This window comes from Pseudomonas sp. NPDC087817, assembly GCF_044742875.1.
Taxonomy (GTDB): domain Bacteria; phylum Pseudomonadota; class Gammaproteobacteria; order Pseudomonadales; family Pseudomonadaceae; genus Aquipseudomonas.
In genome coordinates this window covers 1-57,544 of the sequence record NZ_JBIUVJ010000028.1, presented here as the reverse complement: position 1 = coordinate 57,544, position 57,544 = coordinate 1, and the positions used below count along the sequence as shown (strand labels likewise).

Genomic DNA, 57,544 nt, shown 5'->3' with positions numbered 1-57,544 from the left:
TGGCACACGAACAAGCTTCAGCGTGCGACGCATGTCCTCCAAACCCGTGAGGTGGATGCCTACTCCAGTAACGTCACGGCTTTCTGGCCAAATGGCAAAACTCATTTTCTGGACAAGGCACAACCTCAGGTTGCCTGGGATTTTCTTTTCGAGGCTGCGGGGCCCGGCTGTACGTACGTAATGAGTAAGAGCCTCGCGGATTCTCTAAAAAAATCGATGCTCGATAATTGGCGGCTTTTACAAGATGTCAGTTTGCATGACTGGTATTGCTATGCATTTGCCCGCAGCCATGATTATCGTTGGTACATCGATCCTGAACCATCCATGAACTACCGCCAACACGAGCGTAACCAAGTGGGCGCCAACAAGGGTTTAAGCCCACTGGTTGCCCGCTACAAAACCATTCACGATGGTTGGTGGTTTAATCAGGTGCAACTGATTGCGCACTTGATCGGGCATGACTCACACCCCTTTGTACGAACCTGGCTGAAATTGCGGCGCAGGCACCTTTTGAGGCTGTCCTTCAGCGCCCGCCATTGTCGACGCCGGATGCGCGATAAGATTTTTTTCTTTTGCATTTGCTGGGTTACTGCGTTGATAGGGAAGATGACTAGATGATGGCCCCGAAGGTATTAGTTACAGGGGGGGCTGGTTTTGTTGGCGAAGCGGTAGTTTTCAAGCTGTTAGTGGACAAGAAGTTCTCCCCAATTGCATCTGCGCGCGGTATCACGCGCCTGAATGGACTGTGCCCGACCCAAATCTTCGACTTGACCCGCGTCGATGCCTTGCCCGTCCTTGATGATGTACAAGTTGTCATTCATGCCGCTGCTCGAGTGCATGTCATGAATGAGGCCTCAATGGACGCTTTGGCCGAGTTCCGTAAAGTAAATGTGATCGGCACCCTCAGGTTGGCGGAGCATGCTGCTGCATCAGGGGTTAAACGCTTCATCTTCGTTAGTTCAATTAAGGTCAATGGCGAAAGTACATGCTTGGGTATGCCGTTCAAAGCCGATGATCGACCCGATCCGCAGGATCCATACGGCGTATCCAAATACGAGGCTGAGGAGGGATTAAAGCAATTAAGTCGAGACACCGGCATGGAAGTGGTGATCATTCGCCCTCCACTGGTCTATGGTCCAGGGGTGAAAGCAAACTTTCGCAGCATGCTGAGTTGGCTGGCCAGACGTATCCCTTTGCCTCTAGGTGCTATCAGCAATCAACGAAGTCTGGTTTCGATCGGAAATCTGGTGAGTCTTATTGTTACGTGCATTGATCATCCCGCAGCCGCCAATCAGATCTTTCTGGTGAGCGACGGTGAAGACTTGTCTACAACTGAACTGCTCCGTCGGCTTTCTAAGGCGTTGGGTAACTCCGCGCGGCTTGTGCCATTCCCTGAGACGTTATTAACGCTAATGGCATCAGCGCTGGGGAGGAAGGCTATCGCGCAGAGAGTCTGCGGTTCCCTCCAAGTCGATATTAGTAAAAATCGTGATTTATTGGGATGGAGTCCTTCCGTCAATATGGACAAAGCCATGCGTCAGACCGCTGGCTATTATCTGGATGAACAATCGAAATGACTGTTTGGTGGCTTCTATTCGCAGTTTTCGCCATTTCATGGGCATCGACGTTTGTCTTGCGCCGTTATGCGCTGACGAAGAGTTTGATGGATATACCTAACGAGCGTAGCTCTCATTCGGTCCCTACGCCGCGCGGGGGCGGGGTGGCCATTGTAGTTTCCTTCCTTCTAGCGCTTCCCGTGCTTGCGGGTCTTAATCTGATAAGCGCCTCTACGCTGTATGGGGTCTTTGGCTCGGGTCTACTCGTCGCGTTGATAGGGTTCGCTGATGATCATGGCCATATTGCCGCCAGGTGGCGTTTGTTGGGTCATTTCATTGCGGCGGTATGGGCTCTGTTCTGGTTTAACGGTTTCCCCACAATCGATTTATTTGGCGTCGTTATTAATCTGGGGTGGTTTGGTGACATCCTGGGTGTGGTGTATTTGGTTTGGATGTTGAATCTGTATAACTTCATGGACGGGATTGATGGTTTGGCCAGCGCCGAGGCTATCAGTGTTTGCCTTGGAATGGGGTTGGTTTGTTGGATCAGCGGGAGCAGTGACTTGGCTTGGATGCCTTTGATTCTGGCAGGGGCAGTAGCAGGTTTTCTATGGTGGAATTTTCCACCCGCACGGATTTTTATGGGAGATGCAGGAAGTGGTTTCCTGGGGTTGGTGCTTGGGGGGTTGGCAATCCAGTCTTCGGGAAATTCACCGGAAATGCTGTGGAGTTGGATGATTATGCTCGGCGTCTTTATTGTCGATGCAACCTGGACTTTAATTCGGCGTCTCTTGCGCGGCGACAAAGTATACGAAGCCCATCGTAGTCACGGATATCAGCATGCAACTGATCGGTGGGGTAGTCATGGACTGGTAACGGCGGGGGTCGTGATAATAAATGTGTGTTACTTGTTTCCACTGGCATTGATGGTCGGAAACAGTTGGTTAAATGGTGCTTTCGGTGCGCTCTTGGCCTATTCCCCGCTAATGGTGCTGGCATGGAAGTTTAATGCTGGAGTGGCGGCATCCAAGTAGTCGGAGATATTTGAAGGGATATTAAAATTTTCGAGGGAAAGAGAGTTTCCAGGGCTTCCTTTTAATAAGCCTATCTGTCGATGTTTTGCGAGCTAGCCAGTCCGCGATCAAGGTGGCTGAGATCTTATAGTTAACAGCCCGCCGTTTTTTGAAAGCAACTTCGTAGGCGTTCAAAAAACGGTGGGCTGTTTAGATTACATTGGGCTCAATTCAGTTGAGTTGTTTTCCTGTTAGGCGCCGGCTCATCCTCTGAGTCGGCGGCCCAGATGAGCCAGTTTGCGTAAGATTTTCCACCCGGTACGCCCACATTTTCTTACTGCATCAAACAACGCAGGGTATTGTGCGAGCCGGTTGGCCAGGCTGCGCACCGCTCTGACTCCGCCTCTGTTTAGCTCCTGGCGACTAGAGTTAATCTCTTGCTGAAGGATACTGAACTCTACCTGAAGTGCAGCTAAGCGATGTCGAGATTCCGCTTCCTGCGCTGTGACGTCGCGATAGCTACGGAGCATTGCCTGCAGGCGGAAATTTTCATATCTAGGCAGCCCGAGCATGTTGTTTGCCAGTCGACGCATCGCAGGCCAGGTCTTATATGTACGCAGCATTGACTGTGGACGGACACGATAAAGGCAACCAATCTTTGGAATAATCGCAATTTTTCGACCCGCTGCCGTCAACTTCAAGTAAAGCGCCCAATCTTCCCACATGGCCTTGCTGGATTCGTCCCATCCACCAAACTCTCTCAGCGTGGATGTTCTAAACCCTGCGTTCGCATGCCCAAGCTGGTTATCCAGTTGCGACGCAATTACACCGTCGCCAAGAGGGCGGTACACATACATGCCAGATCGCACGATGTTGAAATCAGTACCGTCATCAAAAGCACAAAGATAAGGAACGGCCGCGGCGTGCTGCGGATTTGATCTGAGAGAGAAAACGATATCTCTTACAAAATCATTCAACGGTACATCATCTGAGTCGATATTGATGATGAAATCAGTTTGTGCGGCCGCGAGGCCCGTATTTCGCGCCCCAGCCAAGCCCTTGTTTTGGGGGTGCCGTATTATCCGGTATGGTAATAGCAGATGTTCTTTTACCAGACTTTGCAATCCATCAACGTAATCTTCCTCTGACGCGTCATCCACGAAAACAACTTCTGCTGGTTTCAGGCTTTGATTGTTGATTCCGAAAATGAGGTCTTCGATGTAATCAAGCGGTGTATTAAATACAGGAACAATTATCGTGGCTTCGCCTGTGTTCTCTGCAAGTAGCTTGGGCTGCTGATCTCCAGGGAACGCCTTGACCAACTCATTGATATCATTTTGAGTTTGAGCCATCGTCGAAACGAAGGACTCTCGCAAATCATGAAATGCAGCTGACGACAATGAGAGGAGGCCATGAATTCGCGCGCGGAAGCTCAAAGCATTGGGGTCGGCTAAACAAATGCTTCGGAATTCCTCGGGGATCATTTCAGGAACCCCGCCGGCGTTGGCCATCAACGGGACAGTTGTGGAGAAGGCAACATCAAGTAGTGCGTAGGGATGATTGTCACCAAGATAGGGCATCAGGCAAATCGCGCGGTGCGCTCGCTCGTGTAAAGCATCAATCGCCTGCTGCCGACTTAAATTACAAAATTCCTCAACCTGATAATGCTCTCGCAATACCTCAAGCATGGAATCTGTTTGTGGGTTGCCATGAACTTTAGGCCCGATCAGGCAAATGGTGGTAATCCCGGCTTTTTTCCATTGCTCTACATCCACGCCAGCAAGGGAGTCCAGGAGCAAGTCATAGCCTTTCATACGGGAACGTTTCCCGTAAAAAATCAACGTATCAATCTTGGTCGATGCGTCAAGCTCAGAGACTGGGCTATGAAGAGGGTAGCGCAGCAGGACATTGTTTTCCGCTGGGACGTTAATGCCGGCTTCAGCATAAAGCTCGCGCAGGAAGGTAGTAGGGAAGACTGCTAAGTCAGCACCTTCCACAGAAATTTTTTCTTTTTCGGCCGTACCCGAATGGGATAGTCCGAGCCACGATTCATGCGCATTCTCAAGATAATGGGTTATGCCATGGCAGTGGGCGATAATTCTGATCGTTTGCGGCAGCAACCCTGTTTGTTTCGCCTGAGCGATTCGGCAGCCGATACCTTGATAATCGCCATATTGAATTGTCGAAATATCAGGAAAATAAAATAGAAATTGCTGCACTGCTTTTAGAAATTGATCCTCTAAAGGTAAGGACTGTATGTCGGATTCAACCAATAACATTGAAGTGGACACAAGTTTTTCAGCGCGCAGAATTTCCTGGGTGAGTCCGTTAGCTACGCCGCCGAACAAGCAAAGTGATTTGTCGTAGCCGTAAGACTCTCGTTGCTCTCGAACGAATGTACCAATTCCTCCAGTGTTGTGAATTCCGGCGTATTCCGTAGTCACTAGAAGATGCTGTGGCCACTCATCGCCATGCAGTAAGCCAACGTCGATAAGGAATTCTTTGTAGAACTCTTCGGAGCAAGCGCATTCAATGAAAATCGTAGAGATAACCGGATCGTATTGATTCGCACGAGTATGCCCTGATCGGATGATCTCCAAGCCACTTGAGACGAAATAACGTTCAAGTTCCGTAAAGGACCATTCCCGGACGTGTGATTTGTTCTCAGGTCGGCTATTTACATCTTCATAATCGAGAAGTGTACGATCAGGAGTTGATACAACTAGACGGCTGCCAGGGCGCGCGATTAATTGCGCGCGCATCCATGCGACCAGAGGTCTTGGGTCGGTCAAATGTTCGATTACATCTGACAAAATCATGACGACTGGAGCTGTATTCGTCAGTTCCAGTGAGATTCGGGAAAGATCATCCCAGGATGTCAGGTCACATTCTACCCATTGCCATTCAGGATAGGCGGCGCGGCTTAGGGATAGGGAACCATGATAGTCGATCCCCATGACGTCATATCCGCCACCCTGGAAATAGTGAACGAGCTTATGGCCGCCACCGCACCCGATATCGATCACATGGGTGATTCCCTGGCGATCAGCTATATTTCTCGCCTCCCAGAGAACATCCGGTTGCCAGACTACGTCGTTATTCTGGGCGTCTTCGTAAATGACGTTAACGGAGCGTGCCTCACCTTCGGAGGAAAAATTACGCTCAGGCGTTGTAAAATGCAGACCAATCGCTGGTAATTCATGCTCTTGCGTGGCGATTAGTTCGTTTTCGAAGTTAAATTTTGACATAGGCCTGAAAAATATCTCTACGAATGTAAGGTACGATGTTTTTAAACGATATTTACACAGTTGATTCGGGCGAGGAGGTCGGCTCGCCTTCGTCTGCCGTGCTGCTTGGCAGCGCGACCTCTCCCCAGAACTTCTTGTTGCCAGTCACGCTGATAGCGCAAAAATCGTAGAGTCCATAGCACTCTTGGTAAACTTGCAGGGAGTCGTGTCGCGCTATTCCTGCGATTAGCAAGTATTCGCGTGGTGCCACGTCAAGCTTGATCTTGGTTAAAAGGCAGCGTCGTTCTCCAGCTTTTATTGGACCAATCGATGAGTTTTCATACATTGAGTGTGCCCCCCCAATCAATGTGCCCGACTGGTCGCGAATGCCGACACCGAAATCCACCGAGTCAAAGGCTGCATTAAACTTCACGACCAGGCGAACGGTCATCCATTCCCCTATACCAAAATTCGAGCGCTGAACGCCTTCATCATCGGTTATATACACTTCTTCAATGAGCGCGCTGTGATCACCCACGACATGGTCTCGCCGAATGTCAATAGACTCAAGTTCGGCCAGCTGGGAGTGCTTTTCCTCTGATTGAGCGGTTGTTACGGTGCTCGAATCGACCTGCTTGGTCGGGGCTTTTGCCTCTTCCCGGCTCATTTTGTAGTACACCGTCACGCCATCGGCCGTACCGCCCTCGAACACTTTCTTCCCGTGACTGAGAACGATGGCTCGTGTACATACTCGCTCGACCGCATGGGTGTCGTGAGTAACGAAGAACACAGTACCCCCGTTTTCTCGGAACTCATCTAGCTTGCGCATGCAGCGGGCTTGAAAAAATACGTCACCGACCGACAGGATTTCATCGACGATTAAAATTTCAGGCTCGAAGGATATTGCGACAGCGAAAGCAAGACGTGCGTACATCCCGCTACTGTATGTCTTCACTGGCTGCTCGAGAAAATCTCCGATGTCGGCAAATGCAGCGATTTCATCGAATTTGTTCTCTACGACTTCTTGCGAAACGCCCAGGATTGTAGCGTTCAGAAAGATATTTTCACGGCCTGTAAATTCAGGGTTGAAACCTGAGCCCAACTCTAGAAGAGCAGTTACGCGTCCGTTGATAGCTACCTTGCCTGATGTGGGTGTCAAGGTGCCCGCCAGGATTTGGAGTAACGTTGATTTTCCTGACCCATTACGTCCAATCACGCCAATTGTTTCGCCGCGTCGAACTTCGAAACTAACGTCGTTAAGAGCCCAGAACTCCTTATACAGTTGGCGATGACCGCGATAGATCATTTGCATCATCCGATCGCTCGGCTTGCTGTACACCTGGTACATCTTGGAAACGTTTTCTACAGAAATTACGACATCAGAGGACATCAGCAAATCCTTTTCTCGTTTTTTGGAACCAGGCGTAGCCCAGGCAAGCAATGGCGATCGCCACTAGCGTATATATTCCTAACCCATACCAGTCCGGCATTTGCCCAAAAATCAACACCGCCCTTTGCTGTTCGATGATCATCGTTAATGGGTTGGCGTTCATTATAGGTCGGAGGTTTTCAGGCAAGGCGCTGACAGGATAAAAAACCGGGGCAAGAAAGGTCATAACCGTCATTAGTACGCCGATGGTTTGCCCAATGTCGCGTAGGAAAACTCCGAGCGACGCCAGCATCCATGCAAACCCTAGTGTCATGATTATCAATGGCACGATAATGAGTGGTGCAAAAATAGCTGTCCAATGTAAAAAGCCGTTCAAAATAACAAAGGCTCCCAACAGCACAATGAAACTAACTGCGCAGTGGAACAGTGCGGCCCCCAAGCTGATCACCGGAAGTATCTCCAGAGGAAACACTACTTTTTTTACATAATTAGTATTGCCGATAATTAACCCTGGTGCTCGATTCAGTACTTCGGCAAACAGGCTTTGTACAATCATTCCGACAAACAAGACGACAGCAAACTGAGTTTTGGTTTCCCCAGTGTCAACATTCCAGCGTGCTTTAAATACTACCGAAAAAACGAAGGTATATATAAGCAACATGAAAACAGGGTTCAAAAATGACCAAAGCAGGCCCATCATAGACCCTTTGTAGCGTCCTACCACCTCCCGCTTGATCATCTGCATGATCAACCGACGATTGGTACAAAGGCTTCGGGTCAACGCGAAGATGGAGGTAGGTTGATTGGCGTGTGGGTTCATTGGTATCCCTCTGGGTTTCGTTCTTGCCAGCGCCAACTGTCTGCGCACATCTGCTCTAGGCCACGGCTCGTCTTCCAGCCCCAAACACTTTCTGCATGGGAGGAGCCAAGGTGCTGCTTGAAAACACTCTCCAGCAAAACACTATTCCGGATGTCACCTCCGATGAAGTTCGGACGGGGTTCCAGTATGTCGTGAGCAGAGTGATGGCTGTCGGAAAAATTGTCTGGAATCAGCGTTTTACAGCTCGCCTGAGCAAGAGCTATGACAGTGTGCGAGCCAATGTAGCCTGCTCCACCTGTAACTAAAATCATAGATATACCTCTTTGTGTGTCCACGCTGTGCTCGCTAGTTTGCGTGCGGTAACGTCATGTTTAAGTATGCGAGGAGGTGTCACATTGTCTTCCTCAAGGGCAAAATCACATCTGGCTGGTCATCTCTGGTCCGAGGCAGTCTGGCTGCAGCCGCGAATGTTGATAGCCAAATGTGTTTCAGGGGGTGAGAGGCGCTTTAGCCTCTTGAGGTGCGGGCCGCGGTCACAGGTAGACTGGGCCTGCATTAGATGTGGCTCGCTAAGTGCTGATCAAGGCGCTTACGACAATCTGTATTTGCCAAGGAGTCGGAAAGCGTGGCGAGAGGTCCAGGTTTTCCATCCTGAGATTTTCGCAAGGCGCTGTTGCCCTGCACATGGCTAAGGAAATCAGCCTGCGCGCGGTCAGGAATAGCAGCAACAAACAGGGAGTAATTGATCAAAATTCGCATGAAAAAACGTGCTTCATCCCGATGTTGTGGGAGTTCGTTCTTGCGTTTATCCGAATAGTTAACTTCCTTGATGAATTTGACCATTCGATCAGATACAGGCTGAAAGTCCTGCATAAGTTTTGCATTTATCAACCCTCCACCGCCTGTGACCGACGTCATTCTCTATTCCTGAAACTTGGCTTACTCCCCTAAAGTGTTATCTAAGGGTAGGGTTGTGTTTTCATTTTCGTATTCATTGAATCCGATCCGGCGCTCGCCTTTGACTCCTGTAAAGTAGCTGCTGGCCATAGCGCCGCAGATTGTAATCTAGAGTGGGTGAATTTTCTATTGCCATCAGTTCGGCGCGGTTGCCTGTCCACATTGATTGGCGTGGGCACCCCCCTGGATGGCACGCGGCAGCTTCAAGAAGCCTGGTTTTGGGCTTTCAGCTGGGACGGAAGGGGTATTCCCCCCAGGCTGAACCTCAAATGCCAATGGCGGGCGAGGCACCCATTGCGCTACGACGGCATGCTTGACTCCAAAAAAGTGATGATCAGTTCGCAAAGCAGACTTTACCGATGCCTCGGTTTGGCTAAATCAATGGGAAGCAAATATCCGCTTCGACCTCCGTCATCGCTAGGGTTACAATGGGCAATTTGCTAGCGAATAAATCTTTGAAAATCCAGCTTACAGAAAAAAATAAGGGTCGCGGCGTTGGGTTGGTAAGCGACTTACCTGAGTTGCAGGGCGCAGGTGCTGATGAAGAGCGCGCCGATGTCGCAATACTGATGTGCACCTACAACGGCTCTTCATTCCTGCGGGAGCAGTTAGACTCTTTCGGTCGGCAGTCCTATCGTGACTGGACGCTTTACGTTTCGGACGATTCGTCTGCTGATTCGACGCGCGATATACTTGATGAGTATCAGCGTCGCTGGGGGAGCGGCAAGCTATTCGTTTTTGACGGGCCTTGCCAAGGCTTCGCAAAGAACTTCATGTCGCTCCTCAAAAGACCTGAGGTGCAAGCGCGTTATTACGCGTTTAGCGATCAGGATGATGTCTGGTTCGATGACAAGCTTGAGCGCAGCGTGGTCCGTTTGGCGTCCATGCCAGAGCAGAAGCCGGCATTATATTGTTCAAGAACCAGGCTGACTGATGCCGAGGGTAGTCCGATCGGATTCTCCCCTCTTTTCGCTCGTCCGCCATCTTTTCAGAACGCACTCGTCCAGAGCCTTGCGGGTGCGAATACCATGCTGATCAATCAGGCTGCTCGGGAATTCCTTTTGAGCGTTCCTGAGGATTCCACGGTGGTAGCGCATGATTGGCTTGCGTATTTATTGGTCACTGCGTGCGGTGGCTGCACGTTCTACGACTCTGGAGCAACTCTGGACTATCGGCAGCATGGGGGTAACATTATCGGGGCGAATGCGAGCTACAAAGATCGCCTCTTTAGGGTCCGCAATATGCTCTCGGGGCGATTTGTCGAGTGGAATGACGCGAATCTCGAAATTCTCAGGGCCTTTTATCCATTGCTGACTCAAGAAGCCCGAGCAACGCTTGAACACTTTGAAGCCGGGCGTACCCTGGGCTTCAAAGGGCGGCTATGTGAGTTCTACAGGGCTGGTATCTATCGTCAGACGCACGCGGCCAACATCAGCTTGATCGTCGCGGCCTGCCTCGGGAAAATATGAAGGCTCAAGAGTGTGCGCTGCGTCAAACACGGGAATGGCTGTCTCGCCGAGCTGCTGCATGCCCTCACCGAATGCCTCTCTGGCCTGCGTATGATAATGTACAAGCGTTTTCAATAGTTTTCTGCTCATGAGGGCGGCCATTAATGTCAGGTTATGCCAGTCAACCGCGGCGGCACCCACTGGATCGCTCAGCATTGGCGCGAGGATCTGAGCAAATTGATTGTTCGCCTGTACCAGGGTACGTCTCGGCGAATCCTTTTCTGCGCATACCGTTGCCACAATGAGCCTGCTGGAATCTTCTCATTGTGTTCGTCAAATATGGAGCGCTGAAAAATCCATAGATTTTTTGGCTCAATCATATGGAAACAACTTCGTTTTTGCCCAGGGCGGAGTACAAATTGTTGGATGGCCGTATTCAGGTGTGCATTTCCCGGAAAATGGTCGAAAACTGATACAAATACGTAATGCACGGATGAAAATTAACTGAATAGCATGTCCGTTGCTATTAGAGCCTAATATGAACACCATAAAAGCCTCCGTCATAATACCTACAAAGAACCCTGGGATGATTTTTCAGGACGTTCTCAGCGCGGTTGTTGCGCAAAAAACCGATTGGCCATTTGAAATAATAGTTATCGATTCCGGTTCTAAAGATGGCACGGTTGAGTTTGTACGAAGTTTTCCTCAGGCATCGCTAATCGAGATTCCTTCCATTGAGTTTGGCCATGGCCGCACACGCAATCTTGCTATCTCGAAATCCAGGGGTGAGTTTGTCGCGGTTATTACTCATGACGCCAAGCCTGTTAATCATGACTGGTTGGCTAACTTGGTCTCTTGCGCAGAAAGCGACGAAAGAATTGCTGGAGTATTTGGTCGCCATATAGCTTACCCAAACGCGTCAATTTTCACAAAAAGAGAACTGGAACTTCATTTCGGCGGTTTTGACTCCTTTCCGATCGTTCATATGGAAGATGAAAGTCGTTATGCCAATGATGTTGGATACAGGCAGTTTTTACATTTTTTTTCGGACAATAATGCGTTGATCAGGCGCTCGGTATGGGAGTCCATACCCTATCCGGATGTTGACTTTGCTGAGGATCAGGCATGGGCCAAGCTTATTATCGAGGCTGGGTATCGCAAAGCGTACTCCGAAGCTGGCGCGGTTTATCATTCTCATGACTACACGTTGTTCGAGCGCTTCCAGCGCAGCTTCGATGAGAGCTATGCGTTTCGGCGTTTTTTCGGATACGTTCTTTCTCCAGATCTCAAGTCCATGATCCGTTCTGTTGCCGCACTGAGTCGGAGAGACATCAGCTTCGCCAAAAAAACAGGATTACTGAAAGGCTCCCCCGGAATCGTCCTTCACGCGTTGGTGGATAATGTGATGCGGGTTTTGGGACATTACTTGGGAGCACGAGGTGACAGAATACCCGCCGCAATTGTCAGCCGTATATCTCGCGATAAAAAGTTATTTGCTCAGTAGGGATTTCCATGAATTTTACAGTCGCGAAGAACAAAGCCAAGCAAGCGATAAGCTATTATCGTACGCACGGACTGCTGCCCCTGGTAAAGAAAACGATTGAAAGCATCGAGTCAAACAAGTCGGCGATTTTTACAAAGAATGATGTTCTTGGTTTTTATGATTTTGCACTCTACCAACCTTCAGGTGTGACCTATGTGGAAGGGAGTGCTGAAGCAAACACGGTTACATGGGTTGTACCTGCTTATGGCAAAGGATCAGGCGGGCACCTCAATATTTTCCGTTTTGTGTTCCTGCTAGAGAAGCTCGGCTACGAGTGTCGGGTTGTAATCGTCGGGTCTCACCCGGAATACGACATTAAACAAGCAAAGAGACAGATCTCTGACTGGTTTTTCCCATTAAAAGCTCAAGTGTATGATGGTCTGGCTTCTGTTCCGGCTTCTTACTACATGATGGCAACATCCTGGCAGACCGCTTACTATGTTCGCAACTTTCAAAATGCCAAGCATAAATGTTATTTTGTTCAGGATTTTGAGCCCTATTTTTATGCTGTCGGATCGGAGTCTGCGCTGGCCGAAGCTACATATTCTTTCGGATTCAACTGTATAACTGCCGGAGATTGGCTGGCAAACAAGCTTCGAGCGGAATATGGGGCTGATGCATATCCTATTGGTTTTTCATATGATCGTGCTTTGTATAAAGTCAAAGAGGCGAAAAGAACAACTGGGAAAAAGGTCTTCTTCTATGCCCGTCCTCCTACTCCGCGGCGCGCCTTTGAGCTTGGGTTGATTACGTTGAATGAAGTAGTCAAGCGAATTCCCGATGTGGAGGTTATATTTGCCGGTTGGGACGTTTCGTCCTTTAAAATACCGTTCGCTCACGTGAATGCCGGGACCATGAAAGTTAGTGATCTACCCGATCTCTACAATCAGTGCGATGTGGCTCTTGTGCTCTCGTTTACGAATCTGTCGCTGCTTCCGCTAGAGTTGATGGCGTGTGGGGTGCCTGTTGTCAGCAATCGTGCTCCTTGCACTGAGTGGCTGTTGAATGATCGTAATTCCATCCTGACTGAAGCAGTACCTGAACGTCTCGCTGACGCAATTTGTGAGCTGTTACAGAGCCCAGAGACGCATGCTGCAATTCGCTCTGAGGGACTGGAGACTGCGAATTTTTCCAGTTGGGAATTAGAAGCTGAAAAGCTCAAGAATGCGTTAATTGAAATTGATAACTAATTTGCAGGGCCCGGTAATGCATAACAATCCTCGTTGTATAGTCTTAGGCGCCAGCGGATTTATTGGTTCCCGTCTTTGCGAAAAGCTTGGGGAGAAATACCCCAATGTCAAAGCCTTCGGTCGAAATCCCATGTATAAGGATGCATTCAAGAAATGCAAGTGGATTGAGGGTGATTTTGCCGACGCCAACCAGATTGCGAACGCAATTGGTGATTGCGATACAGTGATTCATCTGGTTAACGCTTCTACGCCAGCAAGTGCAAATATTAATCGTGTTGCTGATCTTCAGGCGAATGTTGTATCGACGCTGAATCTGTTAGATGCATGCGTAAATTCCGGGGTGAAGAAGATAGTATTTTTATCTTCGGGTGGAACGGTGTATGGCGTTCCATCAGTCATTCCGACTCCCGAAGCCTCCGAAAACAACCCAATAACCGCCTATGGCGTCAGCAAGCTCACCATTGAGAAGTACCTTTCTCTATATTATCACCTGTACAAACTTGACTATTGTGTTCTGCGTGTTGCCAATCCATATGGACCGTATCAGACCAACAAAAAGAATCAGGGTGTCATTTCGGCGTTTTTTCAACACGCCATACACGATGAGCCAATAGATGTTTGGGGGGATGGTGGAGTTGTAAGGGATTACGTATTCATTGATGACGTTGTCAATGCTATTGAACTGGCACTTAGTAATAGTAGTCCTTATAAGGTCTTCAATATTGGTTCTGGCGCGGGTATCAGTATCAATGAGATTATCTCGACACTAGAACATACGGTCGGAAAGTCGATCGCTGTTAATTATTTGCCTGGCCGGAATATGGATATTCCTGTAAGCATTTTGGACATTAATCGCGCCAAAACCCATTTGGGGTGGAGTCCTCAGGTTGCTTGGCAGGATGGAATACTTGAAACCTATAACTGGATAAAGTCCTCGGGGCTGTAGTTTTGGGTTATATGTTTTTTGGCTTTGGTCTATCCGGGGTGATCTCATCATCCCGATTGATTTTTGTTTCTTTAGTTGCAGTGAGCTTTACCGCATTTATTAAGTTTCATGCAAGGCTTTTGCGTCATTGGCTAATTTTCTTCGATATCTGAGGCTGGGCGTAAAACTCTAAGGATATAATGCGGTGAGTCGCGAATAGAGCGCGTCGCTTCCGATGATAACGTTCTGGTTTCTTCTCGATGAAGTGGTGTTGACCGGGTTAATGCCGAATCGATTATTTCCTGAACACACATCAGATATTTCGAGTAAACAGCAACAAAGGTATTTTGACAGCCCGAATGTGCGATACCGTACCAATCGATTTGTTGTGTACGCTTGGCTTTCACCTATACCGTGAGCCTCCACTTCGGTTCACCATAAGGACGGTTCATACGTTTGCATTTCCCACACCTTTTCTGCGTCAATCTACCTTTCTTTGTAGGATTTAAGGCTGCTCACTTGCTCGGATTCGACCGGATGGCCGGGGGCATTTGCCAATGAATTTTTATTTTGGGTGTGGCGAGGATCGGGTTCTGAAGGGACGACGGTGACGCTGACGAAAAAAGACGGGTCACCAAATCTGTTTTTTTGGTTTTAAAGTGAGTGGGATGGGCTTATAAGGTTTCACTAGCTTGAGCGCAGCTGAAGGGAGAATTCTGAGGTGTTTGAAGAGTTTATGGACAAGGTCAGAGAGCGTCTGTTAGCGCTCCCCCGGCGTCAGAAACGACTGATTCAGGTCGGCACAGACATTTTTTTGGTCTGGACTGCCTTGTGGTTGGCGTTCATCGTTCGTCTGGGTATTGATGATATGTACAACCCGTTCAGGGTGCATTTCTGGCTTTTTGTCTGCGCTCCTGTCGTCGCAATTCCTCTTTTTATCCGCTTCGGCATGTATCGGGCGGTCATGCGTTACTTCGGTAACGATGCCTTGATCGCCATTATCAAGGCTGTCAGTTTGTCTTCGCTGATTCTGGCGCTCGTGGTGTATTGGTACAGCAATCATGAGTCTGTGGTACCGCGCTCCATCGTGTTCAACTACTGGTGGCTCAGCCTGGTCATTATCGGTGGATTGCGACTGTGCATGCGCCAGTATTTTATGGGCGATTGGTTCAGTGCGGCTCAGCACGTGCCGTTTGCCAACCGTGACAACGGGTTGACCAAAGTTGCGATTTACGGGGCCGGTGTTGCTGGCAACCAGCTTGTGGCAGCACTGCGTATGGGCAAGGTGATGCGCCCGGTGGCTTTTATCGACGACGATGCCAGCATTGCCGACCGATCAATTTCGGGTCTTCAAGTGTACAAGCCCAAACATATCCAGCAGATGATCGACGTGACGGGCGCGCAGGAAATTCTCTTGGCTTTACCTTCATCTACCCGTGCGCGACGTAGAGAAATCCTCACTATTCTGGAGCGTTTCCCGCTGCACGTCAGAAGCGTACCCAACTTCACCGACCTTGCCAGCGGTCGAGTAAAGGTCGAAGACATTCAGGAAGTAGATATTGCTGACCTTCTGGGACGCGATTCGGTACCAGCGCAAGCGGACTTGCTTGAACGGTGTATCAAAGGCAAGACAGTGATGGTCACTGGCGCTGGCGGTTCGATTGGTGCAGAGCTTTGCCGACAGATTTTCTCACTTGGTCCGACAACACTTCTGTTGTTCGAGCACAGCGAATTCAATCTCTATAGCATTCTGTCTGAATTGGAGCAGCGGGGCTGTCGGGAGTCGGTGACTGTCCGTCTGTTGCCGATCCTGGGCTCCATTCGGCACCAGGACAAACTTCTGGATGTAATGAAGACCTGGAAAGTTGAAACGGTCTACCATGCGGCGGCTTACAAGCACGTGCCCATGGTTGAACACAATATTGCCGAAGGTGTGCTCAATAATGTTATCGGGACGCTTAATACTGCTCAGGCAGCGTTGCAGTCCGGGGTTTCCAATTTTGTCTTGATATCCACGGACAAGGCCGTACGTCCGACCAATGTCATGGGCAGCACGAAGCGGTTGGCCGAGATGACCCTGCAAGCTCTCAGCCGTGAAATTGCCCCCGTGTTGTTTGGCGATAACGACAAAGTATCTCGGGTCAACAAGACGCGTTTTACCATGGTGCGCTTTGGCAATGTGCTGGGGTCATCTGGTTCGGTGATCCCGCTATTTCACAGTCAAATCAAATCCGGTGGCCCTCTCACGGTCACTCACCCGAAGATCACCCGCTATTTCATGACCATTCCTGAAGCTGCGCAACTGGTCATCCAGGCTGGCTCAATGGGTCAGGGCGGCGATGTGTTTGTTCTGGATATGGGAGAACCTGTGAGAATCGTCGAATTGGCAGAGAAGATGATTCATCTTTCCGGTCTGAGCATTCGTTCTGAACGTAATCCTCAAGGCGATATCTCCATTGCGTTCACCGGTTTGCGCCCAGGCGAAAAGCTCTACGAGGAATTGTTGATCGGCGATAACGTAGCCGCTACACCACACCCGATGATCATGACGGCCAACGAGGATCATCTGCCTTGGGATGTGTTGAAAATCAGATTGAGCGATCTGCTTTTTGCCGTTGAGAAAGACGATTATTCCCGCGTTCGCCAACTCCTGCGCGAAACTGTCAGCGGCTACACCCCCGACGGCGAGATCGTCGACTGGATCTACCAGCAACGCCGTCTCGAACCCTGATTGTTTCACATCCTGTAACGCACGCATTTTTGACATGCTCCATCCATGACCTACTTTTGAATAGCAGCTTGGGAAAAGCTGCTTTCTCAAATGATGATGGAGCGTCACTTATGCGTACCGGTTACTTCTACTCCCTGATATTTGCTTTCCTGACCAGCGCGTCGATTGCAGCGATTGCGGCACCTGCCACACCCCCCGAGCCAGCGAAGGCGCCGATGGTGATGGACGCTGCGACACCTTCTCAAAGTGCAAAAGTCGATCTCAATGGTGCCGACGCAGCAACGCTGCAAAAGGAGCTGTCCGGTGTAGGCGAGGCGAAGGCCAAAGCGATTGTTGCTTATCGTGAAACAAACGGGCCGTTCGCATCGGTGGATGAGTTGCTGGAAGTGAAGGGGATCGGCAAGGCGATCCTGGATCGCAATCGCGATAAGCTGGAAGTGAACTAAGCTGATTGTTCAACGCCAAGGGGCCGGTCATTGACCGGCCTTTTTGTTTTCAGGTGAACAAGGCTAGGCGGAGACGGTGTTGAGGCGTTTATCGGAAAACTGAAAATTACGGCTATCATATTACCTAAAAATTATGCCTATAATAATTTCTGTTGCCTTCGATCACACTGGAGGCCATGTCCCTTATGCATGTCAGGAGCACGTTCATGAATTCTGTTCAGTCCCAAGGTACAGCGCTCGTCACTGGCGCATCGTCCGGTATTGGTGCGATTTACGCGCAGCGCCTGGCGGCTCGCGGTTTTGATTTGCTATTGGTCGCCCGTGACCAGGTGCGTCTGGAAAGTGCAGCGAGCAAGTTGCGCGATGCCCATGGCGTTCAGGTCGAGGTACTGAAGGCGGATCTGACGCAGAAAGACGATGTGCTGAAACTCCAGCAACGACTGCGCAGTGACTCAAGCATCAGTTTGCTGGTGAACAACGCCGGTGTGGCGGCAGACGGGTTGTTAGCCAACTCCGATGCGGAACAGCTGGAGCGTCTGATCCAGTTGAATGTTACCGCTGTCACGTTGCTGGCCTCTGCGGCCGCAGCGAGTTTCGCCAAGGCCGGTCGCGGCACGATCATCAATATCGCCTCGGTAGTGGCGCTGTTTCCGGAGCGTTTCAATGCGAACTACAGCGCCAGCAAAGCTTATGTGCTGAGCCTCACACAATCGTTGAATGCCGAGCTCGATGGCACCGGCGTCAAAGTGCAAGCGGTGCTGCCCGGCGTTACCCGTACGGAAATCTGGGAGCGATCAGGCATCGACGCCAGCGCTATCCCGGCCGAAATGGTGATGGAGGCCGGCGAGATGGTCGATGCCGCGCTGGCAGGTCTGGATCAGGGGGAACTCATTACTATCCCGTCCCTGCCGGATGCGGGCGAGTGGCAAGCCTTTGTCGCTGCGCGGCACGTCATGGTACCGAACCTTTCCCGTAGCTCGGCAGCCAGTCGTTACAAGTAAGTTTTCCTCAATCGGTCAGAGGTACACGCGGTATGGATCAGCGTCGAATAGTCGTTACGGGCATGGGTCTGGTTTCGCCCTTGGGCAGCGGTGTCGAAGTTGTCTGGCAGCGTTTGCTGGAAGGGCGTTCGGGCCTGCGCAATTTGCCTGAAGCTGTGGTCGCTGACTTGCCCACCAGTGTCGGCGGCAGGGTGCCAACCGTGGAAGAGGACGCCGAAGCCGGTTTCGATCCGGATCGCGCCACACCACCCAAAGAACAGAAGAAGATGGATCGCTTCATTCTGTTTGCCATGGAGGCCGCCCGGCAGGCGCTGGAGCAGGCTGGGTGGCATCCGTCTGAAGAAACCAGCCGCGAGCGCACCGCGACGATTATCGGCTCGGGTGTGGGCGGGTTCGGGGCGATTGCCGATGCGGTGCGTACGACTGACAGTCGAGGCCCGCGGCGTTTGTCGCCTTTCACCATTCCTTCCTTTCTGGTCAATCTGGCGGCCGGTCACGTATCGATCCAGCATGGCCTCAAAGGTCCGCTGGGCGCGCCGGTGACGGCGTGTGCCGCCGGGGTTCAAGCGATCGGTGACGCTGCGCGATTGATTCGTGCCGGGGAGGCCGACATCGCTGTGTGCGGTGGAGCGGAAGCTTCGATCGATCGGGTCAGCCTTGCCGGTTTCGCGGCAGCTCGGGCGCTGTCCAGTGGCTACAACGACACCCCGCAGCGCGCCTCGCGACCGTTCGACAGCGGTCGTGATGGCTTTGTCATGGGCGAGGGCGCGGGCCTGCTGGTGATCGAATCTCTGGAGCACGCCTTGGCCCGTGGCGCGAAACCCTTGGCGGAGTTGGTAGGTTACGGCACCACGGCCGATGCCTATCACCTGACAGCGGGTCCTGAAGACGGCAGCGGTGCACGGCGCGCAATGGAGTTGGCGCTGGCTCAGGCCGGCGTTAAGCCGGCTCAAGTGCAGCATCTCAATGCTCACGCCACGTCCACACCGGTGGGTGATCTGGGGGAACTGGCGGCGATTAAAAGCGTATTCGGCAAGGAAAACAAAATCGCTGTGACCTCAACCAAGTCCGCCACCGGACATTTGCTTGGCGCTGCCGGCGGGCTTGAAGCGATCTTCACATTACTGGCAATTCGTGATCAGGTCGTACCGCCAACGCTCAACTTTGAAAACCCCGACCCTGCGAGCGAAGGGGTAGACATTGTCCATGGCCAGGCCCGGGTGATGCCGATCGAATATGCCTTGTCCAATGGCTTCGGTTTCGGCGGGGTAAACGCCAGCGTGCTATTCAAGCGTTGGCAGGATTAGTCTTCCGTCTGTTTGAGATGGTCGCGGGTGACGTCAAGAATGCGCTGCGCAAACTCGGCATCCGCGACACTGCGTGACAGCAACAGAGCGCCGACCAAGGTCGACATGATGACGATGGCGCGGTCGGCACGATTGTCACCTTCAAGGGTGTTATCGATCTGCCCCAGTCGCGCGCTGAGTACGGCATCGCTGGTCGGGCTGGGTTGTCCGCGCAGTCCCAGTTCCGAGGAGATGGTCAGGAGAGGACAGCCTTCATGCGGGGAGGTCTGATGCCATTCGGACAGGTAGGTGTCGATAAACGCGTGCAGCGGATTTTCTTGCGCAAAGATTTCCGCGCAAAGCCCATCAACCTGATCACTCGCTTCCTGCAGTGCCTTTTCGACCAACTCATCCTTGGATTTGAAGTGCGAGTAGAAACCGCCGTGGGTCAAACCCAATGCCTTCATAAGTGGCTGCAGACCGGTCGCGCCGATGCCGTCCTTGCGAAATCGTGCCGACGCTTCCTTGATGATGCGCTGATGGGTCTGGGCTTTGTGGTCTTGCGAGTAACGCATTTGGAGCTCTCCGCAACAATGCCCCCATCTTAACCAAGGAAAATTAGATGGTGACTGTACTTCTACTTCTAAAAAGCATGCAGGCAGGTCCGAACGGATCTGAAAAAACAAACCCCGCCATTCAGGCGGGGTTTTCTTTAGCGGTCTTGCGCTTCTTTCGCGTCCATTTCCGCGTTGCGTTGCGCGACGCGCTTGCGTTCTTCATCGGTCAGTTCGACCTTGTTGGCGGTGTCTCGCAACATCATCAACCCGCCAACGATCGAGCCGATTGCAACGACCAGAATCAACCAGGCATACCAAGGCATAACGGCTCTCCTTAAAGGCAGATCGGTGGGCGAGGATTTCGCCGTGAACCGCTGCATATAACTTTTGAGCGAGATCAGTTCGCAGTGGTTCCATTCTAGGCCCGTTATGCCTGTTGCATGCGAGCAAATTCTAAAGACCGGTGAGCATGGCATCGGCTGGTGCGTTGGCGCGCAGTTGGCCGGTAAGAAGGAAGTAGCCGAAGCCTACGGCCATGAAGCCGAGGAAAATCAGCCCGATCAACGCGTTGAACCACGCCATCGCCACCAGGCACACCACCGCCAGCACCAATGCAATCATTGGAATCAACGGATAGCACGGCGCGCGGAAAGTACGCTCCAGATTCGGTTCCGATTTACGCAGTTTGAACAGGCTGAGCATGCTCATGATGTACATCACGATGGCGCCGAACACGGCCATGGTGATCATCGCCGCCGTGAGGGTCATACCGCCGAGATTGATCAGGCCGTCGCTATAGATGGCGGCGATGCCGATGATGCCTCCGATAATGATCGCGCGATGCGGGGTCTGGAAGCGCGACAGCTTGGCCAGTGAGGCCGGTAGGTATCCGGCGCGGGCGAGGGCAAAGAACTGGCGCGAGTAACCGAGGATGATCCCGTGGAAACTTGCCACCAGGCCGAACAGGCCGATCCACACCAGCATGTGCAGCCAGCCGGAGTTGTCGCCGACCACGGTTTTCATGGCTTGCGGCAGTGGGTCATTGATGTTGGCCAGGGTGCGCCAGTCGCCAACGCCGCCGGCAAAGAACATCACGCCCATCGCCAGCAACACCAGGGTCAGGATGCCGCTGATATAGGCCTTGGGAATCGTGCGTTTTGGATCCTTGGCTTCTTCGGCGGCCATGGCTGCGCCTTCGATGGCGAGGAAGAACCAGATGGCAAACGGAATCGCCGCGAACATTCCGGCAATCGCCGGCGCCCCGAACACATCTGAACCCGCCCAGCCATTGAGGGCGAAGTTGCTGAAGCTGAACGCCGGTGCGACGACGCCCATGAAGACCAACAACTCGGCGACGGCCAGAACACAGACAATCAACTCGAAGGTTGCCGCAAGCTTCACGCCGAGGATGTTCAACCCCATGAACACGATGTAAGCACCGACCGCCGCGTGTTTTGGATCAAGTGCGGGGAATTGCACATTCAGGTAAGCACCGATGGCCAACGCGATAGCTGGAGGCGCGAAGACGAATTCGATCAGCGTTGCCAGCCCGGCAATCAATCCACCTTTTTCACCGAAGGCGCGGCGGCTGTAGGCGAACGGTCCACCCGCGTGAGGGATCGCCGTGGTCAGTTCGGTGAAGCTGAAAATGAAGCAGGTGTACATGGTCGCGACCATGAACGAAGTCACCAGAAAACCCAGTGTTCCGGCCACGCCCCAGCCATAACTCCAGCCGAAGTATTCCCCGGAAATCACCAGCCCGACAGCGATGCCCCACAGATGCAAGGTGCCCAGGGTGGGTTTGAGTTGTGTGTTCATGTGTTTGCTCCCTGAAGGTTTGGAAAGCTCGGGGGAGGCTGTGTGCAGCGGGCGTGCCATTGCGGGGAATCAGGTCGTAATGTGCTGAAAGCTGTCGTATCGAGGATGTTCGCCGCCTGACCAGCACATTTCTGTGCGCCAGTTGGGTGCGATGTTGTCTGTACTGCCGCCATCGCGGGCAAACCCGCTCCCACAGGGTTTTGTGCCGATCGCAGAATCTGCTTTCACTGCGAAACCTGTGGGAGCCGGGCTTGCCCGCGATGAGGCCGGCCCAGCCAGCGCAAAACCTGGCTGTAACGAACGCATAAACCGACTCTTTACGCTTTCTTTATGCCCAGCCAATCCCCTCGGTCTCGTTCCTTTACAGCCTCCTTTCCGACAATGCCTCCACACGCGGCAATACGCCGTAACACGGAGATCTTCCATGAGCGTTCTGGACGGGGTGTCCCTGCTGCTGGCAGTGGGACTGTTCATTTATCTGTTGGTTGCGCTGTTGCGCGCGGACCGGAACTAGGAGCGGCTATGCACAGTTATGACTATTGGCTGATCCTCGCGTTCTTCGCGGTGGTCTTGCTGCCGGCGCCTTTCCTCGGGCGCTTCTACTACAAAGTGATGGAAGGTCAGCGCACCTGGCTGACGCCGATTCTGGGCCCGGTCGAGCGCGGCTGTTATCGCATTGCCGGGGTCGATCCGCAGGCTGAACAGAGCTGGCAGAAGTACACGCTGGCGCTGCTGGCGTTCAACCTCGCCGGTTTCCTGCTGCTGTTTGCGATCCTGTTGTTCCAGGATCACCTGCCGCTCAACCCGCAAAACCTGCCGGGTCAGGAGTGGACGCAAGCGTTCAACACCGCCGTCAGTTTCATGACCAACACCAACTGGCAGTCCTACAGCGGCGAAGCGACCCTCAGCTACCTGAGTCAGATGGTCGGCCTCACCGTGCAGAACTTCGTCAGCGCCGCGACTGGCCTGGCTGTGCTGGTTGCGCTGTGCCGCGGTATCGGTCGCAAGTCGGCCAAGACCCTTGGCAACTTCTGGGTCGACATGACCCGCGCCACCCTATACGGCTTGTTGCCACTGTGCCTGCTGCTGGCGCTGTATCTGGTCTGGCAGGGCGTGCCGCAAACTTTCGCGCAATATGTGAATGCCGTGACGATGCAGGGCGTTGATCAAGTGATCCCGCTGGGGCCTGCGGCCAGCCAGATTGCGATCAAGCAACTGGGCACCAACGGTGGTGGCTTCTTCGGCGTGAACTCGGCGCACCCGTTCGAGAACCCGACCGCGTGGAGCAACCTGTTCGAAGTCACTTCGATCATCTTGATCCCGGTGGCGCTGGTGTTCACCTTCGGCCACTACGTCAAGGACCTGCGTCAGAGCCGCGCGATCATCGCCTGCATGCTCGCACTGTTCCTGATCGGCGGCGCGACCTCGCTGTGGGCCGAATATCAGCCTAACCCTGCGCTGAACAACGTTGCCGTCGAGCAGACTGCACCGCTGGAAGGCAAGGAAGCACGCTTCGGCACCACCGCCACCGTGCTGTGGTCGGTGACCACTACCGCCGCATCGAACGGTTCGGTCAACGGTATGCATGACAGCCTCAACCCGCTCAGCGGCATGGTGGCGCTGGTCAACATGATGGTCGGCGAAGTGATCTTCGGCGGCGTCGGTGCCGGGCTCTACGGCATGTTGCTCAACGTACTCATCGCGGTGTTCCTCGCCGGCCTGATGATCGGCCGCACCCCGGAATACCTCGGCAAGAAACTCCAGGCGCGGGAAGTGCAATTGCTGGTCGTCACGCTCCTGGTGATGCCGGTTGGCGTGCTGGTGCTCGGCGCGATTGCTGCCGTTCTGCCAGGCCCTGCGGCAACCATCAGCAACCCCGGCCCGCACGGTTTCAGCCAATTGCTCTACGCCTACACCTCGGCCAGCGCGAACAACGGTTCGGCGTTCGGCGGCCTGAGTGCGAACACACCGTTCCACAACCTGATGCTCGGTCTGGGCATGTTGATCGGGCGCTTCGGTTACATCCTTCCGGTACTGGCACTGGCCGGCAGCCTGGCGATGAAGAAAACCGCACCGATCGGCCAGAACAGCTTCCCGACCCACGGCCCGCTGTTCGTGACCCTGTTGACCGTGACCATTTTGCTGGTGGGCGGCCTGACCTTCTTGCCGACCCTGGCGCTCGGCCCTATCGCCGAACATCTGAGCATGGGCTTCTGAGGACTGAATGATGAATATGCCCGCAATCAAACCCGTTGCCGCCAAGGCACCGGAACAAGCGAAAACCGCGATCTCGGCCCTGTGGCGACCGGCGCTGGTGCAAGCCTTCGTCAAGCTCGACCCTCGGCAGCTGGTGCGCTCGCCAGTGATGCTGGTGGTTGAACTGACCGCGATCTTCACCACCGTGTTGTGCTTCATTCCGGACAATGTCGTACCGACGTTCGTCGCCGCACAAATCGCCCTGTGGCTGTGGTTCACGGTGCTGTTCGCCAACTTCGCCGAAGCCTTGGCCGAAGGTCGCGGCAAGGCCCGCGCCGACAGCCTCAAGGCCGGCAGCGAAGGCCTCAGCGCTCGACGCAAACAGGCCAATGGCAGCTTCCAGGTTGTGCCCGCAGCCAGCTTGCGTAAAGGCGATATCGTGCGCGTCGAAGCGGGGGAAATGATCCCCGGTGACGGCGAAGTCATCGAGGGTATTGCGGCGGTCAACGAAGCGGCAATCACCGGTGAATCCGCTCCAGTGATTCGTGAGTCCGGCGGCGATCGCTCGGCGGTCACCGGCAACACCCGACTGGTCTCCGACTGGCTGCTGGTGAAGATCACCGCCAACCCCGGTGAGTCGACCCTCGACCGCATGATCGCGCTGGTCGAAGGCGCCAAACGCCAGAAAACCCCGAACGAAGTGGCGCTGGATATCCTGCTGATCGGCCTGACCCTGATCTTCCTGCTGGTGGTCGTGACCCTGCAACCGTTCGCCCACTTCGCCAATGGCAGCTTGCCGCTGGTGTTCCTGGTGGCGCTGCTGGTGACGTTGATTCCGACCACCATCGGTGGCTTGCTGTCGGCCATTGGTATCGCCGGGATGGATCGCCTGGTGCGCCTGAACGTGATCGCCAAATCCGGGCGTGCGGTGGAAGCGGCGGGTGACGTGCATGTGCTGTTGCTGGACAAGACCGGCACCATCACCTTCGGCAACCGTCGGTGCAGTGCGGTGTATGCCGCGCCGGGTGTCAGTGGTCGTGATCTGGCCGAGGGTGCGCTGTTTGCCTCGCTGGCAGATGACACCGCCGAAGGTAAATCCATCGTCGAGTACCTGCGCGGTCTGCATCCGCAACCTGAGCCGTCGCTGGAAACCCTGACCGCTGTGCCGTTCAGTGCGGAAACCCGTTTGTCCGGTGTCGACTATCAGGGCCGCGTGTATCGCAAGGGCGCGGTGGATTCGCTGTTGAATTTCCTCGGCCAGAAACGCGCCGATCTGGCCCCGGCGCTGTCGCGGGAAATCGACAAGATCGCGCAGAGCGGTGGCACGCCGTTGCTGGTCTGTGCCGACGGTAAATTGCTCGGCGCGATCCATCTCAAGGACGTGGTCAAGCCAGGTATCCGCGAGCGTTTTGCCGAACTGCGCAAACTGGGGATTCGCACGGTGATGGTCACCGGCGACAACCCGCTGACCGCTGCTGCGATTGCCGCTGAAGCCGGTGTCGATGACGTCCTCGCCGAAGCGACCCCGGAGAAAAAACTTGCGCGTATTCGTCACGAGCAGAACGACGGTCGCCTGGTCGCGATGTGCGGCGACGGCGCCAACGATGCTCCGGCGCTGGCTCAGGCTGACGTCGGCATGGCGATGAACGACGGTACGCAAGCGGCACGCGAGGCGGCCAACATGGTCGACCTCGACAGCGACCCGACCAAGCTGTTGGACGTGGTGCAGATCGGCAAGGAATTGCTGGTGACGCGTGGTGCGTTGACGACCTTTTCCATTGCCAACGACGTGGCCAAATACTTCGCGATCTTGCCAGCGCTGTTTGCCTCGATCTACCCGCAACTGGGCGTGCTGAACATCATGCACCTGACCAGCCCGCAGAGCGCGATTCTGTCGGCCATCGTCTTCAACGCCTTGATCATTGTGGTGCTGATTCCACTGGCGTTGCGTGGTGTGCGAGTGCAGGCGGCGAGTGCGGCGGCGTTATTGCGACGCAATCTGCTGATTTACGGATTGGGCGGGATTGTGGTGCCGTTCGTGGGGATCAAGGCGATCGACATGCTGCTGACGGCGTTGCATCTGGTGTGAGGCTGCAAAGAGCCCCTCACCCTGACCCTCTCCCGGAGGGAGAGGGGACTGACCGAGGTGTTTTTTGGGGCTGCACCGACCTGAGAGATCGAGTCGAACTCAGGTTTTGAACAATGCGATGTTCGGCTCCCTTTCCCCCTCGACGCTTGGGGGAGAGGGCTGGGGTGAGGGGGAAAAGAATTTCCTGACACTCCACCAAAGTTTGCCCAACGAATTCGAGGATTCTGAAATGTCCACAATGATACGTCCGGCCCTGAGCCTGCTGGTGCTGATGACCCTGGTCACCGGCGTTGCCTATCCACTGGTGGTGACTGGCGTCGCGCAAGTCGCGTTCCCCGCACAGGCCAACGGCAGTCTGGTTCACGACGCCGATGGCAAGGTTCGCGGCTCGTCTCTGATCGCCCAGGATTTTGTCGGCGATGCCTGGTTCCACCCACGGCCATCGGCCGGTGCGTTTGCGACGGTTTCCAGCAGCGCGAGCAACCTGGCGCCGAGCAATCCGGCACTGGCCACACGGGTGATCGACGACGCCAACAAATTGCAGGTTCCCGGGCAAGGTCCAGTGCCATTGGCGCTGCTGACCACTTCCGGCAGCGGCCTCGATCCGCACTTGCCTCCAGCGGCAATTGCCTATCAACTGGCGCGTGTCGCGCAAGCGCGCAATCTGCCGGTGTCGACCTTGCAGCAACTGCTCGATGCGCACATCGAACAGCCGTTGGTAGGGCCGCCGGTGGTGAATGTGCTTGAGCTGAACATGGCACTGGAAAAACTGTAGAAGATGATCGTTCCCACGCTCTGCGTGGGAATGCATCAATGGACGCTCCGCGTCTGCATTAGTGGGACGCAGAGCGTCCCGGGCTGCATTCCCACGCAGAGCGTGGGAACGATCAATCAGGAAGAGAGAGCATCAAGCATGAGCGACTCCGGCCGCGCCGACGCACTGTTAGCTGACCTGCCCCGCGACGGCCGTGGCCGACTCAAGGTTTTTCTCGGCGCCGCTCCCGGCGTCGGCAAGACCTACGCCATGCTCCAGGCCGCCCACACCCAACTGCGCCAGGGCGTAAAAGTCATCGCCGGGGTCGTCGAGACCCACGGCCGCGCCGAAACCGAAGCGCTGCTCGGCGGCTTGCCGCAGCAGCCATTGGTGCGCTCGGAATACCGTGGTGTGATGCTGGAAGAAATGGACCTCGACGGCATCCTCGCCGCCAAACCGAAACTGGTGCTGGTCGATGAGCTGGCACACAGCAACGCTCCCGGCAGTCGCCACACCAAACGCTGGCAAGACATTCAGGAACTGCTCGCCGCCGGCATCGACGTGTTCACCACGGTCAACGTCCAGCACCTCGAAAGCCTCAACGATCAGGTGCGCGGCATCACCGGTGTGCAAGTGCGCGAAACCCTGCCCGACTGGGTGCTGCAGGAAGCCTACGAACTGCTGCTGATCGACTTGCCACCGCGCGAATTGCTTGAGCGACTGCGCGAAGGCAAGGTCTACGTGCCGGAGCAGGCCCGCGCTGCGATCGATGCATTTTTCACCCAGACCAATCTCACCGCACTGCGCGAGCTGGCGATGCAAACCGCTGCCGCACAGGTCGATAACGATCTCGCTCAGGGCTATCGGCAACTCGGTCAGGCCGCGCCGGCGGTGCGCGGACGTTTGCTGGTCGGTGTCGATGGCGATGCGCAGGCCGAACGCCTTGTGCGTCACGCCAGTCGGGTGGCGCAGCGTCGGCATTTGCCGTGGAGTCTGGTGCACGTCGACAACGGCACGTTGCGTGACGAGCAATCGCGTCTGCGTCTGCAAAGTGCCCAGCAACTCGCCGAACGCCTCGGCGGCGAAGTGGTGTTGCTGCGTGCCGGCGAAGTGGCGAAAACCCTGATCCAGCATGCCGCTGAACGCCGGGCGAGTCTGGTGCTGGTCGGCCAATCGCGACCGCGTCTGCGTCGTCGCTTGTTCGGTGGCGGCTTGGCTGCACGCTTGTTGCGTCAGGCTCATGGTCTGGAAATCAACGTCCTCGACAGCGATCAGGAGCAGCATCAACCGCGCCCTCGATCAACGCCGACACTGGTGTGGTTCGACTACGCGCTGGCGCTGGTCGCCACGGTGTTGGCCAGTGCCCTGGCGTGGGCGGTGTCGAGTGTGTTGCCGCTGCCGAATATCTCGCTGGTGTTCCTCGCGGCAGTGTTGCTGGTGGCGGTGCGCAGCAGTCTTGGCCCGGCGCTGGCCTGCGCGGCGTTGTCGTTTCTGACCTACGACTTTCTGTTCATCCCACCGAATTTTTCCTTCAGCATCCAGCGCGAAGAAGACGTGCTGACCTTGCTGTTCTTCCTGTTGATGGCGGCGCTCACCGGTAATCTCGCGGCACGTCAGCGTCGGCAATTGCAAGCGTTGCGCGACACCCAGGAAGAAACCACTGAACTGCTCGATCTGTCGCGCAAACTCACCGCTGCTACTGATCGGCAAGCCGTGGTCAGCGCCGCCGCGCAGCACCTCAATGGCTGGAGCGATCTGCAATTGTGTCTGCTCAATCGCGACGGCCAGGGTGGCTGGAAAGTCGAGACCGGCGGGCCACTGGAATTCACCGAGTCCGAACGCGCCGCCGCCGACTGGGCCTGGCAGCACGATCAACCGGCCGGCATGGGCACGGGCACGTTGCCGTTCGGTCGCTGGTGGTGGTGGCCGCTGTCGGTCGAAGACGGGCCGTTGGCCTTGCTCGGTGTTTGCGCCAAAGAAGGCCAGACCCTGAGTGGCCAGCGTCGTCGTTTACTCACCGCGCTCAGTCAGCCATTGGCGCAAGCACTGGCCCGCGCGCAACTGGCGGACGATCTGGAAGCGGCGCGCCTGCACGGCGAAACCGAGCAACTGCGCAGCGCCTTGCTTGCCTCGGTATCCCACGATTTGCGCACACCGCTGACCTCCATGCGCGGCAGCATTGACAGTCTGTTGGCCCTCGGCGAAGCGATCCCGCTGGAGGATCGTCGTGAGCTGCTCGAAGGCACCCGCGATGAGGCCGAACGTCTTGATCGTTATATCCAGAATCTGCTCGATATGACCCGGCTCGGCCATGGCGCGCTTAAGTTGGCGCGGGATTGGGTGTCGCCGGCCGACATCGTCGGCAGTTCACTCAATCGCCTGCGCGCGGTGCTCGCACCGTTGCAGGTCAGCACCGATGTGCCGGCCGAGTTGCCATTGTTGTTCGTGCATGCGGCGCTGATCGAGCAGGCGTTGGTCAATGTGCTGGAAAACGCTGCGCGCTTCTCGCCCCCTCACGGTCGTTTGCAACTGAACGCGGGAGCGAATGATCAAGAGATTTTCTTCTCGGTCAGTGACGAAGGACCGGGGATTCCCGAGGACGAGCGAGCGAAGATTTTCGACATGTTCTACACCGCTGCACGCGGAGATCGCGGCGGCCAGGGCACGGGGCTGGGACTGGCGATCTGTCAGGGCATGGTCGGTGCGCATGGCGGACGGATCAGCGTTGCCGACGGCATCGACGGGCGCGGCACCTGCATCACCCTGCACCTGCCGTTGCAGGCGCAACCGGGGATGGACGATGAAGCCTGAATCCGTGTGCGCTACTCTCTTGCCAATCTTTTCTGTTGATGTGAATTCATGAGCCAGACTGCGACCATTTTGGTCATCGACGACGAACCGCAGATCCGCAAGTTCTTGCGCATCAGCCTCGCTTCACAAGGCTACAAAGTGCTCGAGGCCGGTACCGGTGCCGAGGGTTTGGCGCAAGCGGCGCTGAACAAACCGGACTTGCTGGTGCTTGACCTGGGCCTGCCGGACATGGACGGCCAGCAAGTGCTGCGCGAGTTCCGCGAGTGGGCCACGGCGCCGGTACTGGTGCTGTCGGTGCGCGCCAGCGAAGGGCAGAAAGTCCAGGCGCTGGATGGTGGCGCCAATGATTACGTGACCAAGCCGTTCGGCATTCAGGAGTTTCTTGCCCGGGTGCGCGCCTTGTTGCGCCAGGCACCGGCGGGCGAGGCGCAGCAGGCAGCGCTGAATTTCGGCCCGTTGACCGTGGATCTGGCGTATCGGCGCGTATTGCTGGACGGCGCCGAAGTGGCGCTGACCCGCAAGGAATATGCGGTGTTGGCGCAACTGGCGCGGCATCCTGGGCGGGTGATCACGCAGCAGCAATTGCTCAAGGATATCTGGGGGCCGACGCATACCGAGGACAGTCACTATCTGCGGATTGTGGTGGGGCATTTGCGCCAGAAACTGGCGGATGATCCGACGCAGCCGCGGTTTATCGTGACGGAGGCGGGGGTCGGGTATCGACTGATCAGCGACAACAATCTTTGAATGTTGTGTTGTCTTTTCCGGCCTCATCGCTGGCAAGCCAGCTCCCACAGTGGTCGGTGCGATGCACAGATTTGAGCCACACTCCTGAAACCTGTGGGAGCTGGCTTGCCAGCGATGGGGCCGCTGCAGTCAGCGGAAAACTTCAGGGCTCTCTGCTCTGTTCGCTGTCATACCGATCCAGCGTATCCCGGGCAATCTCGCGTCCCAACGCGATCAACTCCGGCGCCTTGTAAAACTCGAAGAACCGGCAAACCCGCTTCGGCACATTGATCAGGATGTCCGGTGGATAGCCGGCGATCTTGTACTGCGCCAGCGAGGTCTGCATCACCTCGAAACTCTGGTTGATCAAATCCAGCAGCGAGGCCGGGCCGACGTTATCGATGATGAATGACCCGGTGGCGGATTTCGGCGCGCCTTCGCGTTCGGGCGCGGCGGCGGGTTGCTGGGCTTCGGGTTCGGCGCCTTCGAGCCACGGGTTGATGTCGGCGGCCTCGGCGCGCAAGGCTTCCTGTTCCAGTCGCAGTAACTGTTCAGCTTGTGTCCGGCGGAACGGCATCTTCGAACCCAGCGAACTGATCAGGCTGTCGAACCGGCTGCGAAATGCCGCAGGACGCTGGATCACCGGCAATTTGTAATGGCGCTGGTTGGTCGAGTTGAGATTGACCGCGATGATCAGATCGCAGTGACTCGACACCACCGGCACGATTGGCAGCGGGTTGAGGATGCCGCCGTCGACCAACATCCGATTGCCCTGCATGACCGGAGTAAACAGACTGGGAATCGCCGCCGAGGCACGCATCGCCTGATGCAGGCAGCCTTCCTGAAACCAGATTTCCTGCTGGTTAGTGAGGTCGGCAGCAACGGCGGTGTAAGGGATGCGTAGGTCTTCGATGTTGATCTCGCCAACGATCTTGCGGATCTGGCCGAAGACCTTTTCGCCACGAATCGCGCCGAGGCGGAAGCTCACGTCGACCAGGCGCAGCACATCCAGATAATCGAGACTTTCGATCCAGTTTTTGTAAACGTCGAGTTTGCCGGCGGCGTAGATCCCGCCGACAACCGCGCCCATCGAACACCCGGCAATGCAGGCAATTTCGTAACCGCGTTTCTCGATCTCTTCAATGACTCCGATATGGGCATAACCCCGGGCGCCACCGGAGCCCAGCACCAGTGCGACTCGTTTTTTCATCCAGCTTCCTCCCGACAAGGTTCCACAATGCACCCATCGCCGGGCTGGCTCAATCGCCGAAGTCGTTGAGTGCGCCGCTGACGTCGTTTTTTCGATACTGCATGACCCTTCAGCGCTATCCTTCTCAGTTGCGCGGATTCAAGCGCCGGCAAGGCACTTTTTCGCCGCCTGACCGTCTTACCTGCACGACTGTTGACCTATTTTGAGGTGTAAGTGATGAAAGCCTGGATCTGTGTGCCGTTGATGGCTCTGGCATTGGCCGGTTGCGCCGGTAAAACCGCTTACCGCGACAGCTGTGGCAGCCAGCTCGATGCGGCGTGGCATGAACTGGATCTGGCCAAGGCCGAAGGTTTCGCCGGTACGGTCAGCTACTCCAAGGCCCTGTCGTTGCTGACGGCCGCCAAGACCCAACAGCAATTCGAGGGTTTCGAAGGGTGCAGCAAAAAGGCCGAGAAGGCGCGTTTCTACATTCGCGAATCCCGCGCCGGACGCTAAGCTGCTGACGTAGCGCAAGGATGCGGCTGCGACACAACGGCAGACTCATCCGCAAAGCCATTTGAATCAGGAGCAAGTGATGTCTGCATTGGTTGATCGTCTGGTGGCCCATGTCCTGAGCCTGGAAGTGCGGCTGCTGGCCTGTCAGGCGCGATTGACTGCACGTACCGACCCCGAAGCGCTGCACGATCTGCGCACCACGGTACGGCGCTTGCGCAGCCTGTTGCGGCCGTTGCGTGGTTTGCCGGGTGTCGAGCAGTTGGAGGGCGCGGCGTCGGCGGTCGGCCAGTTGACCACGCCGTGGCGTGATCGCGAAGTGCTCGCGGCGTATCTGCTTCAACACGATCAGCCTGAAGCCGCGCAACGGCGTCTGGTGCAAATGGCCGAGGCCTATCCGGCACTGGCGGCGAGTCAGGAGGTGGCTTCGCTGTTGATGATGCTCGATGCGTTCCCGCGTTTTCTGCGCGCATCCCAGCGTCAAGGCTTGCTCAAGGGGCTGGATAAACGCATCGAAAAACGCCTCGGCAAACAATGGCAGAAACTCGACGAGGCGCTGCACGATCCGGCCCATGACCGCCATCGTCTGCGTCTGCTGATCAAGCGCGTGCGCTATGGCATCGAAGCCTATCCCGAACTGGATCGCTTGCCGCAACCGGCGCTGGAGCGTTTGAAGTCAGCCCAAGGCGCGCTCGGTGACTGGCACGATTGCTGGCAGTGGCTGGCGAAAGCCGAGCAGGAAGCGGACTTGCAGCCCTGCGTCGCGACGTGGCAAGCGACCATGATCAAGGCCGAAAGCAAAGCCGATCGCGTCCTCGAAAAACTCAGTTCGACTTGCTTCAAATAATCCTGAATCACCCCAAAACCCCTGTAGGAGTGAGCCTGCTCGCGATAGCGGTCTGACATTCAACAACTGTGTTGGCTGTCAGACCGCTATCGCGAGCAGGCTCACTCCTACAAGGGATTTCAGTGTGGCTGATATGGGTTTAAGGCCTTTCTGTCAGCGCATTTGACCGGAATAGACGCTGCGGCGCTGTCTTTGGCTGGTTAAGATCCCCGCATTCACTTTTCGCTTTCCGAGGTTGCCATGCGCTTTTGTGATCTGCTCGAGGCGGTCCGCCGCGATCCGCAACTGACCATTCCCGCCGAATGGGGTCAGGGCCGCGCCAGTTTTGGTGGTCTGGTGGCTGCGCTGCAATACGAAGCCATGCGCGCCAGGGTGCCGGCAGATCGCCCGGTGCGTTCGCTGGCGATCACCTTTGTCGGCCCGGTCGAACCTGAAGTCCCGGTGAGCTTCGAGGTGGAGGTGCTGCGTGAAGGCAAAGCGGTCAGCCAAGTGCTGGGGCGCGCCATGCAGAACGGTCAGGTGGTGACGATAGTGCAAGGCAGCTTCGGTGCATCGCGGCCTTCGGAGGTGGCGGTTGAAGCCTATCCGGCAGCAGAAATGAAACACTGGGACGAATGTCCGGAGTTGCCCTACATCAAAGGCGTAACGCCTGAGTTCATGCGCCATCTGGCAATGCGCTGGACTGTAGGCGGCATGCCGTTCACCGGTACTCCATCACGGCTGATGGGCGGCTGGGTGCGGTTGCGCGGGGATGTCAAGGAAGAGCCGGTCAGTGAGGCGCATCTGCTGGCGCTGGTCGATGCGTGGCCACCGGCGTTGCTGCCGTACCTGAAGAAGCCGGCACCGGGTAGCACGTTGACCTGGACCATTGAGTTTGTTCAGCCGTTACATGATCTGAGCACGCTGGACTGGTGCAAATACCTCGCCGACATCGAATACGCCGCCGACGGTTACGGCCACGTCGCCGCCAAGTTGTGGAGCGCGCAAGGTCAGTTGATTGCGATGAGCCGCCAGACTGTCACGATCTTCGCCTGACTCAATGCCGACGGTGGCGCTCACGCCAGGCGCGCCACCAGCCGCCGCTGAGGAAGAAGCGCGGAAAAGTCAGAAACTGTTCAACCAATAACCGTGACACGGCATCTGTGCGATCACTGAACGGCTCGGAGGCTTGCGCCTCCAGGCTGTGACCGTGACGCTGCAAACCCAGCGCCGCGACGATACCGATCACGCCGATGGCCACGCTGGCCAGATTCAGGCTGAACACCCCGGACACGATCAGCAGAAACGCAACGATGAACAACGGCACGGCAATCAGGTGCAGCACCAGATTGGTCGGGTGCTGATGATTGCCCGGGTAAGCGCGCCATTGCCACGCGGGAAGGTTGGGGTGACGTTTGCCCATGTTGACTACTCCTCGATCCATGTTGAACACATGGGTTGAAGAATAGGCCGGGGCGGGGAGGGCGGCGAATCAAGCTTGGCTATTGCAGTGATAGGGACAATGGTCATATTTGATGCTGGTTCGGCTGACGCCATCGCGGGCAAGCCCGCTCCCACAGGGATCTCCACCGAACACAGATTTTGTGCACACCAGTGATTCTGTGGGAGCGGGCTTGCCCGCGATAGGGCCCTTAAAGTTTCAACTGCCCGATAGCCTTGCTCAATTCCCCGGCCAACGTCGCCAACTCATTACTCGTGGTCGCCGAATCCACCGTCTGTTGCACGGTGTTCTCGGTCACATCGCGAATGCTCACCACCGCGCGATTCATCTCTTCGGCCACCTGACTCTGCTGCTCCGCCGCTACGGCAATTTGCGTGTTGCTCTCACGCATCTGCGCCACCGCTCCGGTGATCTCCGCGAGCGCTTCGCCAGCCTCTTGCGCCTGCTGCACGCAGTCGTCAGCCTTGTACGAACTCTCCTGCATGAAATCCACCGCATCGCGCGTGCCGGCCTGCAACGCCGAAACCATGGTGGTGATCTCATCGGTGGAGGTCTGCACACGTTTCGCCAGATTGCGTACCTCGTCGGCGACCACAGCGAAGCCTCGGCCCATCTCGCCGGCCCGGGCCGCTTCAATGGCGGCGTTGAGCGCGAGCAGATTGGTCTGCTCGGCGATGCTGTGGATCACGCTGACCACGCCGTTGATCTTCTGGCTGTCCTCGGCCAGACGCTGGATCATCTCGGCGGTTTGCTGCACGCCGCTCGATAACCCGGCAATCGAATGCTGCACCCGGGCCACCACTTGCTGACCACTGCCCGCCAGACCGTCGGCGGTCTGCGACAGATCGCGGGTGGCGCCGGCGTGTTGGGCAATGTGATAAACCGTGGCGGTCATCTCGTTGATCGCCGTGGCGGCCTGATCGGTTTCGCTTTGCTGGCCGAGCATGCCGTGACGCACTTCGTTCATGCTTAATGCCAGGCGCGCGGCACCGACATCCAGTTGCTGCGCGGTGTTGGCGACAGTGGTGACCACGCGTTGATAACCAGCCTGCATCGCGTTGAAGGCATTGGCCATCTGCCCGACTTCGTCTTTGCAGGCCAGCGGCACCCGGGCGGAAAGGTCACCGCTTTTTTCGACATGCAACATCACATCTTTCAACGTGTTGAGCTGGCTGAGCAGGAAGCGGATCAACAGTTGCGAAGCGCCGAGCATCGCCAGCATCAGGATGAGCACGGCCACCGCGTAATTGGCGAAACGTTCGCTGAATACCTGCGTCAGGCTTGGGCCGTAGGCGATCACCGCGACTTGCTCACCATCGGCGCGGCTGAACACTTCGGCGCCTATCAACGGGTTATCGCCGAACAGTGGCATGTGATTTATCTCGTTCCAGCCGTGGTTGTCGGTGATCTCCAGCAGCGGTTGATCGTTGAGGCGTGGCGCTTCTCCACGTTTGAAAGTCAGCACCTGATCGGCCTTGGGCAAGGCTTGGCCGACTGGCCAGGCCTTGAGCAATTGCGCCTGAGCCTTAGCGGACGCCCGCGCCGCGTGGCTGCGGGCCTGCTGTTCAAGTTGCACGGCGTACAACACCAGCAGCAGGGTGGTGACGAAGGCGACCGCGTTGACCGCCCAGAATTTGTATTTCAGCGAGATATTGCTAAGCCAGGCACCCATGGAGGTCTTCTCTGATAGCGGAAACAGTTTTGGCAAGGTGCAAGCATTGTGCCGCTACGCAGGTCTGCAGATCTTGATATGGGTCAACATGCGATGGGGTCCCGCCCTTGTAGGAGTGAGCCTGCTCGCGATGGCGGTGTGTCAGTCGCCTCAAAGTTGAATGAGCTGCCGCCATCGCGAGCAGGCTCACTCCTACAGGGAGAATTCTGGTGTGTCAGGAGAGACAGGGGAGCTTGAAGAATGCGCGAGCACAAGCGGTGGAATGCGCCGCCAGATCTTCCTCGGTCTCACCCCGATGCAACGCCACCTCGCGCAGCACTTCGGTCAGATACGCCGGTTCATTGCGACCATTCTTCGGCTTCGGGCGCAAGGTGCGCGGCAACAGGTACGGCGCATCGCTCTCCAGCATCAGCCGTCCGCGTTTGATCTCTTTGACCAGCGGATGCAAGTGCGTGCCCCGGCGTTCGTCGCAGATCCAGCCGGTAATGCCGATGTGCAGGTCCAGGTCGAGATAACTGAACAGCGCCTTTTGCTCGCCTGTGAAGCAATGCACCACGGCGGCGGGAAGGTGATCGCGGAAGTCTTTCAAAATTTCCAGCAGGCGCTGACTGGCATCGCGTTCATGCAGGAAAACCGGAAGTTGCCGTTCGACGGCCAACGCCAGATGTTCTTCGAGGACTTTTTCCTGCTGCGGGCGCGGCGAGAAATCACGGTTGAAATCCAGTCCGCATTCACCCACCGCCACCACGTTGGTTTCCTTCAGCAAACTGCGCAGACGGCGGGCGCTGTCAGCATTCCAGTCACTGGCCGAATGCGGATGAATCCCTGCGGTGGCGAACAGGCGTTGCCCGCCGTCATCCAGTTGCTGGCACAGCTCCAGTGCTTGCTCGCTACCCTCGACGCTGGTGCCGGTCAGCACCAATTGGCAGACCCCGGCCGCATAGGCGCGGTCGAGGACGGCCTGGTGTTTGTCGGCGAAACTTGGGTTGGTCAGGTTGACGCCGATATCGATGAGTTGCATGGTTGCTACCTCGGGCCGAAGGCCGGAAAGCATACCAGAGCTGTAGATTCATAAGAAAAGCCAAGAACTACAACGAGTTATAGCTGTCTTTTGATGCCGCGACGCAGCCCGGTTTGGCAAAGTTGCCACTACTGTGCCAGTCTCTCGCACTTTGCCAGCGCTCATGGCGCTCTGTTTTCGTCGGTGATTTCGACCGTTCAGCGGTGAAATCGCCCCGTATTCTTTTCGGAGAGTGGATGGTTCGTCCCTCGGTTTTGTTGCTGTTGTGTGGATCGTTGCTACTGCCGATGACGGCGGTTGCGCGCCTGCCCGGGCCGCTACAAGCCGTGCCGGCAGCGAAAGTCCGCGATCTGGCGGAAATTCGCAGCAGTCGCGTGCTGCGGGTGCTGGTCAACCAGAGCCGCAACAGCTCCGGCGAAGTCCAGGGTCAGTCCATCGGTATCGAATACCATCGCCTGCGCGCCTTCGAGCAATACCTCAACGGTCATGCCCGTGACGGTCAGGAAATCACTCTCAAGATCATTCCCAAAGCCAAGGATCAATTGCTCGGTGCATTGCAGCGCGGCGAAGGCGATCTGGTCGCGCCGGGTGAATTGCTTGAGCTGCAACCGGGGCACGCGGTAGCCAGCAGTGAGCCGATCGCCAGCAACGTGCCGCTGGTGCTGGTTGGTATCAAGGGCGAGCGGCGCTACACCAAGGTCGAGCAACTGTCCGGTAAAACCCTCGCGCTGCCCACCGGCAGTGCGGCGGGCGAAGCGGTCAGCCAGCTCAATCAGAAACTGGCCTTGCACAAACTGGCGCCGATCAAGATCGAATGGGTCGACCCGACACTGGCGGTCGAAGACGTGCTGGAAATGGTCCAGGGCGGAATCTTTCACCTGACCATCGTCGAGCAACCGATTGCCGAGCGCTGGGGCAAGATCCTGCCAAAACTGCGATTTGATCGACAGGTGATGATCAGCGAGCCGGGCGAGGAATACTGGTTCGTGCGCCGGGATGCTTCGATGCTGCGCGCGAGCATTGATCGCTTCCTCTCCGGTTACAAGAAACCGGCGAACGAAGACGCGGCGTTCCTGCGCATCTATCGCCGTCTCTATCAAGTTCACTATCCATTGGCCAAGGCTGATCGCCAGCGTCTGGAAAAACTGCGGCCAACCCTGCAAAAGCATGCCGAAGCACAGCGCATGGATTGGCTGAATCTGGCAGCACTGGCGTTCAAGGAATCGGCGCTGCAACCCAATGCCCGCAGCGGCAGTGGCCCGACCGGCCTGATGCAGATCACCCCGTCCGCCGCGCAACGGGTCGGCGTCAACAATATTCAGAATCTCGATGCAAACGTGCAGGCCGGAGCCAAGTACCTGGCAATGATCCGTCGCAAATTCTTCAACAGCCCAAAACTCAATGAGCGCGAGCGCATGGCGTTCACGCTGGCGGCCTACAACATCGGCCCCGAGCGAGTGCAGGGCATGCGTGCCGAGGCCCGCCGGCGTGGGTTGAATCCCAACCAGTGGTTCTTCCAGGTCGAGCGCATCGCCATGGAGCAGGTGGGAATGGGGCCCGTCAGCTATGTTAATAGCGTGAACAAGTATTACTTGGCGTTCGACCGGGAGCGGGAGTCGTTGGAGCCCGGGGCGCAGAAAGTCGTCTCACGAAAATGATCGAATAATTTGATTGTTATGGCGGAATATTTGCGCTTTTAACATGAAATTAACTGATTAATATAGCGGCCAACCAACACACACAACTTCTCGCAAAAACAAGGAACGCCCCATGAGCTCTCTGATCAACAAAGTACTGTTCACCCGCGCTGGTTACGGTCTGACCATTCTGCGCATTGCTGTCGGCGTGATCTTCGCCGCCCACGGTTCGCAGAAGCTTTTCGGTCTGTTCGGTGGTTACGGTCTGGCGGGCACCGCGCAGTACATGGACAGCATTGGCCTGCACCCGGGCTACGTGATGGCTACGCTGGCTGGCGGCACTGAATTCTTCGCTGGCCTGGCATTGATCATCGGCCTGCTGGTGCGTCCGGCCGCGCTGGGCCTGACCTTCCTGTCGCTGGTGGCAATCTTCACCGTGCACATCAGCAACGGCTTGTTCATGGCCAACAACGGCTACGAGTTCGCACTGGCCCTGCTCGGTGGCAGCCTCGCCGTACTGATCGAAGGTGCCGGCAAGCTTTCGGTGGATCGCGCCATCGCCGGTTGAGCGCTCTAGGTCAAGCCAAAAGGCCCGCATTGTGCGGGCCTTTTTTGTTGCGGCTGATTCTTGACACTGATCGGTCACGTTCTCTAGGATGTTGCCCATGCGCCGATTTAAACAGCTACTTGCGGGGCGCCAGGTGACTTCAACAGTTGCCGTCAGAAGCCGGAACAGGGCTTCGAAATACCGCTAAAGCGCTGGTTCGGTGTTGCCTCTCACCTGCCATGCAGACTTTTGAGGCAGAGACACGACACGATGAATGCACTACGCCCTCCAGCACGTCCCGCGCCGATCACGGCACACATCACCCAGCGCAACCCGAAAATCCTCCTTGGCGGAAAACATCAGCCGACGCTGTTGCGTTATCTCGATGGCTGGCCACGTCGCAGTGGCGGTCCTGCCGCGTTCCTGATCCAGTTTGTTGAAGACGGTGAGTCGCTGGCGCGCTTTGCCAGTGACAGTTTTGATCTGGCGGTAATTCAGGCGCCGTGTGCGCAAGATGCGCCGGAGATGATCAAGCAACTGACCCGCGTTGCACGACAGGGCCTGATCACTCGCCGCTGATACGCCTTACAGGTATTCGATCGCCACGATATAGACGAATTGCTCGCCAGTGGGCGTTTGCACTCGCACTTCTGCATCCAGCGCCTTGCCGATCAAGGCGCGGGCCAATGGCGAGTCGATGCTGATCAGGCCCAGTTTCAGGTCAAGTTCATCCGGGCCGACGATGCGGTAGCGCGATTGCTTGCCGTCTTCGTCTTCGATGGTCACCCAGGCGCCGAAGTAGACCTTGTTCGGATCGCTGGGTTTTTCACTGACGACTTTCAATGCTTCCAGGCGTTTGGTCAGAAAGCGCACGCGACTGTCGATCTCGCGCAGCATTTTCTTGCCGTAGGTGTATTAGCACTCCTACCAAATACATACTAATTAGCCCGATCCTCTCTCGAAAGGGGGGTGGCTTTCTGCATTCCTCCTTCTTAAGCTATGTGCAATATTCGCATAATAGGTACTGAGTACTATGAGTGCGTAGGAGCCGCTGGGAGAGATGAGAATGGCTTACGTAGCCAAAGTGAAGGTTAGGTACCGGAATGACGATACGGGACGTGAGATCCAGCTGCCCGGTGTGCTAACGGAAGGGGGAGTGTTGATATCGCACCTGAGATACCTGGCAAGCGAGCCAACTAAGAGTGCGTCGTGGAGGGAAAGGAGCGTGTTCGCGGTAAGGATATTGATCCAGTATCTCAATGCGAATACGGGCAGATTCGAGGAGACGAGAGAGCTGTTGGCTGCCTTCGCTCAAGCGATCGAATTTGGGACGATCAACACCGAGACTCTGAACGACCCGAGTGGCCTGTATTGGGTACCTCGAAAGCCCGATGACTTCCGCACGCTTCTGTACCACCTGACCAAATACACGGATTGGTTGGCAGGGCGTCCGGAGTACCACACCAAACGCGCGAATCCTTTCCGCAAGGCGAGCTCTGCAGAGGAGAGGATGAATTGGTGCGCCTATTACAACAAGGAGGCAGGTGTCTTCCTGTCTCACTTGAGCGATCCCGAAGAGGCGGCCAAGAGGAACGAGCTGGTTCGGGAGATTCGGACGAGCAGAACACCGAAGTCAAGTGGGCGCGTGACGAAGCGATTTCCGGAGAATGAGATCCACAACCTATTAGTTAATGGTTGGGTGCGCCGTCACGAAGACCCTAATGCCGGCAAGCACGCTTTCATCGACTACAAAGGGCGAGCGCTGACGTTATTGATGCACTATGGGGGTATCAGAAAAAGTGAGGCATTTCAGCTTTATCTTCAGGACATCATCGTTGATAAAAAACGAGGCGAAGCGGTGGTCAGGATCTACCATCCCTCATTCGGGGCATCTCCTGATGAACGATATAGCTCTAGGAGAGAGTTCCTGGCGCGCCGGTATCGCTTAAAGCCTAGAACTGATTATCCAAGATCAGAAGCACTGCATGCGGGTTGGAAAGCCCCCTTATTGAATGACAGTACTCAAGGGTATTTTCAGGTTCAGTTTTCGCCCGTTTCGATGGCGAAAGAATTTCTGCATACCTTCGAGCATTACTTGGCGCATCAGCGAGTCGATGCGCCTGTAGGTATGGAACATCCCTACGCGTTTACCAATAGCAAAGGTGAGCCTGAAACACTGAAAAATTTTACGCGCCAGCACAAGAACGCCGTTAACCGCATTGGTTTAGAGCATGAAAAACATTTGGGGACTACGGAGCATGGTCATAGGCATGCCTATGGTTTTCGATTGCATGCCTATGGGTTATCGCAACTCGAAATTCAAAAGGCAATGCATCATAAACATCCGGATTCATGTTTGGTTTATATCAATCAGACGGACGAGGAGCTCAGGGCTAGCTTTGAACATGCTGAGAACTTAGCCAAGGCTCGATTGCAAAATAACAAACAATAAAAATGCAAAAATAAAGAAGTGCGGTGCTTTAAAGGTCGCGGCGTAATTTGATGAGGGTGGGTGGGGCGTGAAAAAGAATTCAAATAAGTTTCTGAGCTATGCAGAAGCTTCAGCGGTTGTTTCGAAAATGGGGGTTACTTCCTTTCAAGATTATACGGCGAGATACAAGCAGTATCCGGGGCTTCCTAGTAATCCGCATAAATCTTATGGGGGTGAATATAAAGGATGGGAAGATTTTACAGGCCACTCACGATACTATCGGGCTTTTGATGAAGCTAGGCAGGCTGTAATTAAGTTGGGAGTTAAGACCTGGCCAGAATATAAAAAACGCTATAAAGAAGATCCGAAGCTCCCTAGCTATCCGGCGATATTTTATGGAGAAAATTATAGAGGATTCACCGAATACAGCGGCCAGACTAAGGCAGATCGATATGCCACAATGTCGGAAGCTTCTGCGGCTGCCGTGCGCTTGGAAATGAAAAGCAGCATGGATTATCGGACACGCTTTTACCAAAATCCCTTACTTCCCGGCGATCCTCCGTCTTACTACTCCGATCAGTGGAGGGGGTGGGCGTTTTTTTTGAAAGTCGACAACACTCCGAGAGCTGGTAAGGGCAAGTATGCTACCTATAAAAAATTTGTGGATGCGGTACGCAATCTGAATATTACTAGTCTCGCTGAGTACAAAGCCCGTTATAAAGAGGATGCTAAGCTTCCCGGGCACCCAGAAGCGATTTATAAAAAAGACTGGATCAGCTGGCCTGAAGTTTTTGGGGTTAGCCCCTATCTTAAAAGATGTTCAACTTGGCAGGAAGCCAAGGTAGTGGCGGCGTCTTATCGATTTGCCACTAGTGCTGAATATCAAGAAGGCTGTTCGGCTGATGATCGGCTACCCAAATATCCTATGGTCAGGTACAAGGATTTCCCTGGCTGGGCCACCTTTCTTTTTCCTGAAAATTTCAATTGTTTGGACGACGTCCGCTGTGCAGTGAAGATCCTCGGCATCAAGAGCAGTGTTAAATACAAGGATATTCGTTCGAAATATCCGATGTTGCCAGCACATCCGGATCGGAAGTTTCCTGATGAGTGGGTAGAGTGGTACGACCTTTGTAAAATTCCGCGCCCTTACATTTATAATGAACTTCAGGAGCTTGTCGGTTCGCACGAGTGTGCAACGATAAGGGACTACAAGGATCTAATGGCAAAACTCCAAGATCCTAGAATGCCCAGCAGGCCAGAAGAAGTTTATTCTGAGTGGCAAAATTGGCATGTGTTTTTGGATAAACCAGAGCCTTATACATTTAGTTATATTAAAGGTTGCGGGATAGGCTGGATTCCGAGTGCCCAGAACTGGTTGAGAAATGTGAAAGCTCAGCCTGGTAAAGAAGCGAATATTTGCCGGTTTATTCGTCACTTTGTCGAGCCTTATGACTTGGGTAGGACTCCTCGGGAGTTTCTAACAAGAAAAGGTACCGACATTAAACCTTTTAAGGCACTAATGGAAAGTCAAACCAGCAGGCAGATTGGGAGGTCTATGCTGCTGGCTGTTAATGCCTATTTAGATTCAGTGTTAAAAAGTGAACTAACAATTGAGGATGAAGATACAGGTGAGTTAGTCAGGGTGGAAGGGGCGAGCAATCCATTCACAACTTTAGAATTCAAAGGTGATGGTACGCCCGGGCCTAGCGAGTCGACAAAGCCTGCGTTAGCATTTCAGTATGTTGATGCGATGAAGAAGTGGATGGTTTCTGAAAACGCTACTACCTTTTCAGATTTAGCTGGCGTTCATCAGTTTGATGCGGACTATTTTGAAGTCGATGAAAGTTTAATTGATCGCTCTGACCCAGATTGTGTTTTTAAAACCCAAGGCGATAAGTTTTTGCTTTGGTATCCTGGATTCTGGATGCACGCCTATGCACTTGTTTCAATTCCTGCGCGCGGACGTCAAATTGCCTATAACGACTCTGGGGAATCCGACGAGTACATTGCTGAGATCGAAGGCGACAAAATTGTATGGCTTAAGAATAAAAACCCGCTAGCCAAACGCAAAAACAAGCATGCGTTCATTCAACGCTGCGACGATGAAGCGTGGGGTATGCATTTCACTTCTAACAAGACCAGCTTTATGGGCAAAGGATACGACGTTCCTTGGGTGCCTGAGAAGCTGGTTTACTGGATGATTAAGCTGCGGAGGTGGCAAGAAAAGTACAACCCTATCAACCGCGCGATGCCGTGGTTGGAATGCAGGCGGACAAACCTGAACGAGGTGCAGCTCAAGCGTAAGGGGAGCAACTGTTTTCTGTTCAGGGCGTTCCAAGAGGAGGAACCTCCTATTTACTCCCAGCGTCTTGCTGAGCGGTTAGCCGCCTCTATGTATTTTACACAGCCAAAAAACATGACTTTGGCGACCTTTGCTGAGGGGGGAAGCCACAGCACATTGTCCCGTTACGATTCCAAGTACACTCCGCATAGCATGCGTGTCAGCTTGATCACTGCCTATGTGATGGAGTTCGGTCTGCCGATTGAAGTGATCATGAAGCTAGCTGGGCATGCCTCGATCGTGATGAGTATCTACTACGTGAAGGTGGGTGCTGCTGTCTTGCGTCGTCGAATGGATGAGGGTGAAAAGCTAGCATTGAGGGATCAGGCTTACGCGGCCCAGGATATGCTCGCGCAAAATAGACTTGATGAACTGACTCACCAGATGGTCGCCAACAGTGAGCAAGCCTTGATGGCACTGCGAGCAGGGAACGTCGGCAGCACCTTGGTTCGTGACTACGGTTTATGTCCTTATGCAGCGTCGCGTTGCGATGACGGCGGGCCTGCCGTAGGTGCGACACAGGTGTGGCATGCTACTCCGGCGGGATATCTGGGTATGCAAAACTGCATCCGTTGTAGGCATTTCATCACCGGGCCAATGTTCTTAGGGGGCTTGCTTTCGCTATGGAATGAAATTTCCCTTCGCCTCAATTTTCTGTCGGAGCACTATTTTGACTTCGAGAAAGAAATCGAAGGCTGCGATGAAAAAATCGCGGAGCAAGACGATCTTGAGTACGACATGGAGCAGATCGGTGGCTTCTTTGATCAAAGCGTACGTAACCGCACTGAACTCGAGAAGGGCAAGCTGCAGTCTGAGAAGGAGAGTGTGGCCAAAAAGATGGACATGTTTCTGTGTGACATACAGATGCTGACCAAGCAGATCAATGAGTGCAAAGCTGTGATTGCTCAACAGGACAGTGAGCGTGATGGCCAGGTACAGCTTGTTGTGCATGATCAGAACGAATTCAAAGTCGAGATCGAGCAAACGTCGTTGTTCCAACAACTGAATGAAGTGTGCGTCAACGCTAGTATTTTCCAGTCCGCCTCTGCTGACTTTGCAACACCTCGCAGGTCACAGATGATTGACAACATGTCTCTGATCAACAGGATCCGGCCGGCAATGTGCAGCCTGAGTGAAAAGGAGCAATTGGTGGTGGGGAACCAAGTGACGAAGTTCTTGCTGCAGCGATTGAAGTCTTGGGAACGCGTCGACCAAGTGGTAGCTGGGCAGGTTTTGCTGGAAGACTTGGGTGATGAAGAGAGAATTACGAACGATGAGTTTATCGGGTTGTTGGCTTCGAAGGCGCCACGACTGTTGGATTTGAGAGAGGTGATGGTGTGACACCTGACGAGATGTTGGCCCATTTGAAGGAAAAGGCACCACGGCAGCGGGAGACGCTTGATGCTGTGTTCGCTGTGTGCCAGGAGCAGGTTGAACGGGGAGTAGCAGACTTTTCCTTTGCCTCCATTGCTCGGCTAGGGGCTGGGCGGGGCGTTCCGAAAGTACAAAGCATCCGAAACAAGACCGGTGAAAACTACCGGGCGCTGATTAAGTGTTTTGAAGGTAGTAAAGGCGTGCCCAGGCGCGTACCTAAGGCGAAGTCCGCTGATGCTTGGGTTGATGAAATTGAAGACCCAAGAATTCGGCTCATGGTGAACATTACACTCTCTAAACTCGCAGAAGCTGAACGCCTGAATAAGGAGCTGATACTGCCTGGGATGGAGATTCGTATCGACGATAGAGTCGGCAGTCAGTCGGAGTATCGACTCACGCCTGTGGAGCGTCGTGCGATAGAGCACTTGATGTCAGAAGACTTCCTCACAGCTTGGCATCTTAAGGTGGGCGGTAAGGGAACAGTGGTCGATGAGCAAGGGAAAGTTGTGTTCAAACCGGGAACGCTGGATGCTTTAACAAAGATCCTGAAGCATCACTGATTCCAAACGAAGTGGCTCAAAACGCAATCGAACCTAGGGTGGTGTCAAAGAGAGTGGAGCACGGACTCATAAAAGCGCCGTGCCCATAGCGTCCATCCGACTTGAACTACGCAGCTATGATTTTGTAGTTCGGATTTTCGTCCTCACCGCTGCCCCCTCGTGCGTGCCATCGCCCTGAACTTAGCGGGATTCTAGGTATGGCTTGGCCATTCTCCGTTACTGCCATCGGCCTCTGCTAGGATCGATGGCTACGTCCTCGGTACTAACCGGCTGAAATAATCCTGCGCCGTTGTAAACCACGACCCGTACCAACCCTCGTAGTTTTCGGCGATCGGATACTTGTGGTCATAGTCGAAAATGTCGTCAAACCAGTTAGTACCGGCAGCGTTGGTTTTTTTCATGAAAAGTGCAGGGTGGATTTGCCCTGATAAGATGTCGGCATGCTCCTTGGGGCCAATCACCCTGCCATAGATTCGCCCCCGGTAGTCGTCCGCCAGCTGTTTGAGCATGTCGTACACCTCTGGGATTTGGTAGTGATCTCCCCACCAGGCCGCGAAGTTTATGTCGAACACTACGCTGTAGATCTTCCAGTTCTTTGAATGCAAGTGAGCCAGCACTACCAGCTGCTGAGTTTTGTCGTTGATCAGCACGTGAACCGATGCTGGGCATGCGTCCTTCAGCCACTTCATTTGTTCCCAGTGGTAAGTAGATATGGATTCTACTGGGAACATATCCCTTTCTCCATGGGTTAGCCATTCGGCGCAGACGCCCGTGGCGTTGCAGACACTGGCGATCTCTGCCTGGCTCATCTCGATCGTCTCAGACTCCAAATAACCGAGTCGCTGCTCGCTGTCGTAATCGATCAGGTCGACGAACTGACTTGGGGACATCGACAGACTCGTTCTCACGGCGCTAACCCGTTTACCGCAGTTGTAGAAGCGTTTTTTCGTCTCGCTAGGATTTGCAATGGGGCGCGGCTTTTGCTCCGCATCCAGCCTCTTTCTCACCGCCGAGATTTCCACAGCGCAAAGGGCTTCGGTGATCTCAGGGCTTTCATTGGCAAGGTAAGCCAGCCGATCGAGGGCGTAGGTCGTTGATGCCCAGCCATGGCGAGCACATGCTTTGCGAAAACTCGCCTCGCTCGTGCCCACTGAAGCCGATACGCAGATAACGACCTCGTCGATCATGTCGCGGATTTCGCAATCCTTGCGGTGAAGCTTTTCAATGTCGTCCAAGATCTTTGCTTTGAGGCCGGGGCCCTGACCGCTGCAGAGTACGGCTATGTAACGGTCACCAGCCTTCTTGTAGGCCAGCAGATCAACTGGGCCCTTTGTTACCCGACCCAGGTAATTCAGCGTATCGGTCAAGCACTCGTAATCGCTGGACACGGTTGGCAGCAGTCGACGCACGAACTTTTCGAGCTCTGCGCCGTGCAGCAGCCCGATCTTGGACTTCAGTAGTTCAATCAAATCTTTCCATCCCTACCTGCAAGAAAATACGGTCTTTAGACCTGCTCCGGAGCGTCAGTGAGTTTTACCGTTTGCAGCATCCTCAATAGCAAAAAATCGTCCGGCGCGTTCATGATGAGCTCTCCGTCCGGGGCGACGTTTACTTCACACAAACGAGGGTGACTCAGCAATCCCGGTGGCATGGGGTGCCGAGCGAAGGGATTGTGGAGTACATACAATCCATCCATCAGATGTTCGCTGTAGTCTCGTTTTATCGCGGAACGCATGATCGGATGCAGGCTTCCTGGGTTGGGGTGGAGCGTGCAGTAAACGGAGAGGGCATCAGCGTTCTCTGCTAATGCCCTTAATTTCCCCCAGGTCGCGAGACTGCTGTAAACGATAGCAGAGACCTCGGCATACGAGTCATCGCAAAATAACCCGACTTCGATGTTGGTGTTGGCATTTTTCGGGGCGGCTGTAACGTTGTAAGAGGCGACGTGTGTATCGCCAGATTTGGTCGCGGCTTCATCGTGATAGAGGCCATAGAGTGCGGCCATGATCGGGCGTCCGGCCGCAAAATGCGCGTGCGGTCTGTCGAATGATGCAATGCCTATGACGAAGGGTTTGTCCTGAGTCTGCGCAAGTTTTGAGTAGCTGTTCCTATATTTTCTAACCTTCGCATCGAAGCTGTTGCAGATCCGCAAGGTGGACTCGATGTTGAAGTCTGTGAAGTCTTTCGGTGGATGGGCCATGGAGAAGCCGTAAGCGGGCTGCCCTCCAGCTGGCGGGTTTGCGATCGTCGCTTCCAGGCAAAATGGGACTTCGCCCTCAACGACAAAATCGGGCGCATGGTGACGAGGATCAATGGGCAGCCCCCATTCCTTGAGAGCCGCGAACAGATACAGCTCCCAAAACGAGGACTCGAAGGTGGTTTGGAGTTCTTTTACAAACTTTCCATCACGATCTTCGAAGCCCTCGGCCCATTCAGACAACACAGCGCGCTCAGGGCCATAGATGTCTGCTGTCATCATCTGGAAGATCGGATGCTGCGCAGCGGTAGCGACCTGAGGGGAAAACAGATCAATGGGCATGTGCTGAGCACTCCATCATGGTGATTTCAAAGATTGATTGCGGGGTCACTACCAATATCGAGCATGGAGTCTTCCTAATATCTTGAGCGTTTATCAGCGCATTGAACGGCCAGCGTCGTCCTCGTCGTTAGCTGTCCCTGATGACGGCCTTTCTAGCGAAATGCCATAAGCTTGGTGACGGAGCGCAGCGAGGCGGAAGGTCTGTTCTCAAGGTATCAGTCCTTCTGCCAATATCTCTGAACCGTTGATGTAGGCAGCCCCAATTCACGCGCAGCTTCAGCTTGCGTCAGGCCCTGCTTTTTCAGTTCAACAACCGCACTGACCCTCTGAGCATCCGCTCGAGTTCCTCGAGATCGTTTTTTCAATGCTCCGTCCTGAATCTGATCCTCCATGACTTTAAGGCCACCAGAGTCGATGAAGCGTTGAAGCTCTTTTTGCGCATTTTTTATCAAATGTTCAGGAGCCTCTTTGTCACGGATCGCTAAGCACAACGCCAATAGAGTCAGAAGGTTGATGTCGAGCGTTTCGGCGATCTTGACGAGGGTCGGTAGCGTCGCCTGGATTTTCCCTTGCTCGAGCAAGCTAAGGTTGCTCTGGCTGATGGTTCCCGCCAGGGCCTCATAACCCACTCCTTTCATTTGCCGGATGGCGCGCAGCGTGACGGCTAGCTCTTCCTTCACGTTCAATTTCTCAAAATGAAGGATAGAGCCATACTCGCAATGGCCCACCAAATATCTCTAATTGTTAATGGTGGGATATTTGCTTATGATGGCCATTCAACAGGATTCATAGCGCCAAGGAATCGCGTGCCTTTCGGCAGCATCCCTATCCGGTTGCCAGAAGCATGAGCAGGGTCAATCGAAGGCCTGCCTACGCTGAGCTTATTCAGAGCTTGGCAGGGTTTGAAATAGGGTTTATCCGCAGTGTTTGTAACCAATAGCAGTAATTTGCAGGGGCAATTTAGAACTCCGGACAGCACTCGAATGCTCTGGAAGTCGGTCGACATCAGTCGGTGCGAGTACTCGTTTCTGATTGAGGGAATGGGATTGGAGGATGGTGGCTTTAGCCCGGTTGCGCACCTCGTTACAGATGTGGAGACCGTTGAGATGATGCGTGCAGCTGAGCAGGGTGAGTTCCTGATCGTGACGAACATCCATCTCATACTGCCACCCACAAAGAGCGAGCAGGGGTCATACGCAATGGAGCTTCTCTCTGAAATTCGTATCCAGCTTGGCACCGAGGAAAACCCCGTATACGAGTTCATCACCGGAACGGGCCATATCTACACCAGTGCACGCACATGATGGTTCAAACACTGGAGGCGCCATGTCAGTAACACTTGATGAGATTGCTCAGTTTTTTTACGGAAGTGGGGAAGTCGTTCTTGGTTGGCATGGCGCGCAAGAAGAAATAATAGGGCTTGCTGAAAAGACTTTTCCGGGGAAGCCTTTCTGCCTAGTGAAGCAATGGATCATCGCTGATCTCCAACTTACTCAGGCGGAGCAGGATCGACTCGCATCAATGGGGCTGCTACCAAAAGCTGTCTACTCCCACGAAGTCGTCCAGGACAGCCGACAGCGCTTCCAACCAGGGCATTGGGTGCGCACCAATTTCGGAGTTTCGCATGACCACCCGTACATGTTTGAAACTAAGAGCACGGTCTACCTATTGCTTGGTGATGGTTTAAGGAAGCCAGCAGCACTTAGTACCGTTTTTTCGTTTCGAGCGTAACTGACTCAACACTTTCACCCACGCTGCCATTCAGGCAGTGCGATTAGCTACGCCTTAAAAAATTGCAGGAGCATCGTTTTGATTCGATTTGATTGCCGGCGGGTCACTGGAGTGATCGAGAAGCCACGAGTGATTGCTACAGAGCAGGGGACTGTGACCGCGCGCATCGTTATCGATGGGCAGGTATTGCCGAGTGTTTTGCTGCCAGGAAAGATTTTTGAAGAGATTGAGGCGGGGGAGCGAGTGACCCTGTACGGCATCTTCACGAAGAAAAAAGACAAGACTGAAAACAAAGCCATCATCTACGCAGTAAAGGGCTCGAGCGGCAAGCTTGTCGCGGCGAAACAGTACCAGATCAAAGTACCGATTCTAATGCTAGTCGCAGCGGTACCATTGATGATTGCGGTGGCCGTTGCTGGTTGCTTCATTTCGCCTTATCCGATCCACCTCGTAACGGGTAGCGTCAACCCTAGTTATCTCGTTCCGGCGACGTTTAAGGCTGCGGCTTGGGAAGGAGTCGCTGCTGGGGCGTTCATGGTTGGATGTGCGATTAACTTTATTCGAAAAAGTAGCCAACCGGAAAGCTGGGCGGTGATCGATGCTACGACGCTTTCTCAGCGCTTCAGTAAGGCGTTTAAGTAAGCGCTTCAAGCAAGGCTTCCCCTGTGGTGGAGGCTTTTGTAGGCGAAGGAGAGGTGGCACGTGGAGACCGATGATTTCGAGCGCGAACGACGTCGCAAGGCAGTGGCTGAGGTTCTTGCTTGTCAGGTAGTCGATGGTGTGAGGCCTTCCTCTTCGCACCTTGCTGAGATGCAGCGATATGCGGATGGCCTGGTAAGTCTTGACGAGCTACTGACGGACTTGATTGCGTGCCTACGGCAGTGCTCTCCACGGTAAGCAGCTAATTCCCAGGAAGGCCGGCTTTGAGAGATCTTTACCATGCTTGATTCGAACTTCCAGACAAGCAGCCGGCTGGCGCCGAATGATCGAGTTCTATTTCTCGATTATGACGGGGTGCTGCACCCGGACGACGTATACCGTACCCGGAGTGGTTTGGAGTTGCGTGCACCCGGGCAACTCATGATGCATGCCGGAATCCTGGTAGAGATACTGAAGGAATTTCCTCAAGTCAAAATCAGCTTATCGACAAGCTGGGTGCGCATCCTCGGTTACCGCCGTGCACGCGCTGCCTTGCCACCCGAGTTGCAGACTCTTACCGTGAGCAGTACATGGCATTCAAGGATGCCCAAGGCGCCTCTTGAGGGCTATGACATGTACAGTCGCTATCAGCAGATCCGTGCTGCAGTAACTAGGGCAGGCCTGACGAATTGGATCGCCCTGGATGATGATCCTTTTGAAAGTTGGCCAGATCACGATCGACGGTTGATACGCACTGATCCTGACTTGGGCCTTAGCTCAGTGACGATCCAGGAGGAACTACGGCTCAAGCTGAAAGCCTTGATGGATGCGAAAAAAACATTCCCCGAAACGCTTTGACATTGCTGCTAAGTCGTGAGGTAACTACTTCAGTAACCGTATTCGTTCAGCAATTTGCGCAGGAATTCACGCCGCCTTTGAGCGATACACAGAATTAGGTAATCACGCTCGTAGTCCTTGGTCGACAGGTGTCCGGCATCTACAAGGCCATGGATGTAGCCTTCAGCTTTGCCTCTCGCTTCCAGGAGTGCCTCGATTGTGGTGCTTTGGTAAATGTCTTCAGCCAGCAGTCGCCACCGTTTCTTTTGGTGCTGCCCGACTGGGTCGTCCGAAAATTTTGGTGCGTTGATCAGGGTGTTGAAATCGGCACGTGCGTCAGGTGTGCTCAAAGCGGACTCTCAGAGCAGTGATGTCTGTGCCGAGGCTATCATGCGCATATCTAATGGCTTGCTGTTGGCTGGCTTTAGTAGGCGCTGGCGCGAAGGAACGATTTCAATGATGGCGCAGGCGTTCGATGGAGCCTTTGAAGCCTGGAGTTCGATATGGGGCACCTCAGTCTAGAGGACATCTACCCGGATGACGTACAAAAGTATGGCCATATGCGGGTGGGAATGACTGACCTATACGTCAAAGACAATCACGCCTTTTATGGTGTGGTTACGCGTGGCGAATATCGCGAGTTGACCAGCAGGTTACTGTGTGACGAAACAGTGCAAATGATCATCAGCGCTAGGCTCGCCGCATTGCCTGAAGACTACGATCCGTGGATAAGGAGGATCGAGTGCAATCGCGCGTTGCACGCTAAGTATGGGGACAAATTCGATCCCAGGGGAGACGACTGACAAATCCCAGGTCGAATCAAAATGCAGTGCCTCATCTTACTCGGCCGACCCGGTAGTTACGCTCCTCGAAAATCCATCGGTCGCAATTTCCCAAGCGCGAGAATGACCGCAAGCGTGCTTCGACGTTGTCTGTATGTATATACAGTTTGTATGCGACACCATTTCCATGAGCGTCACCATCCTTGGCCCCCTCGCGGAAGGGGGAGTCCAGCTCCCGTTTTATTCATTCAAAGTACCTGCGGGATTCCCATCGCCGGCTGCGGAACATCTCGAGCGGCACATATCAATCGATGAACTGCTGGACATTCGGACTCCCCATATCTACCTGGTGCGCATCGAGGGGAGCAGCATGGAGGGTGCTGGAATCTTCGATGGTGATATGGGTGTTGTTGATCGCTCGATAACAGCCGAACACGGCATCGTGATCGCTGCAGTGAATTCGGAACCGGTGTGCACGCGTCTTTGCACGTATAGCCCCAGCATCATCCTAATGTCCAAGAACGCAGGCAATCGGCTGCGTTACATCCGATGAGCTGATCATCTGGGCCTTATGACCCTCAGCCCTAAAGAGAGCAGTAAGATATGCGAAGAGCATTCGGTGATTACCGAAGATTCAGACGCAGAAGACGTGAAATCAACCCAGCCTCGTCCGCGCTCACGGGACAGACATGATCGGTGGCTTTGTGGATACACCCGCCAAGATGGAGAGGCGATTATTGATCTTCGTCTTACGGTGGCGGAATGGATGTGCATGATAATGGCAGGGGGCGCGGACTTGCGTTGCTGTCTCTGGTCATCTGGTGGCCTGCGTTCGAGGTACTGTTGCACCGCCTGACCCCGCTCGCCCTTCGACCTTCCGTGTCGATTGGTGGCTAATTTCTTCCGTCCACGACCAGCTGAACCGGCACAAACCTGTCGGTCGATTCGTCTATGAAACCTGGGACGATTCATCCTGCCGAGTGGTTTGTAGTAATAAGTTAAAAAGCCGAAGATCTTATGTATCCATGCCTTCCTACATCTCGCTTTATAGGAATTGAAAGTAAGCGTCCATTTTCTTTGAAAAGAAGACGTGCTTCAAATAGATCATCAATGGCGCTTTGGATGAAGTCAGTAGGGCCACTTATTGACGTTAGCACTGAGTCGATTTTGCGAATGCTCATATCGCACATAAGTATTATTGATCTGTACGGCTCGCTCAGAGTTATGTAATCTGAATCCTCTCCGGATAGTGTTTCAATTACTAGATGCTGCCCCATGTCACGATAATAAACACTTGGCATCTTGCTATTGGAATCAAACAATTTGCGCCAAGCATCTATTTTGTATTTTACATGATTCCAGTCCCCGTACGGAGCTGTAGGGTCGGGGATAAGGCCTACAATAGGAGTTAGAAGTGGCGCCAGCTTTTTAGCCCACTCATCATTAAATATTCTTTTAATCTCGCTTGGCAATTCTCCTCCTTTGATAGAGAATAGAGATGGATTTTCCATTGCAGGGCTATTGTGCGAGTATATGTAGCGACAAAGCTTTCCGGGTGGCTCATAATGCATTGCAAACTCTATAGCTAATGCTGTGCCTTCGATTTCCTCCTGAGACTCTCCAGGTATCAAATACATAATGTTGTAATAGACGCGTATGCCTGCCACTGCACACCATTTGAGTAGCTGAATATTTTCAATGGCGGTAGTTCCTTTTCGTATTTTTTTTAGCAGAGAGGTACTTAGCGCTTCTATTCCAATCTGTATCTGAGATACCCCTGCCCGCCTTAGTGTTTGATAGAACTCGAAATCGCGGCCGTCTTTGTGTCCAGACACCTCTACGAATATATCTAGATCAGAGTGTTTTTTGGCTAGTTTTTCGAAAAAACTTTTTCTGTCCGATACGTTTGTGTCACACATAAATATTCTAAAGCTGTCCTGCTGTTTTAGTATTTTTGTTATTTCATCTATAATTTTTTCATCGGTTTTTTTTCTCGCTGAGTTATCCCACTGCATATTTAGATTGCAAAAGGTGCACTTGCCATAAAAACAACCTCTTGATCCTTCTATTGTAATGGTTGGCATTAAATTGATACTTTCTGCTTCAGAAATCCATTGATGCTCTTGCCCACTAAAGTCGGGGGTTGGAAGCGTGTCAAGGTTTTCCAATCTCCTGCGAGGGGTATTTGATTTTATGCAACGAAAGTTGTCGCGATAGACAATGCCATCTACTTTGCTTAAGTCAAAATTTGCATCTTGATTCGTGGCGTTGTAGATGTCTAATAAGGTTTCTTCACCCTCTCCGAACACTGCTATATCAACCCAAGAAAAATGCTCTAGAATGGCCACTCCAAACTCTTTCGTAATTCCTGCTCCACCGAAAACTATTAAACAATCAGGTTTGGAGTTTTTTAATAATCTAGAAACTAGCAGGGAAGGTAAAAGCTGTAAAAATGATGTCGTAAAACCGTATATAAAACTATTTGTTAAAAGTAAATCATTGTGAGTTAATCTATAGTATTTAATACAGTCTGCAATATATTTCCTAAAGTCGTTATCGGTACCGATTACGCTTTTGAACAATTTCTTAATGCTTCGGCGTTTGCTGGGGAAAAGTATTGTTGCAGCCTCGTACCCTTGTAGCTCATTTTGAAGCATTAATCTATATTGCTCAATGCCAATAATTGCTGGCAGTTCTCTTGCGTAGTTTTTCTGAATTACAGAAATGCCTCGCTCTCGTAGATAGGCAGCAAGCACGCCAAGTTGAATAGAAAGGTGCTCTGCTCTTGGCCACGGTAAAGATATAAGAGAAACATTTCTTGTCATATATCGTTCTCCATTACATGAGGATATACATAGCAGGACTTGCATTCGGTTGGCGTCGGTGCTTTATAGAAGTTCTCACGAAAAATCAAAATATTTTCAGAATTTAGGTTGTTGTCAGGCTTCAGAGCCCAGGCCGCTTTTAGCATGAAACATGGTTTTATCTGCTCATTTTCACTGAATACAACTGAGCTTTTAGGGACGTGACACTTGTGATCAGGGAGAGTGTGGGCTTTTCCTTCTCTCCAAGTTTTTAGTATTTCAAAATAATTATCCAGTACCCCGTCAGATTGAAGTATGAAGTTGTTGCCATTTTGTAGTCGGCTGCTTTTTAAAGCTTCGAGCTGAATTTTAAAATTTACATCTTGTTCGCTTGTTATCCATAACCCACGTTGTTGTTTTAGTATTCTTCCACTGTCATTGTTAAAGACTCCTTCGCTAAAGGTTGGTAGAGTAAATGACATCATGTCTGCGCCTGAATTCTTTCCAATATTCAGAATTTCTGTTAGCTCATGTAAATTCTTATTCTGTATTACGCAGGTATACCCAACAAATATTCTTTCAGAAAATAGATGGATTTCTTTGGGGATGCGCACTATTTCATCAAACCAATCTACGCCGCGAATTGATTTATACGTCTCTCTAGTGCTGCCATCAAGGGAGATGATGTATCCGTCAATGTAGTTTTTGATTTTTGGGAAAATTTCAATTAAATTGTGACCGTGCGTATTAAGTATTATTTTTGCATTTTGTCGAGATTTAAGTATCTTTGCTATTTCAATAAAGTGTGGGTGTGAGGTCGGTTCTCCCCCGGTCAAGCGGATGGATTTGATGTCACTTTTAGAAAGTTCATTTGCTATTAATGAAATTTTCTCCATAGGAAGATGTTTTGCTTCACATAACCAATATGAGCACGAATTGCACTTTGAATTGCATGATGAGGTCAGCACTAAATTCACTGACGTAAAGGCATCTATGTGCAAGGGCTACTCTCCCTTGTCAGCTCTTTTGTCTGCCATATCACTCGGATAACCAAGTGCACCCGCACCGGCCATTTTGTCTAGCCCGATTTTTTCGGATGCCAAGTATTTTCCCAGATAGGACTGAGCATTTTCTAAATGATGTAAAGCTTTATTGATTCTCAACTCAGAGCCCTCGGGAAATCCTTCATCCTTAACATCTCTGATGGTGGTTCTTGCACGATGAAGAATTTCCCAAGCTTCAGCAATGTCATTGAGGTTTATTTTGGACATTTTCAAACTCCTGTATGTGTGGAAGTCTCGCTTATGTTTTTCCGGCTGAGCTGCCAAATTTTTTGTTGCATTGTAATGCTGAGTCTTGCTAACACGGTTATGTGTTAAATACCGCCTCCTGATGTCGTTGTGTCGGGTTGGTGGATGCTTTGTAAGCTTTGTTATAGACCAAAAAATAAAACCTGTTGGCCGAAAGCTCGTGTGATCAGAAAAAAAAATCAAGCTGTTACGCTTCGCAGAGATGTAGGCTAGGTGTAGAGTTTTCTAACTTATTGAAAAAACTGACTATTTGATTGATGCTTGTCGCGCTAATGGAGTTGTTAGCTTGGCTAAGTATTCCTAACTAAGGGTAAGCTATCCCCTGAAATCAATAGCAAATCGCAATAAGAAGCCGGTTAGGGTGATGGAGCACCAACTACATGAGGTTCCGAATGGGCTCGCTTCTCTCATCCTCCCTGCCTTAGATTTAACTCCAGCGTGTCTGATCATTTTGTGCTAACGACCGCTCACTTTGGGCGCTGATCGGCAAATTCGGGTTTATCGTACCCATTCTCTGCAGCGGTACACCTTGGCCAAAAGTCGTTATTTAGTGAGCTTGGTACTCTAGGGGAGAAAGTGTAATTGACTAATGTCATTTAGAATCATTATGTTGAAGCGCACTAACTGCTCGTGTCGTGCTGATAGCATCGTGGCGTTTTTCATCAACTATGCCCTTTACGGGGACATGAGCCAGCCAGTGATGAGTGTGATCGAGTCGTTGGTGCCGGCTGTGGAGGTTTACAGCATTGATAAGAATAAGTTGCATACCGTGGACGTCCAAAGTTAGATGGCGTCCCCATGGACATTGACGCTTGTTCTTACAGAGATTTCACTTGCCTACCGTC

Annotated in this window: 52 protein-coding genes and 1 pseudogene (1 of these 53 cut by a window edge); 33 read left to right on the top strand and 20 right to left on the bottom strand. The window is 53.7% G+C overall.

The window, feature by feature from the left end; translation table 11 throughout:
• The 3 genes in view from ACIONG_RS18220 to ACIONG_RS18210 are tightly spaced (each overlapping or abutting the next) and all read left to right on the top strand, a layout consistent with a single transcriptional unit that may run on beyond the window.
• Positions 1-618: the 3' portion of a glycosyltransferase gene (locus tag ACIONG_RS18220; RefSeq protein WP_401301669.1), read on the top strand. Its footprint begins 306 nt before the window's first position; 618 of the gene's 924 nt are visible here — the last part of the coding sequence; the start codon falls outside the window, past its left edge; it ends in the stop codon at positions 616-618.
• Entirely contained in the window at positions 615-1,577 is a 963-nt protein-coding gene (locus tag ACIONG_RS18215) for an SDR family oxidoreductase (RefSeq protein WP_103305681.1), read from the top strand. The genes ACIONG_RS18220 and ACIONG_RS18215 overlap by 4 nt, the downstream gene beginning before the upstream one ends.
• Complete coding sequence (locus ACIONG_RS18210; protein ID WP_401301666.1) at positions 1,574-2,590, top strand: glycosyltransferase family 4 protein; 1,017 nt, start codon at positions 1,574-1,576, stop codon at positions 2,588-2,590. The genes ACIONG_RS18215 and ACIONG_RS18210 overlap by 4 nt, the downstream gene beginning before the upstream one ends.
• Before the next feature lie 242 nt (positions 2,591-2,832).
• Here ACIONG_RS18210 and ACIONG_RS18205 read toward each other — a convergent pair whose 3' ends face one another.
• The 5 genes from ACIONG_RS18205 to ACIONG_RS18185 all read right to left on the bottom strand — a co-directional run bounded on the left by ACIONG_RS18205 (position 2,833) and on the right by ACIONG_RS18185 (position 8,924).
• On the bottom strand, positions 2,833-5,817 hold the full coding sequence (locus tag ACIONG_RS18205) for a glycosyltransferase (RefSeq protein ID WP_401301663.1): 2,985 nt from the start codon (positions 5,815-5,817) through the stop codon (positions 2,833-2,835).
• A 52-nt stretch (positions 5,818-5,869) separates the two neighbouring features.
• Positions 5,870-7,186: an ABC transporter ATP-binding protein gene (locus ACIONG_RS18200; protein ID WP_401301660.1), complete on the bottom strand. Its 1,317-nt coding sequence runs from the start codon at positions 7,184-7,186 to the stop codon at positions 5,870-5,872.
• Positions 7,176-8,006 carry an ABC transporter permease gene (locus tag ACIONG_RS18195; protein ID WP_103305685.1) on the bottom strand — a complete coding sequence of 277 codons (831 nt, stop codon included), beginning with the start codon at positions 8,004-8,006 and terminating at the stop codon, positions 7,176-7,178. The genes ACIONG_RS18200 and ACIONG_RS18195 overlap by 11 nt, the downstream gene beginning before the upstream one ends.
• Entirely contained in the window at positions 8,003-8,317 is a 315-nt protein-coding gene (locus tag ACIONG_RS18190) for an NAD-dependent epimerase/dehydratase family protein (RefSeq protein WP_103305686.1), read from the bottom strand. The genes ACIONG_RS18195 and ACIONG_RS18190 overlap by 4 nt, the downstream gene beginning before the upstream one ends.
• 244 nt (positions 8,318-8,561) lie before the next feature.
• Complete coding sequence (locus ACIONG_RS18185; protein WP_401301656.1) at positions 8,562-8,924, bottom strand: hypothetical protein; 363 nt, start codon at positions 8,922-8,924, stop codon at positions 8,562-8,564.
• 467 nt (positions 8,925-9,391) lie between these two features.
• On the opposite strand from ACIONG_RS18185, the gene ACIONG_RS18180 reads away from it, so the two are divergent.
• The 9 genes from ACIONG_RS18180 (at position 9,392) to fabF (ending at position 19,554) form a co-directional block, all read left to right on the top strand.
• A complete protein-coding gene (locus ACIONG_RS18180) occupies positions 9,392-10,432 on the top strand; it encodes a glycosyltransferase family 2 protein (protein ID WP_401301653.1) in 1,041 nt (346 codons plus the stop codon).
• Between the two features lie 280 nt (positions 10,433-10,712).
• Complete coding sequence (locus tag ACIONG_RS18175; RefSeq protein WP_401301650.1) at positions 10,713-10,919, top strand: hypothetical protein; 207 nt, start codon at positions 10,713-10,715, stop codon at positions 10,917-10,919.
• A 30-nt stretch (positions 10,920-10,949) separates the two neighbouring features.
• Positions 10,950-11,915 (top strand): glycosyltransferase family A protein, encoded by a 966-nt coding sequence (locus ACIONG_RS18170; protein WP_103305688.1) that lies wholly within the window; start codon positions 10,950-10,952, stop codon positions 11,913-11,915.
• An 8-nt stretch (positions 11,916-11,923) separates the two neighbouring features.
• A complete protein-coding gene (locus ACIONG_RS18165; protein ID WP_401301647.1) occupies positions 11,924-13,144 on the top strand; it encodes a glycosyltransferase family 4 protein in 1,221 nt (406 codons plus the stop codon).
• Positions 13,128-14,090 carry an NAD-dependent epimerase/dehydratase family protein gene (locus ACIONG_RS18160; RefSeq protein ID WP_401301644.1) on the top strand — a complete coding sequence of 321 codons (963 nt, stop codon included), beginning with the start codon at positions 13,128-13,130 and terminating at the stop codon, positions 14,088-14,090. Before ACIONG_RS18165 ends, ACIONG_RS18160 begins: the two co-directional genes overlap by 17 nt.
• A gap of 715 nt (positions 14,091-14,805) precedes the next feature.
• On the top strand, positions 14,806-16,800 hold the full coding sequence (locus ACIONG_RS18155) for a nucleoside-diphosphate sugar epimerase/dehydratase (RefSeq protein ID WP_103305704.1): 1,995 nt from the start codon (positions 14,806-14,808) through the stop codon (positions 16,798-16,800).
• Between the two features lie 110 nt (positions 16,801-16,910).
• Positions 16,911-17,246, top strand: coding sequence for a helix-hairpin-helix domain-containing protein (locus tag ACIONG_RS18150; RefSeq protein WP_103305691.1), 336 nt, complete (start codon positions 16,911-16,913; stop codon positions 17,244-17,246).
• A 206-nt stretch (positions 17,247-17,452) separates the two neighbouring features.
• The gene (locus ACIONG_RS18145; RefSeq protein ID WP_401301640.1) at positions 17,453-18,247 is read left to right on the top strand and encodes an SDR family NAD(P)-dependent oxidoreductase; all 795 of its coding nucleotides are present in this window, start codon (positions 17,453-17,455) and stop codon (positions 18,245-18,247) included.
• A gap of 32 nt (positions 18,248-18,279) precedes the next feature.
• Positions 18,280-19,554 (top strand): beta-ketoacyl-ACP synthase II, encoded by a 1,275-nt coding sequence (gene fabF, locus ACIONG_RS18140; protein WP_213026222.1) that lies wholly within the window; start codon positions 18,280-18,282, stop codon positions 19,552-19,554.
• Here fabF and ACIONG_RS18135 read toward each other — a convergent pair.
• From ACIONG_RS18135 to eat, 3 genes are all read right to left on the bottom strand, one after another.
• A complete protein-coding gene (locus ACIONG_RS18135) occupies positions 19,551-20,108 on the bottom strand; it encodes a TetR/AcrR family transcriptional regulator (protein WP_401301637.1) in 558 nt (185 codons plus the stop codon). The two genes, fabF and ACIONG_RS18135, sit on opposite strands and share 4 nt — an antisense overlap.
• Positions 20,109-20,245: 137 nt before the next feature.
• Complete coding sequence (locus ACIONG_RS18130; RefSeq protein ID WP_103305695.1) at positions 20,246-20,413, bottom strand: DUF2897 family protein; 168 nt, start codon at positions 20,411-20,413, stop codon at positions 20,246-20,248.
• A 130-nt stretch (positions 20,414-20,543) separates the two neighbouring features.
• Positions 20,544-21,908, bottom strand: coding sequence for an ethanolamine permease (eat, locus tag ACIONG_RS18125; protein WP_401301634.1), 1,365 nt, complete (start codon positions 21,906-21,908; stop codon positions 20,544-20,546).
• A gap of 424 nt (positions 21,909-22,332) precedes the next feature.
• Between eat and kdpF the strand changes: the two genes are divergently transcribed.
• The 6 genes from kdpF to ACIONG_RS18095 all read left to right on the top strand — a co-directional run bounded on the left by kdpF (position 22,333) and on the right by ACIONG_RS18095 (position 30,505).
• Positions 22,333-22,422, top strand: coding sequence for a K(+)-transporting ATPase subunit F (gene kdpF / locus ACIONG_RS18120; protein WP_007899818.1), 90 nt, complete (start codon positions 22,333-22,335; stop codon positions 22,420-22,422).
• Between the two features lie 8 nt (positions 22,423-22,430).
• The gene (gene kdpA, locus ACIONG_RS18115) at positions 22,431-24,125 is read left to right on the top strand and encodes a potassium-transporting ATPase subunit KdpA (protein WP_401301631.1); all 1,695 of its coding nucleotides are present in this window, start codon (positions 22,431-22,433) and stop codon (positions 24,123-24,125) included.
• A 10-nt stretch (positions 24,126-24,135) separates the two neighbouring features.
• Positions 24,136-26,193, top strand: coding sequence for a potassium-transporting ATPase subunit KdpB (kdpB, locus tag ACIONG_RS18110; RefSeq protein WP_401301628.1), 2,058 nt, complete (start codon positions 24,136-24,138; stop codon positions 26,191-26,193).
• 229 nt (positions 26,194-26,422) lie between these two features.
• Positions 26,423-26,968, top strand: coding sequence for a potassium-transporting ATPase subunit KdpC (gene kdpC / locus ACIONG_RS18105; RefSeq protein WP_103305699.1), 546 nt, complete (start codon positions 26,423-26,425; stop codon positions 26,966-26,968).
• Between the two features lie 138 nt (positions 26,969-27,106).
• A complete protein-coding gene (locus ACIONG_RS18100; RefSeq protein ID WP_401301624.1) occupies positions 27,107-29,758 on the top strand; it encodes a DUF4118 domain-containing protein in 2,652 nt (883 codons plus the stop codon).
• A gap of 48 nt (positions 29,759-29,806) precedes the next feature.
• Positions 29,807-30,505, top strand: a complete 699-nt coding sequence (locus tag ACIONG_RS18095; RefSeq protein WP_401301621.1) for a response regulator — start codon at positions 29,807-29,809, stop codon at positions 30,503-30,505.
• 142 nt (positions 30,506-30,647) lie between these two features.
• Here the strand turns inward: ACIONG_RS18095 and ACIONG_RS18090 are convergent, their stop codons facing one another.
• Entirely contained in the window at positions 30,648-31,694 is a 1,047-nt protein-coding gene (locus tag ACIONG_RS18090; RefSeq protein WP_103304717.1) for a patatin-like phospholipase family protein, read from the bottom strand.
• A 216-nt stretch (positions 31,695-31,910) separates the two neighbouring features.
• Here ACIONG_RS18090 and ACIONG_RS18085 point away from each other — a divergent pair, with 216 nt between their 5' ends.
• The 3 genes from ACIONG_RS18085 (at position 31,911) to ACIONG_RS18075 (ending at position 34,068) form a co-directional block, all read left to right on the top strand.
• Entirely contained in the window at positions 31,911-32,189 is a 279-nt protein-coding gene (locus ACIONG_RS18085) for a hypothetical protein (protein WP_007908543.1), read from the top strand.
• Between the two features lie 79 nt (positions 32,190-32,268).
• Positions 32,269-33,033, top strand: a complete 765-nt coding sequence (locus ACIONG_RS18080) for a CHAD domain-containing protein (RefSeq protein ID WP_315445852.1) — start codon at positions 32,269-32,271, stop codon at positions 33,031-33,033.
• Between the two features lie 240 nt (positions 33,034-33,273).
• A complete protein-coding gene (locus ACIONG_RS18075) occupies positions 33,274-34,068 on the top strand; it encodes an acyl-CoA thioesterase (protein WP_401301618.1) in 795 nt (264 codons plus the stop codon).
• A gap of 1 nt (position 34,069) precedes the next feature.
• On the opposite strand, the gene ACIONG_RS18070 is transcribed toward ACIONG_RS18075, so the two are convergent.
• From ACIONG_RS18070 to ACIONG_RS18060, 3 genes are all read right to left on the bottom strand, one after another.
• Positions 34,070-34,435: a terminase gene (locus ACIONG_RS18070; protein WP_401301615.1), complete on the bottom strand. Its 366-nt coding sequence runs from the start codon at positions 34,433-34,435 to the stop codon at positions 34,070-34,072.
• A 229-nt stretch (positions 34,436-34,664) separates the two neighbouring features.
• Positions 34,665-36,146 carry a methyl-accepting chemotaxis protein gene (locus ACIONG_RS18065; protein WP_401301612.1) on the bottom strand — a complete coding sequence of 494 codons (1,482 nt, stop codon included), beginning with the start codon at positions 36,144-36,146 and terminating at the stop codon, positions 34,665-34,667.
• Positions 36,147-36,360: 214 nt separating this feature from the next.
• Positions 36,361-37,167 (bottom strand): TatD family hydrolase, encoded by an 807-nt coding sequence (locus tag ACIONG_RS18060; RefSeq protein WP_401301608.1) that lies wholly within the window; start codon positions 37,165-37,167, stop codon positions 36,361-36,363.
• A gap of 236 nt (positions 37,168-37,403) precedes the next feature.
• On the opposite strand from ACIONG_RS18060, the gene ACIONG_RS18055 reads away from it, so the two are divergent.
• From ACIONG_RS18055 to ACIONG_RS18045, 3 genes are all read left to right on the top strand, one after another.
• Positions 37,404-38,825 (top strand): transglycosylase SLT domain-containing protein, encoded by a 1,422-nt coding sequence (locus ACIONG_RS18055; RefSeq protein WP_401301605.1) that lies wholly within the window; start codon positions 37,404-37,406, stop codon positions 38,823-38,825.
• Between the two features lie 112 nt (positions 38,826-38,937).
• Positions 38,938-39,372 (top strand): DoxX family protein, encoded by a 435-nt coding sequence (locus ACIONG_RS18050; protein WP_103304723.1) that lies wholly within the window; start codon positions 38,938-38,940, stop codon positions 39,370-39,372.
• A 249-nt stretch (positions 39,373-39,621) separates the two neighbouring features.
• Positions 39,622-39,930 (top strand): hypothetical protein, encoded by a 309-nt coding sequence (locus ACIONG_RS18045; RefSeq protein ID WP_103304724.1) that lies wholly within the window; start codon positions 39,622-39,624, stop codon positions 39,928-39,930.
• 6 nt (positions 39,931-39,936) lie between these two features.
• Here ACIONG_RS18045 and ACIONG_RS18040 read toward each other — a convergent pair.
• Positions 39,937-40,266: pseudogene (locus ACIONG_RS18040) on the bottom strand (GreA/GreB family elongation factor); the annotation flags it as partial.
• Between the two features lie 145 nt (positions 40,267-40,411).
• Between ACIONG_RS18040 and gmtY the strand changes: the two are divergent.
• The 3 genes from gmtY to gmtX all read left to right on the top strand — a co-directional run bounded on the left by gmtY (position 40,412) and on the right by gmtX (position 46,057).
• A complete protein-coding gene (gene gmtY / locus ACIONG_RS18035) occupies positions 40,412-41,803 on the top strand; it encodes a gamma-mobile-trio recombinase GmtY (RefSeq protein WP_401301601.1) in 1,392 nt (463 codons plus the stop codon).
• A gap of 67 nt (positions 41,804-41,870) precedes the next feature.
• Positions 41,871-45,464 carry a VPA1269 family protein gene (locus ACIONG_RS18030; RefSeq protein ID WP_401301599.1) on the top strand — a complete coding sequence of 1,198 codons (3,594 nt, stop codon included), beginning with the start codon at positions 41,871-41,873 and terminating at the stop codon, positions 45,462-45,464.
• A complete protein-coding gene (gene gmtX, locus ACIONG_RS18025) occupies positions 45,461-46,057 on the top strand; it encodes a gamma-mobile-trio protein GmtX (protein WP_401301597.1) in 597 nt (198 codons plus the stop codon). Before ACIONG_RS18030 ends, gmtX begins: the two co-directional genes overlap by 4 nt.
• Positions 46,058-46,305: 248 nt before the next feature.
• Here the strand turns inward: gmtX and ACIONG_RS18020 are convergent, their stop codons facing one another.
• From ACIONG_RS18020 to ACIONG_RS18010, 3 genes are all read right to left on the bottom strand, one after another.
• Entirely contained in the window at positions 46,306-47,526 is a 1,221-nt protein-coding gene (locus ACIONG_RS18020; RefSeq protein ID WP_401301596.1) for a hypothetical protein, read from the bottom strand.
• A gap of 35 nt (positions 47,527-47,561) precedes the next feature.
• On the bottom strand, positions 47,562-48,596 hold the full coding sequence (locus ACIONG_RS18015) for a glycosaminoglycan attachment site (RefSeq protein ID WP_401301594.1): 1,035 nt from the start codon (positions 48,594-48,596) through the stop codon (positions 47,562-47,564).
• Positions 48,597-48,811: 215 nt separating this feature from the next.
• On the bottom strand, positions 48,812-49,276 hold the full coding sequence (locus tag ACIONG_RS18010) for a helix-turn-helix domain-containing protein (protein WP_401301591.1): 465 nt from the start codon (positions 49,274-49,276) through the stop codon (positions 48,812-48,814).
• A gap of 303 nt (positions 49,277-49,579) precedes the next feature.
• Here ACIONG_RS18010 and ACIONG_RS18005 point away from each other — a divergent pair, with 303 nt between their 5' ends.
• The 5 genes from ACIONG_RS18005 (at position 49,580) to ACIONG_RS17985 (ending at position 51,824) form a co-directional block, all read left to right on the top strand.
• Complete coding sequence (locus ACIONG_RS18005; protein ID WP_401301588.1) at positions 49,580-49,900, top strand: hypothetical protein; 321 nt, start codon at positions 49,580-49,582, stop codon at positions 49,898-49,900.
• Between the two features lie 22 nt (positions 49,901-49,922).
• On the top strand, positions 49,923-50,327 hold the full coding sequence (locus tag ACIONG_RS18000; protein WP_401301585.1) for a DUF6957 family protein: 405 nt from the start codon (positions 49,923-49,925) through the stop codon (positions 50,325-50,327).
• Positions 50,328-50,405: 78 nt separating this feature from the next.
• Positions 50,406-50,969 carry a hypothetical protein gene (locus ACIONG_RS17995; protein WP_401301582.1) on the top strand — a complete coding sequence of 188 codons (564 nt, stop codon included), beginning with the start codon at positions 50,406-50,408 and terminating at the stop codon, positions 50,967-50,969.
• Positions 50,970-51,029: 60 nt separating this feature from the next.
• Positions 51,030-51,224, top strand: coding sequence for a hypothetical protein (locus ACIONG_RS17990; RefSeq protein WP_401301579.1), 195 nt, complete (start codon positions 51,030-51,032; stop codon positions 51,222-51,224).
• 42 nt (positions 51,225-51,266) lie between these two features.
• Positions 51,267-51,824, top strand: coding sequence for an HAD domain-containing protein (locus ACIONG_RS17985; protein WP_401301576.1), 558 nt, complete (start codon positions 51,267-51,269; stop codon positions 51,822-51,824).
• A gap of 29 nt (positions 51,825-51,853) precedes the next feature.
• On the opposite strand, the gene ACIONG_RS17980 is transcribed toward ACIONG_RS17985, so the two are convergent.
• Positions 51,854-52,153, bottom strand: coding sequence for a hypothetical protein (locus ACIONG_RS17980; RefSeq protein ID WP_401301573.1), 300 nt, complete (start codon positions 52,151-52,153; stop codon positions 51,854-51,856).
• Between the two features lie 619 nt (positions 52,154-52,772).
• Between ACIONG_RS17980 and ACIONG_RS17975 the strand changes: the two genes are divergently transcribed.
• Positions 52,773-53,138 (top strand): LexA family protein, encoded by a 366-nt coding sequence (locus ACIONG_RS17975; RefSeq protein ID WP_401301570.1) that lies wholly within the window; start codon positions 52,773-52,775, stop codon positions 53,136-53,138.
• 445 nt (positions 53,139-53,583) lie between these two features.
• Here ACIONG_RS17975 and ACIONG_RS17970 read toward each other — a convergent pair whose 3' ends face one another.
• From ACIONG_RS17970 to ACIONG_RS17960, 3 genes are read right to left on the bottom strand one after another with little or no spacing between them, the layout of a single operon-like run.
• The gene (locus ACIONG_RS17970; protein ID WP_401301568.1) at positions 53,584-55,410 is read right to left on the bottom strand and encodes a radical SAM protein; all 1,827 of its coding nucleotides are present in this window, start codon (positions 55,408-55,410) and stop codon (positions 53,584-53,586) included.
• Complete coding sequence (locus ACIONG_RS17965) at positions 55,407-56,357, bottom strand: radical SAM protein (RefSeq protein ID WP_401301683.1); 951 nt, start codon at positions 56,355-56,357, stop codon at positions 55,407-55,409. Before ACIONG_RS17965 ends, ACIONG_RS17970 begins: the two co-directional genes overlap by 4 nt.
• 36 nt (positions 56,358-56,393) lie before the next feature.
• Positions 56,394-56,660 (bottom strand): hypothetical protein, encoded by a 267-nt coding sequence (locus ACIONG_RS17960; protein ID WP_401301565.1) that lies wholly within the window; start codon positions 56,658-56,660, stop codon positions 56,394-56,396.
• Positions 56,661-57,544 lie beyond the last annotated feature (884 nt).

Excerpts from the sequence above, each read along its gene's own strand:
- ACIONG_RS18215 (WP_103305681.1), top strand. The coding sequence starts at position 615 with ATGATGGCCCCGAAGGTATTAGTTACAGGGGGGGCTGGTTTTGTTGGC.
- ACIONG_RS18210 (WP_401301666.1), top strand. The coding sequence starts at position 1,574 with ATGACTGTTTGGTGGCTTCTATTCGCAGTTTTCGCCATTTCATGGGCA.
- ACIONG_RS18205 (WP_401301663.1), bottom strand. The coding sequence starts at position 5,817 with ATGTCAAAATTTAACTTCGAAAACGAACTAATCGCCACGCAAGAGCAT.
- ACIONG_RS18200 (WP_401301660.1), bottom strand. The coding sequence starts at position 7,186 with ATGTCCTCTGATGTCGTAATTTCTGTAGAAAACGTTTCCAAGATGTAC.
- ACIONG_RS18195 (WP_103305685.1), bottom strand. The coding sequence starts at position 8,006 with ATGAACCCACACGCCAATCAACCTACCTCCATCTTCGCGTTGACCCGA.
- ACIONG_RS18190 (WP_103305686.1), bottom strand. The coding sequence starts at position 8,317 with ATGATTTTAGTTACAGGTGGAGCAGGCTACATTGGCTCGCACACTGTC.
- ACIONG_RS18185 (WP_401301656.1), bottom strand. The coding sequence starts at position 8,924 with ATGACGTCGGTCACAGGCGGTGGAGGGTTGATAAATGCAAAACTTATG.
- ACIONG_RS18180 (WP_401301653.1), top strand. The coding sequence starts at position 9,392 with ATGGGCAATTTGCTAGCGAATAAATCTTTGAAAATCCAGCTTACAGAA.
- ACIONG_RS18175 (WP_401301650.1), top strand. The coding sequence starts at position 10,713 with ATGAGCCTGCTGGAATCTTCTCATTGTGTTCGTCAAATATGGAGCGCT.
- ACIONG_RS18170 (WP_103305688.1), top strand. The coding sequence starts at position 10,950 with ATGAACACCATAAAAGCCTCCGTCATAATACCTACAAAGAACCCTGGG.
- ACIONG_RS18165 (WP_401301647.1), top strand. The coding sequence starts at position 11,924 with ATGAATTTTACAGTCGCGAAGAACAAAGCCAAGCAAGCGATAAGCTAT.
- ACIONG_RS18155 (WP_103305704.1), top strand. The coding sequence starts at position 14,806 with ATGGACAAGGTCAGAGAGCGTCTGTTAGCGCTCCCCCGGCGTCAGAAA.
- ACIONG_RS18150 (WP_103305691.1), top strand. The coding sequence starts at position 16,911 with ATGCGTACCGGTTACTTCTACTCCCTGATATTTGCTTTCCTGACCAGC.
- ACIONG_RS18145 (WP_401301640.1), top strand. The coding sequence starts at position 17,453 with ATGAATTCTGTTCAGTCCCAAGGTACAGCGCTCGTCACTGGCGCATCG.
- fabF (WP_213026222.1), top strand. The coding sequence starts at position 18,280 with ATGGATCAGCGTCGAATAGTCGTTACGGGCATGGGTCTGGTTTCGCCC.
- ACIONG_RS18135 (WP_401301637.1), bottom strand. The coding sequence starts at position 20,108 with ATGCGTTACTCGCAAGACCACAAAGCCCAGACCCATCAGCGCATCATC.
- ACIONG_RS18130 (WP_103305695.1), bottom strand. The coding sequence starts at position 20,413 with ATGCCTTGGTATGCCTGGTTGATTCTGGTCGTTGCAATCGGCTCGATC.
- eat (WP_401301634.1), bottom strand. The coding sequence starts at position 21,908 with ATGAACACACAACTCAAACCCACCCTGGGCACCTTGCATCTGTGGGGC.
- kdpF (WP_007899818.1), top strand. The coding sequence starts at position 22,333 with ATGAGCGTTCTGGACGGGGTGTCCCTGCTGCTGGCAGTGGGACTGTTC.
- kdpA (WP_401301631.1), top strand. The coding sequence starts at position 22,431 with ATGCACAGTTATGACTATTGGCTGATCCTCGCGTTCTTCGCGGTGGTC.
- kdpB (WP_401301628.1), top strand. The coding sequence starts at position 24,136 with ATGAATATGCCCGCAATCAAACCCGTTGCCGCCAAGGCACCGGAACAA.
- kdpC (WP_103305699.1), top strand. The coding sequence starts at position 26,423 with ATGTCCACAATGATACGTCCGGCCCTGAGCCTGCTGGTGCTGATGACC.
- ACIONG_RS18100 (WP_401301624.1), top strand. The coding sequence starts at position 27,107 with ATGAGCGACTCCGGCCGCGCCGACGCACTGTTAGCTGACCTGCCCCGC.
- ACIONG_RS18095 (WP_401301621.1), top strand. The coding sequence starts at position 29,807 with ATGAGCCAGACTGCGACCATTTTGGTCATCGACGACGAACCGCAGATC.
- ACIONG_RS18090 (WP_103304717.1), bottom strand. The coding sequence starts at position 31,694 with ATGAAAAAACGAGTCGCACTGGTGCTGGGCTCCGGTGGCGCCCGGGGT.
- ACIONG_RS18085 (WP_007908543.1), top strand. The coding sequence starts at position 31,911 with ATGAAAGCCTGGATCTGTGTGCCGTTGATGGCTCTGGCATTGGCCGGT.
- ACIONG_RS18080 (WP_315445852.1), top strand. The coding sequence starts at position 32,269 with ATGTCTGCATTGGTTGATCGTCTGGTGGCCCATGTCCTGAGCCTGGAA.
- ACIONG_RS18075 (WP_401301618.1), top strand. The coding sequence starts at position 33,274 with ATGCGCTTTTGTGATCTGCTCGAGGCGGTCCGCCGCGATCCGCAACTG.
- ACIONG_RS18070 (WP_401301615.1), bottom strand. The coding sequence starts at position 34,435 with ATGGGCAAACGTCACCCCAACCTTCCCGCGTGGCAATGGCGCGCTTAC.
- ACIONG_RS18065 (WP_401301612.1), bottom strand. The coding sequence starts at position 36,146 with ATGGGTGCCTGGCTTAGCAATATCTCGCTGAAATACAAATTCTGGGCG.
- ACIONG_RS18060 (WP_401301608.1), bottom strand. The coding sequence starts at position 37,167 with ATGCAACTCATCGATATCGGCGTCAACCTGACCAACCCAAGTTTCGCC.
- ACIONG_RS18055 (WP_401301605.1), top strand. The coding sequence starts at position 37,404 with ATGGTTCGTCCCTCGGTTTTGTTGCTGTTGTGTGGATCGTTGCTACTG.
- ACIONG_RS18050 (WP_103304723.1), top strand. The coding sequence starts at position 38,938 with ATGAGCTCTCTGATCAACAAAGTACTGTTCACCCGCGCTGGTTACGGT.
- ACIONG_RS18045 (WP_103304724.1), top strand. The coding sequence starts at position 39,622 with ATGAATGCACTACGCCCTCCAGCACGTCCCGCGCCGATCACGGCACAC.
- gmtY (WP_401301601.1), top strand. The coding sequence starts at position 40,412 with ATGAGAATGGCTTACGTAGCCAAAGTGAAGGTTAGGTACCGGAATGAC.
- ACIONG_RS18015 (WP_401301594.1), bottom strand. The coding sequence starts at position 48,596 with ATGCCCATTGATCTGTTTTCCCCTCAGGTCGCTACCGCTGCGCAGCAT.
- ACIONG_RS18005 (WP_401301588.1), top strand. The coding sequence starts at position 49,580 with ATGCTCTGGAAGTCGGTCGACATCAGTCGGTGCGAGTACTCGTTTCTG.
- ACIONG_RS18000 (WP_401301585.1), top strand. The coding sequence starts at position 49,923 with ATGTCAGTAACACTTGATGAGATTGCTCAGTTTTTTTACGGAAGTGGG.
- ACIONG_RS17985 (WP_401301576.1), top strand. The coding sequence starts at position 51,267 with ATGCTTGATTCGAACTTCCAGACAAGCAGCCGGCTGGCGCCGAATGAT.
- ACIONG_RS17975 (WP_401301570.1), top strand. The coding sequence starts at position 52,773 with ATGAGCGTCACCATCCTTGGCCCCCTCGCGGAAGGGGGAGTCCAGCTC.
- ACIONG_RS17970 (WP_401301568.1), bottom strand. The coding sequence starts at position 55,410 with ATGACAAGAAATGTTTCTCTTATATCTTTACCGTGGCCAAGAGCAGAG.
- ACIONG_RS17960 (WP_401301565.1), bottom strand. The coding sequence starts at position 56,660 with ATGTCCAAAATAAACCTCAATGACATTGCTGAAGCTTGGGAAATTCTT.